Below are 55,923 nucleotides of genomic sequence, written 5' to 3'. Positions count from 1 at the left end.
GTCAGGGACGATCAGTCCGTAGAGGCCGCTCACGCCGGAGGCAAGCGCCTGGGCAACCGTGTCCGGCACGTACCCGACCTCCTCGATCGCAGCGAGGACTCGTTGCCGTGTCCGCTCAGCCACCGGCCGGGGGCCGTTGTTGATCACGTAGCTGACGATCGCTGTCGAGGTGCCGGCGACCCGAGCCACGTCCTTGCGGGTCACACGGCCTCTGCCGCGGACGTTCGTCGCACCCCCGCTCATGCCACGACCTGGTCGTCAAGGCAGAGCACCCGAGGGTTCGGGGTTCCGTTCTCGTCCACCTCGAGTGCGGCGAGTCCGCGGTAGGAATCACTGGTGCCCGGGGTGGTGACAGCCAGGGAGCCAGCGGCTGTCCCCCATCGGACCGCAGCGCGGAGGTCATCTCCATGGGCGAGCCGCGCCGCCACGGCGCCGACGAAGGCATCGCCCGCCCCGGTGGTGTCGACCACTTTCCCGGACTGTGGTGCCGGCTGGTGCCAGGTGGCTTCGCCGGCCGATGCGATTGCGCCGCGTTCTCCGAGAGTGATCACAACGGATGCCGCGAACTTGTCCGCCAGATCGGCGGCGAGGCGCCCCACGTCGTCGACCGCGGACCCGCTGCCGGGGGCGACCGCGGTGTCAGGGGCGAGACGGCGATGCAACTCGAGCGCCTCGCCTTCGTTCAAGATGAGCGGGTCCGCTGCCGAGAGGGTCGCGAGTGGAACGTCGATCACAGGGGCGAGATTGAGTACGAATCGGATGCTGTGGTCGCGACAGACCAGGGCGAATGCGGCCACAGCGTGCGCTGGCAGCTCGCCCTGGGCGAGGCCGACGGTAGTGGCGACGTCCCGCAGTGCCGCGGCGACCTCGTGTGCCTCGAGCGCTTCGGGTCCGACCTCGGCGTTGGCGCCGCTGACCACGACGACGGTGTTTTCCCCGCTGCCATCGACGGTGACCTGTGCTGTCCCGGTGCGCGACGTGGCGCTGGCGAGCATTCCGGAGGTACCCACGCCTTGGGAGGCGAGGAGGCGGCGCAGCGTGTTTCCGGCCTCATCCGTGCCGAGCCGGCCGATCAGGTCCACCTGGACACCGAGCTTCTCCGCAGCGACTGCCTGGTTGGCTCCCTTTCCTCCCAGTCCACTGCTTCCACCGTGTCCGAAGACGGTCTCGCCCGGACGGGGCAACGCATCGAGATAGACGAAGGTGTCCATATTGGCCGATCCGAACACCAGTACGCGAGGCATGGTCCCGGTGGTCTTCTGCTGTGACGCCATGTGGTCTCCTCTTCGAGCAACCCTGTCTACGCGCGTTGTCTACGCGGGTAGATATGCAACGTATATGACGGGCGTCACGAGCGCAACTCTTGTTCAGGCCGGGTTCGGTCGGGCCAGGTCGACGATTTCCAGCGCCAGGTCCGGGACTTCTCAGAGCGCGCCACCACTGCTCGAGATCGAGGAGGCAGTGCCGAAATCGAACTGCTGTTCATCATTCAGGTGTAGCGCCGCCCATCGGTGCTGCGGCACTCGACTCTGGTGCGGAGCCCGGCTCGCCAGCCAGCCTCCGCCACGGTTGAGTCAGAACTGGTTCGTCCTTCTCGGGGGCTTTTCCCCGGATGGCTGCGAGAGGCCCATCTCGAACGCATCGCTGAGGGCACGGCCGGCAAGGGCACGCTGGCATGGATGCTCGGAGTCCCGGCGGAGTCCCGGCGGAGTCGCTCGAGGTGGACGAACCGGAACGAGGCGCTGAGCTGTCCGATGAGGACCTCACGGCCGACCGCAGCAGCAGAGCTGGCTCGCTGAACCAGACCCTCACGCCGCTGCGAAGCACCCCGCCGCCACGGGCGCCTCGTGGTCGTCCTCGGTGGTGAGTCCCTGCCTCGGAACCTTCCGCGTGATCGCCTCAGGCCACCCGTACCGAGATCTCGACCGGCTCCACGGGTGCCTCGAGCGTTCCGTGGCTCTGGTCGCAGTCCTCTTCGACCTCTCGGGTCCGCGTGCAATACAGCACCCGCACCGTCGTCTCACCAGCGGCGAGCCCGTGGATCTCGACGGCGAACTGCTGGGTGCCGCCTGGGGCCTGAGTGCTGTCGGACGCCGGCTCCACGCCGAACACCTTCTCACCGATGGCGACGTCTGCCTCGACGATCGCGGGATCGCCCACGGAGACCACGCCCCAGTAGTCGCCCACGCCGAGCGATCCCTCGGGCAGGGACACCTGCACGATCTCGCCTGCGGTCACATCGACCGCGGCCGTGCCCTCCGGCAGGAGGGTGCCCTCGCTCGGTGCGGCCTGCGTCGTGGTCGTCTGGTCGCTGGGTTCCGTGCTCGGGTCCTCTCCGACCGGGAGGAGCGAGCATCCGCTGAGCAGGACCGCGCCCGCCGCTGCGAGGAGGATCCGTCCCCGGCGGGCGAGGCGTGCTCTGCGCGAGGCCGTAGCGCCGGGTCTCGTCATCGCTGCCTTCCTGATGGGGGCCACTCCCCATTCCTTTCGCCCGAGATCGAATCTACTGTGCCATGGAACACGATCGCAGTTGCTCGAGGACGGCCGCCCGATGACCGCGGACACCGGCGGGATCACCGAACCGGCCCATGACGAGATCGCCGGTGAACATGCGTACAAGGTCTCCGCCGTGGACGTGGAGAACGGCACGGTCACCGTGGTGAACCCCTGGGGCGATGAGGAGCCTGTGACGATGAAGTACGACGATTACGTGGACACCTTCCAGGGCACTGCCGTGGGCAGGACCGAGGCGCCGTCGCTCGGAGACCGCTTCGGAGAGCTCTTCGACGGGACCAGCGGTTACTGACCCACGGGTCAGCGTGGGTCGCAGTGTCCTCACCGTCGACGATGTGACGCGGGCGCCCGTCGGACGTGGTCGCCTGCGATGACGACGCTGGACCTGACAGCGTGGCGTTTGCAATCCTGGGGCCGGAGCACACGATCTTTCGGGAGGCTCGGCCCCGGGCCCGTCCGGAGACCGCGGCTCACCCCGCGACTGGCTCCGCACCCAGCCGCTCCCGCTCCTCCGCGACCACCTGCTTCCTGATCGCGACGTCATCCGTGCCGATCGCGGTGATCCGGCCCAGCGTCCCGTTCACCCAGCGGCTGGCGCCGTCGTTGGTGAGCATCATGAACTGCGCGCCGAGTGCGAGCGACAGCGAAACCTCCGTGGGGTGCTCGAACCCGTCGGAGTCCCCGCTGAGCTGCGCGGTGAAGGTCTGCGGCGCATCGGGCAGGCGCTCGAGCATCTGCCGGTTGCGGGCGCCGACGATCCGGTTCGTGGTCGCCGGAGTCAACCAGAACTCGTCCAGGCCCGGCTCGAAGTCGGGATCGGTGCGGCGGTTCAGCTCGGCGCGGGCGTCCTCCAGCAGCGTCCCCTCCCGCATCGCGTTCAGCAGATGCACCAGATGTTCGTCCCGAGCTGGGGGAACACCGTGCCCAGCTCCACCACCGGGAAGGTCGCGGCGTCGAAAGAGCGGGCGGAGAAGAAGAACGGGGTGCCGAAGCGCTCCTCGATCCATGCCGCCTCGTGATCGGTGACCACCCGCGGCAGGTGGTACAGGTCCCCGACCAGCACCAGCTGCACCCCGCCGAACGGGGTGCCCGGCCGCGGCCCGAACCGCTCGAGCGCTGCGGTGAGCGCGTCGAACAGGTCCGCCCGCACCATCGAGGCCTCATCGACGATGAGGGTGTCCAGCTACTTCAGAGCTGTCGCGAAGCGCCCCGGGTAGTAGTCGCCGCCGCGCACCATCTCCTCGGTGACGCCGAGCGGGAAGGAGAACAGGCGGTGGACCGTGTATCCGTCCACGTTCAGCGCCGCGATCCCCGTGGGCGCGACCGTGATCGTGCGCCGCGCGGTGGTCTCCAGGTAGTGGCGGATCAGCGTGCACTTGCCGGTGCCCGCCTTGCCGGTGAGGAACAGGTGGTGGCCGGCGTGGAGATGATCGAGCGCGGCCCGGAACTCCCCGGTGATGGTGAGGCCGGCGGGCGCGGGCGCTGCCGGGGCTGGCTCCGGCTCGGGCGGCGACAGCCAAGGGCCAACGGATCTTCTGCGTCTTACACCTCGTGCCAGAGCGCCCGGCTCACGCGCCGGTGAACGCCCGCCCGGCAGCCCGCAGGAACTCCTTCTTGTGGCCCGGGGCGCTCAGCAGCTCGCGGTCCCGGACCGCAGGTCCGCCGCTGGGGAAGCTCTGTCGAGCCCCGGGTACGTCAGAGTGTTGCGCGGTGGGCACCCGCGTGGCCGCGGCGGCGGATGCACGGCGCCTTCGCGCGGGGCATGGCCGCGCCGCAACGTGGCTCTTCCCTCAGGGCGATGAGGCGCTCGGGGTCGGGGCTGCCGGCCACCCGTTCCAGTGCGGCTGCCAATGCTCGGGGAGGGTCGAGCTGTCCCGTGTCGGGGTCCCACGCGTTCGCGATCGCCGCGTTGAGTTCGTCGATCGACAGCACCTCGGCGATCTCCTGGGTGAGAGCGCCGATCGCGACGGCGGATTTCATGAGCCCGTCGGGCGGGGGTTCGGGCCGGTAGTCCCACAGCTCGAGGCCGTGCTTCTGGGCAGTCAGCTCGTAGAGCTCGAGCATGTCCCAGATGCTCTGGACCACGTCCTCGTCCAGCGTGCCGCTGGCGATGAGGGCGTTCACGGCGTCATAGATCCGGTTCTCGCTGCGCGGTCCGATGGCGATGATCTCGAGCAGACCGGTGCCGTCCGGTGAGATGGAAGAGCGGAACACGAGGCGGTACTCGCCACGTAGCGTCGCGGTCGTGTTCAGCCCCGCGAGCTGGTCTGTCGCGGACCGGTTGGACAGGGGGTGCTTGCCCCATGGCCTGGTGAAAAGGTCGACGATGTCGTCGAGCACCTCATCCCACTGGGAGTGGTCGACGTTCTCGGCGATCCACTCCTCGACCTGGGTGGACAGGACCAGCTCTGCCTGATCGTCCGGGAGGTGCTCACCGGCGCGCATGCAGCCGCTCTCGCACCTCGTCGACGGAGCGGAACTCAGACTTCTCGGCGACGAGCGTGCTGGCGGACTGCACGAGCTGGTCCGCAGCGTGGCGGAGGGAGCGCTCGAGCTCGTCGAACCGTTCAGGACTCATGACGACGGCGGTGGGCTTGCCGTGATTGGTGAGCACGACGGTGCGCTCGGCTGCCTTCTCCGCGAGGAAGCCGGCACCCTTCTTGGTCGCCGTGGTGGCGGGCATGCGGAGCGGTGTGGTCATGGCCCCAGTTTAGCAGTGATATGCAAGGAACTTCGAACTTTGGTGACGAGCTCATGCCACGGCCGATGTCCCCGCGATTCCGGCGCCAGGATTGGCCCGCGGGGGACTCATGTGGCTTACCGGATGAGTCTCGAACGGAGCAGACGTGCCCCGTCCTCAACCGGCCACCGCGGTGTCGCTGCGCTGGCCGCGGCCGTCGGCGCTCTGGCATCGATCGCGGCGTCCATCGCGCTCGTCGGCCTCGTGCTGACCCCGAACGATCCCGGCACCTCGGAGCCGACGGTCGCTGCGGAGGGAACCGAGGAGGTCGACCAGGACGCGGAGACCGAGACCGAGGCCGAGCCGTCGGGCCCGGCGGAGGAGGCCTCCCCCGAGGCGGACCCGATGACGGAGAATGAGTCGCTCGCTGAGGAGGAGCCCGTCACCACGCAGTAGGCGACCCCCGAGCCGACACAGGAGCCGAGCCCCGCGCCGACCGAGGCGCCGGATCTCAGCGCCGACGAGGAGCTGGACGAGCGCACCCTCGCGCAGATCGCCAAGGCACCGGATGACCACCTCAACCGCCAGGTGATCGTCTACGGCGCGATCACCCAGCTGGACGCCGCGACCGGCAGGGGCTTCGTCCGGATCTCCATCGCCGAGGCTCCGCTGGGTAGCGTAGGGACGGGAACCACTCCTCCTTCGACGATCCGATGCCGGACGAGCTCCTCCATGCCGACGATCCGCACCCCCCCCCATGTACTAGAACTAGTATCCATGTGTACAGTGGTGTCATGGCCGACGTGACCCGGACTGAGCTGAACCAGCAGACCGCACGCGTCCTCGCCCGCGTCGAAGCCGGCGAGGAGATCACCGTGACCGATCGCGGCCGCCCCATCGCCCAGCTGAGTCCGGTGCCCTCGGACCGCCGGGCGCGCCGACTCGCCACCGGGGCGCTCCGCCCCGCGCCGGAGCGAGGCGTCCCGGAGATCCGCAGCCCGCTGCGCAGATGGAGCACCGAGCAGATGCTCGAGGACATGCGCGGAGACCGGCCGTGATCTATCTGCACACCTCCGCGGCGTACAAGCTCCTCAGCCGGGAGCCCGAGGTGAGCGAGGTCGAGGCGCTGTTCGCCGAGGGGACCGAGCTGCTGTCCTCGCGGCTGCTCGAGGTCGAGCTGCAGGCGACCGTGCTCCGCCGAGGGGGAGCGCTGGAGGACGTCGCGGCGATCCTGCGCCGCGTGGAGCTCGATGCGGTCGACGACGAGATCATCGACCACGCCCTGTCCCTGCAGGCGGGGCTGCGCGCGATGGACGCACTGCACCTGTCGACCGCGCTGCTGTACGGGACGGACGTCTCCGCGATCGCGACCTATGATCGCGAGCTCGCCCTCGCGGCCGAGCGGCACGGCCTCGCCATTCATCGCTGACCTCGGCCCGGTCGCTGTCCAGAACCGGTCCTGGCCGCTCACGCCGCCCTCAGGGCTCGGCGACGTCCCTCGGGTGAGCGCGATCATCCACGGCATCACGCCGGAGCAGATGGCCGGCTCGGGGGCACTTGGTGATATCGCATCGAGCATTCCGCAAGGGTGCAAGGTCCCTCGTCATGCCGATGGACGGCTCGGAGCATTCTTGCCCGGCACCCCGCGCCCCGTATCCTGGCCGTATGCCAGCCGAGCATGACGACGACGAAGAGATCCGGCGCCGCTTCGAGCAGATCCTCGCGGGGATGTCCACGGACGAGACACGTGCCGCGATCGGAGCCCTGCTCGCCTCCGGTCCCGATCCGTTCAGGGCGCCCGCTCGCCCCGATCTGCGCCGGCCACAACTCTCCGCCCCGGTGGTGCTGACGGTGCGGGTGGATCTCCGGCACGCCGCGCCCCCGATCTGGCGGCGGCTGGAGCTGCGCTCCGATCTCAGCCTCGCCACCATCCATCAGGTCCTGCAGGCCGCGTTCTCGTGGTGGGATTACCACCTGTACCGCTTCGCGCTCGGCGGCGACCCGTTCGATCGTTCCTCGCAGCTGTTCCTGTGCCCCTTCGACGTCGAGGAAGGGGAGGACGAGGGCCTCCCGCTCGGTGAGGTACGCCTCGACGAGGTCCTCCAGGAGGTCGGGGACCGGCTCGAGTACGTCTACGACTACGGCGACAGCTGGCATCTGAAGCTCAAGGTCGAGAATGTGCGACCGGCGAACGAGGAGACCCCGCGGGCCGTCGCGACCGGTGGGAGGCGCGCCGCCCCGCCCGAGGACTGCGGCGGACTGACCGAGGCCGAGGACCTCGCCGACGTGCTGGAGGACCCCGCCGCCTTCGATCTCGAGGATCTCAACGAGGCGCTGGCGGACGTTTCTGCTGCGCCGCAGGACCTCGGCCTCCACCCGGCGCTGGTCACGCTGATGGAGGCGGCCCGGCGCACCCCGGCGGATGGCGACGTCGCCGTGCGCGCCGCCGCGCTCCTCGCCCCGCCGGAGCCCCTCGACGCTGTGGAGCGGGAGGCGGCGCTGCGCCCGGTGCTGTGGTTCGTCGACCGTGCCGGGAACGGCGGCATCCCGCTGACATCCGCCGGATACATGAAGCCGGCGGACACCGAGGCCGCCTCCCTGGTGCTGCCCGAGATGGCGTCCTGGATCGGCAAGAACAATCGAGAGAGCCTCGCGTTCCCTCTGCTGACGTTCCGGGAGAGCCTCCAGACGCTGAAGCTCCTGCGCAAGTACAAGGGGAAGCTGCTGCTCACCCGGGCCGCAGCCGCGGCGGGCACGGAGCCGGACGCCCTGTGGTCGCTCCTGGCGAGCACGCTGATCCCCTCCGCCGACGGCTTCGAACGCACCGGGGCCGTCGCGCTGCTCCTGCATATCGCGACCACCCCGGAAGGACAGGACGAGCCGTACGACGCGGTCGCAGGACTGCTCACGCAGCTGGGATGGAGAGAGGGCGAGGGGCCGGTCTCGCGCTATGCGATCCGTGATCTGAGCGTCGCCAGCCTGCTGCGCAGCCTCGCTCCGCGAAAGGTGTCGCGGCACCGGGACGTGGTCTCCGCGCCGGCCCGGGCGCTGGCTGCCGCGGCGCTCGCCGGGGCCGGCGAGGTCACCGATGAGTGACGCGCTCCGGGACGGCGCGGCCGCGCCCCGTCTCACCCTCGCCATCGCCGGCGCGACCGGGACCCTGGGCCGCTCCGTCGTCGAGGCCGCACGTCGTGGCGGTCACGACGTCCGCGAGATCTCGCGTGCCCGTGGTGTGGACGTCATGACCGGTGAGGGGCTCGCCGCCGCGCTTCATGGTGCCGACGCGCTGATCGAGTGCCTCAAACCCCCGCAGCTCGACGAGAGCGCAGGGTCCTGGTACGAGAAAGCGGCCCGCGTGCTCGGCGAGCACGCCATGTCGGCCCGGGTGCCGCGCACCGTCGCCATCTCCATCCTCGGCATCGACCACATGCAGGACTATCCCTTCTATCGCGCACAGCTGCGCCATGAGCACGCGGTGCGCGAGCACTGTCCGGGAGCGGTGATCGTGCGTGCCGCTCAGTTCCATGACTTCGTGGGCAGTCAGCTGCGCCGCGCGGGCGACCACTACGAGGTGATGGACGTGCGCTCCCAGAGCGTGGACACCCGCGCCGTGGCGGAGCTGCTGGTCACCCAGGCCGTCGCAGCCGAGCCGGCCCCACTCGCCCAGATCGCCGGACCGCAGCCTGAGAGGACCCTCGACCAGGCCCGTCGGCTGCTGGCCGCGCGCGGCGAGGACATCCCCGTCGTCGGCGTGCCCGGGAGCGAGACCATGGCGCGCGGCGGCATGCTCCCCGGCCCCGAGGCGATCCTGGCCGGACCGACCTACGAGCAGTGGCTGGCCGGGCGGGCCGGCGAGGTCGAGGGGCTCACCGAGGAGAGCGCAGGCGAGCTCGGATGAGCCCCGCCGGAATGATCGCGGTCGTCGGGTCGATCAACGTGGACCTGAGCGCCCAGGTGGCCCGCCATCCCCGGCCGGGGGAGACCCTCCACGGCCGGGGCGGGCGGATGACGCCTGGCGGCAAGGGCGCGAACCAGGCCGTCGCCGCCGCGAAGCTGGGCGGGAGCGTGCAGATGATCGGCGCCATCGGCACCGACGCGCAGGCCGAGGTGGGCCTGTCCGGCCTGCGCGCGGCCGGGGTGGGCCTGGACGGCGTGCGCGAGGTCGAGGGGCCGACGGGCCTGGCGATCGTGACCGTCGCCGAGGACGGCGAGAACACCATCGTGGTGATCGGAGGCGCCAACGACGCCGTGGACGCCGCCCAGGTGAAAGCCTCTCGCGAGGTGCTCGAGGGCGCGGCGATCGTGGTGTGCCAGGGCGAGATCCCCCGCGGCGGGATCGAGGCCCTGCCCGCTCACGTGCAGGGACGGTTCCTGCACAACCCTGCCCCCGTGATGGAGCTGGATCCGGCGGTGCTGCGCGCCTCCGACCCGCTGGTGGTCAACGAGCACGAGGCCGCCCTGGTCCTCGCGCAGCTGAGCCCGGAGACGGACCCGACGCAGCAGCCGGAGCAGATCGCCAGCGCCCTCCGCGACGCCGGCATCGCCTCCGTGGTCCTGACCCTGGGTGCGCAGGGCTCGCTGGTGGCCGACGCCGACGGGTCCCACCGCATCCCCGCCGCGCCGGTCACCGCGGTGGACACCACCGGCGCCGGCGATGCGTTCATCGGTGCGCTCGCCGTGGGCCTCGCCGGTGGGCAGTCCCTGCCGGTCGCCGCCCGCTTCGCCTCCCAGGTCGGTGCCTTCGCGGCCACCGGCCACGGCGCCCAGCCCAGCTACCCCGGCACAGACGATGAGCTGCCGCAGCTGGACGGAGCGGGAGCATGAAGCGCCGGGGGATCCTCCACCCCGAGCTCAGCGCGCACCTGGCCCGCCTCGGCCACACCGACAGCCGCCCGGTCATGGCATCGGCCGCTCTCGCGGTGGCCTGACCGCGAAGTTCCACCAGGCCGTCGATGGCCGCGGTCGCCCGTTGGGGATGGTCGGTGGGCAGCGCAACGACCGGGCGATGATCGCCGAGATTCTCGGCGAGCTTCACGTCCCGTGGCTCTGTCCGGGCCGCCCGCGACCCCGACCCGCCACCAGAACCGGGGCTTGACACTCCTGCCCTTGAAGGCCCTGATTCCCGCGTCATACAGTGATCCACCCCACCGATGAGGAGGTTCGATCATGGCCACTGCAGACGCCAGGACATTGATCAAGCTCAGCGACATCGACCAGACCGTCGCTGACCGCGAGGAAGACATCCGGAACCGGCACGTCAAAGACCGCAACGGCGAAGACATCGGCAAGGTCGATGAGCTGATGATCGACAGCGACGAGCACAAGGTCCGCTTCCTCGACGTCGCCTCGGGCGGTTTCCTGGGCATCGGCCAGGAGGAGACCTTCATCCCCGTCGACGCGATCACCGCCATCGACGCCGAGGAGGTGCACATCGACCAGACCCGTGAGCATGCCGCCGGAGCCCCGGCCTATGATCCGGATCTGGTCGATCAGGCTCCCTACTACGAAAGCGTGTACGGCTACTACGGCTTTACGCCGTTCTGGGGAGCCGGATATGTGTACCCGGGTTACCCGTTCTACCCGTGACACCGCGGGGGACTGCTCCGGCTGCTCTCCAGCCGGCCATCAGCCCGGCTCGACGCACATAGACGGATGCCCGGGCGGAGCGACCCTCGCGGGGCTGACCCGCACGAGGACCTGCTACTGCCGGTCCTCGATCGGCTCCACGTCGTCCGGCTCTTCGGGGACGTGCGGGTTGGGATCACTGTGCGGCACGTGGGTCGGCGTGATCACGGACTCGTAGGCGTGCTCGTTGGAGTACTGCAGGAACGCCAGATGCGCCTCGTACCGATCGATGACGTCGTCGATCACCTGCTGGGACGTCAGCCCCATGAGGTCGTACCCCTCCGAGCCGGTCTGCGTGAAGACCTCGAGGCGGTAGTACACATCCGCTCCCCGGGACATGCTGCGTGCGCCGAACGTGGGGACGGCGGCCTGGACGGGTGCGACCCGGTACTGGAAGTCCCGCTGTCCTGCGGGCATCGTGACCAGGAGCGTGTACTCGGAGATGGCGCCGCCGGCTCCGGGGCCGACCGTGAGCGAGGCCGTGTAGCCGAGCGTCGTGAACTCCGCCGAGACGTCCCGCAGCGCGGGGGAGACCACATCGGTCTCGAACCGTGCGACGGCGCGCTCGGAGGGGTAGGACCGGATCTGCGCGAGCCGCTGCCGCCACGTCTTCTCGGGGGCGTGACCGCCGTGGGCGGCGACCTGGGGCGTGCGCCGGGTGATCCCCTCACGCTCGGCACGTTCCATCCGCAGCACTTTCGAGAACGACGCCATCACCAGATACACGATGATCGTCACCGGCAGCGCGAAGATCAGCGTCGCGAGCTCCATCGTGCGCACGCCCCCGGCCATCAGCATCCCGATCGTCAGCACCGCCGTGACCAGCGCCCAGTAGATGCGCAGCCACTTCGCGCCGTCCTGTGCCGGATCGGGGATGGAGGAGGAGAAGTTGGCCATCACCATGGCGCCGGAGTTCGCGCTGGTGAGGTAGAAGAGCATGCCGGAGAGGGTGGCCAGGCCGATCAGGAAGCTGGCGCCGGGGAGGGACTGGAGCAGGGCGTACCAGCCGTGCTGCGGGTTGGCCATCGCGAGGGCCGCGAACTCGGAGTCCCCGTCCAGCACCTTGCGCAGCGCGGAGTTGCCGAAGATCGTCACGATGAGGAAGTCGCACAGCACCGGCGCGGTGATCGCCGCGATCACGAACTCGCGCAGCGTGCGTCCGCGGGAGATGCGAGCGAGGAACAGGCCCACGAACGGCCCCCACGCGAGCCAGAACGCCCAGAAGAACAGGGTCCAGCTGCTCATCCACTCGGCGCCGCCCTCGACGTACCCGAAGGTCTCCAGGGTCCGCTCGGGCAGCGTGAAGACGAAGCGGCCGATGTTCTCGACCATCGTGCTGAGCAGGAACGCGGTGTTCCCGCTGATCAGGATGTACGCGATCATCGCGCCGGCCACCCAGAGGTTCAGCTCGGAGATCATGCGGATCCCCCGATCCACCCCCGAGGTGCAGGCCGCGATGGTCATCGCGACCGCGACGGCGACCAGGGCGATCTGCAGCGACAGGCCCTCGGGCAGCCCGAAGAGCAGGGAGAAGCCCACGTTCAGCAGGACCACCCCGATGCCCATCGAGGTGGCGACGCCGAAGACGGTGCCGACGAGGGCGAAGACGTCGATCGCGTCGCCCATCCGGCCCCGGACGCGCTTGCCGAGCAGCGGGTAGAGGGCCGCGCGGATCGACAGCGGCATGCCCCAGCGGTAGGCGAAGTACCCCATCGCCATGCCGAGTAGGGCGTAGACGGACCAGCCGGCGATGCCGTAGTGGAACATCGTCCAGATCACCGCATCCTGCGCCGCTTCAGCGGATTCCGGCGTCACGGACGGGGGAGCGATGTACTGGGTGACCGGGCCGGTCACGGAGTAGAACAGCATGTCGATGCCCACGCCGGCGGCGAACAGCATCGACACCCAGGTGAACAGGTTGTACTGGGGCCGGGAGTGGTCCGGTCCCAACCGGACGCCGCCCTCCTTGGACAGCGCGACCCAGAGGACGAACAGGATCGCCAGCGTGATGGTCAGCACGTAGAACCAGCCGAGGTTCACGGAGATCCACTTCACCGCGAGGCTCATCGTCCCGGCGGCGTGGTCGGGGGAGAGGATCGCCCAGAGCGAGAACGTCAGGATGATCAGCGAGGCGCTGATGAAGACCAACCAGTTGATGCGCGGCTTCGAACGGTCGGCGAAGTCCGCAGGGCCCTTGGTGCGCAGTTCCGTGCTCGAGGACGGCGGGCGGGTGTCCCTATCGGTCGTGCGGCGCTCCGTGGCGCCGAACCGGCCGCGTTCGACCCCCGGCGCGGGCAGGTGCTCCTCGGACCGCTGCGCATCATCGGGCTCCGGCACGTCGTTCTCCTTCCTGTCGAGGGGCGGCGTCCGTAGCGTACCGCCGGTGCTCCGGCATGGAGTGGGGGCGCATCGCAGGGTGGTCGCGTGGGCCACGGTGCGCGTCCGAGCGGTTCCCGGGCGCCGAGGCGGAGCCGCCTGAGAGGCTCACGCACTGCGCGGCCCGGGCGCGCTTCGTCGTGCGCACGGGATGCCACCTCGTGCTCGCACGTGCTCGTGCGGTGCGAGGTGCCGTTCCACTCCGCGGTGGCCCACATCGGTGCATGGGCCTTTGCCTGCCTGGCCAGATTCCACGTCACGGAGTGGGGAGCGTGAGGCCATCCACACGTGCTTGGGATTATCCCAATCGGCGCGTACTGTGGGGGCCATGACGACCATCGGTGGCCGCGTCCGCACCGCGATGAGCAGTGCCGGGATGCAGCAGAAGCAGCTCGCGGAGCAGGTCGGGATGACCCCCGACTCGCTGTCTCGCGCGCTCAACGATCAGCGGGGGTTCGCCGCCGTCGAACTCGCTGCCATCGCCGCAGAACTCGATGCCGATGTGCACGAGCTCATCACCGGGGCTCCTGATCCGCATCGACTCGTGCTCTCGGCGCGCCACTCCTTCGATCACGAGACCGGTTCTCGGAGCGTCGATGGTCTCGAGCGCGACACGGCGCTTCTCGACGATGTCCGCCTCGCGTATGCGCAAGCCGGGACCGCCCGACCTGGTGCAGCTCTTCCCACCGATGTCGAGCAGATGAGGCGGCTCCTCCCCGAGGGGTTCGTCCGGCGATTCATCGTTCATCTCGCCGAGATCGAGGTCGACGTGGTGCGCCTCGGCGGGCTCAGCACTGCGTACTCGTTGAAGATCGATGGTCGGCCCGTGATCCTGCTTCCGGAAAGCGGCAACTGGTTCCACGAGAACTGGTCGCTCGCCCATGAGCTCGGCCATCTGGTGCTCGGCCATGAGGGCGTCATCCCGGGAGCGAGCGGATTCGAGACGAGAGAGCGGGCGGCGAACATCTTCGCCGCTGAGCTTCTCCTTCCCGAGGCACGCCTGCGTCAGATGGACTGGGGCCGGGCAGGACTTCCCGTGCTCGCCCAGCTGGTCTGGGATTGGGGCGTCTCGACCGATGCACTCCGTCGACGGTTGAATGCTCATGGGCTCGAGCCGTCCAGCGAGGTCGAAACGGCGCTGGCCTGGACCACTCAGAAGCTTCTTCGCCGGCACTGGACAGGCGCGAATGCCGGGGACCCGATCACTCGGCGCATGACCGAGGCGGGAGAGCGCCGTTTCCCGGCCTGGCTCCAAGAGGCGCACCTCGAGCGAATCGCAGAGGGTGCTGTCGGCAAAGGGACGCTCGCCTGGATGCTCGGCGTCCCCTCGGATTCCCTCGAGGTGGACGAGCCGGATGGCGCCATGGAACTCTCCGACGACGCGATCGCCGCGCTGCTCGGGTGACATGCGATGACTGACTCGCCTCTGCTGTTCTTCCACGACACGTCGGTCCTCGTGAACTTCTATCGGCCCGGGCTGATCCCCGTACTCGGCCCACTCCTGCGGGGCAACGTGCGGTGGACAGCGTCGATTCGTCACGAATGCCAGCGGAAGCAGCGCCAGCTCGAGCTTCCGGGCTTGATCGATGCAGCAGATGAGTTGCTCGGGGATCCGCTCTTTGCGGACAGTGGAGAGCACGCCGCGATCAGGCAGCTGCGCCGACAGATGGCGTCCCCCGGTGATCATCCACAGCAGCACCTCGGTGAGGCGGAATCGATCACGCTCATCCAGAAGCGCAGGCTTCGTGCGGTGTTCGTGACCGATGACCGTGCGGCAATGCGCTGGGCCGAACCCATCGAATGCGTCGGGACCTGGAAGCTCATCCGATTCGCGCGCCGGCGCGGGCTCGTGACTCCGAGCCAGGCGCTGCGGCTCTGGCAGTCGTTCGTCGACGCAGGCAGCACACCGCCTCAGGAGATCGCGACGCGAAGCCTGTTCGAGTCCAGTCTCGGATGACCGCCACCGAGCAGGGTCTATCCCTCTCGGCGGCGCGGCGACTCCCCGCCCTGCCCTGACCCGTGCGTACGAGGCGCCGACCCTTGGCAACTCAGTGCCTTTGGAGGCGCAGCAGAGACCTGAATCTTCCGGCGCCGTCTGCCGGCGTCGTGCAGCGAGCAGAGGAGGCAGTAGGAGAGAGTGCCGAAGCCCGGCGGGGTGCCGTTCTGTAAGGAGCATCCCTTCCGGGAATCAGCCCCGCAGCGTGCGATGCGCGATCAGCGCCGCGATGACCATCAGTCCCGCGCCGATCCCGCTGGTGAGCACCGCACCGGAGTCGAAGGCGTGCTGGGCGGAGTCCAGCAGCGCCTGGCCGGTGCGGGCCGGCAGCTCGGCGGCCACCGCCGTCGCCCCGCCGAGCGTCTCCGAGGCCGCGGCGTGCTGCGAGGCCGTGAGCCCGGCGGGCACCTCGAGATGGCTGCGGTAGGCGGCGTTCAGCAGGCTCCCCAGCACGGCGGTGCCGAGCACGGCCCCGGTCTCGTAGGCGGTCTCGGAGATCGCCGAGGCGGCCCCGGCCTTCTCGGCCGGCACGGCGGAGAGGATCAGGTCGTTGCTGATCGTCTCGGCGGTGCCCACCCCCGCACCCAGGACCGCGAACGCCAGCAGCAGGACGAGATCCCCGCCGAAGGCACCGGAGACCATGACCAGCACGAACCCGGTGGCGTTCAGACAGAGCCCGGCCACCACGGCGGTGGCCGGAGTGATGTGGCGGACCGCGCGCACCACCAGCAGCCCGGAGATGATCGTCACCACCAGTCCCGGCAGCAGCAGGAGCCCTGCCTCCATCGGCGTCCGGCCGCTGACCAGCTGCAAATGCTGGGAGACGAAGTACAGGAATCCCACCAGCGAGAACACGCTGAGCAGGTTCGCGGCCACCGCGCCCGTGAACCCCGCCCGGGTGAACAGCGTGACGTCGAGCATCGGCACCGTACGCGCCAGCTGCCGGCGCACGAAGACCGTCCCGCACAGCAGCGCGACCACCGCGCAGGTGATCGTGAGGACATCGATGCCCGCGGTGGAGGCGTGCTTGATCGCAGAGACCAGCGGCGTCATCGTCGCCAGGGCGAGCAGCACGCTGAGGGGATCCACCGGTCCCGGCGCCGGATCCCTCGACTCCGGGATGAGGATCGGACCGAGGAGCAGCAGCGGGAGCATCACCGGGACGGAGAGCAGGAACACCGAGCCCCAGGCGAAGTGCTCCAGCAGGAACCCGCCGACGATCGGGCCCAGCGCCGCTCCGCCCGAGAACCCGGCCGCCCAGATCGCGATCGCGGTGCGGCGCTGGGTGGGGTCGGTGAAGATGTTCCGGATCAGCGAGAGCGTGGCCGGCATGAGCATCGCCCCGAACACGGCCATCAGGGCGCGTGCGGCGATCAGCGCTCCGGCCGTCGGGGAGAACGCGGCCAGGGCCGAGACCACTGTGAAGCCGCTGCCGCCGATCAGCAGCAGGCGCCGACGGCCCAGACGGTCGCCCAGGCTGCCCATCGGGACCAGCAGTCCGGCGAGGATGAGCGGGTAGATGTCCACGATCCACAGCAGCTGCTGGCCGCTGGGGGTGAGCGCCTCGGAGATCGCGGGCAGCGCGAAGGCCAGCACCGTGTTGTCGATGGCGACCAGCAGCACCGGCAGCATCAGCACCGCCAGCGCCCACCACCGCGAGGGGGCGCGGGTGGGGGACGGGACCGAGTCGAGGACGGGCAGCACGGGGACCTCCAGGATGTGTGCGGTGCGAGCCCAGACTAAACCGTCCAGACGGTACAGTTCAAGGCCGGCGGGACCGGGGTGCGCGTAAGGTCGCTCTCATGTCCGCCCGCGATGCCCTGCTCTCCGCCTATCAGACGCTGCTCCTGGCCGAGGGGCAGCGTGCGACCACCCTCGAGGCGGTCGCGGCCGAGGCCGGTGTCTCCAAGGGCGGGCTCCTCTACCACTTCCGGTCCAAGGAAGCCCTGGCCGAGGCCCTGGTGGACCGGCTCGAGGAGCTGGTCGGCGAGGACCGGGAGGCGATGCGCAGAGCCGAGGACGGCCCGTCACGCTATTACGTGCGCACCTCCGTCTGGACGGACTCCCCCCTGGACCGGGCCCTGGTCGCCGTGGCCCAGCTCGCCCAGGAATCCCACGCCGGCGCCCGCGCCGCGATGGCCCGGGCCCGCGAAGCCTGGCTGGAACTGATCATCGAGGAGGTCGGACACCTGCCGACGGCCCGCGCGATCCTGCTCATCGGCGACGGGCTCTACTTCGATGCGGCACTCACCGGAGGCGACCACGCCGAGGCCGCGCATTTCGGGCCCGATGAGCTCATGCCGGTGATCGGTCACCTCCTCGACAGCGCCCCGCGCTGTGCCCGACCGACCGAGGAGAACAGAGCATGAGCACCGCCGACACCCCCGCCCGACGCTGGGTCGTGGGCGACCGCGACCCGTCCTGGTCGTGCCCGGTCCCGGACGAGGCAGCGCAGCTCTTCCACCGCACGCTCGAGGACTACGCCCCGACGCCGCTCCTCGAGCTGCCGGAGCTGGCCCGCGAGCTCGGCGTCGGCTCCGTCGTCGCCAAGGACGAGTCCACCCGGCTGGGGCTGCCGGCCTTCAAAGCCCTCGGGGCATCGTGGGCGGTCCATCGCGCGCTCGAGGCGGCGGGCCGCCGGCCCGACGCCGAGGTGGTCACGGCGACCGACGGCAATCACGGACGGGCCGTGGCCCACTTCGCCCGCGCGGCCGGGCGCAGGGCCCGCATCATGGTGCCGGCAGGGGGCGTCCACCCCTCAGCGGTCGCGGCGATCCGCGCCGAGGGCGCCGAGGTGGTGGAGGTGGACGGCTCCTACGACCAGACGGTCCGCACCGCCGCCGCATACTCGGCGCAGCAGCACGGGGTGCTCGTGCAGGACACCGCCTGGGACGGCTACGAGGAGGTGCCGGGATGGATCGTCGAGGGCTATGCGACGCTGTTCCGGGAGATCGATGCCCAGCTGCACGATGCCGGACAGCGCAGCCCGGATCTCCTGCTCGTCCCGACCGGGGTCGGCTCGCTGCTGCAGGCCGCGCTGGCCCACCACCGCTGCCGCAGCAGCCCCGGCAGCACGGCCGTCGTCTCCGTGGAGCCCGACGCCGCGGCCTGCATCGGGCCCAGCCTGATGGCAGGTCATCCCGTCACCGTGGAGACCGGGTCCACGATCATGTCCGGCCTGAACTGCGGCACCCCCTCCTCGCTGGCCTGGCCGCTGATCCGTGACGGGCTCGACGCCGCGGTCACGGTGAGCGACCAGGGCGCCATCGACGCGGCGCACCGCCTGGCGGCGCTCGGGGTCGAGGCCGGGCCGTGCGGGGCCGCGTCGCTGGCCGGTGCGCGGGAGGTCCTGACGGGCGAGGGGGAGCAGGCGCGCCGGCGGCACCTGGGTCTGGGGCCGGACAGCGTGGTGGTGCTGATGATCACCGAGGGGGTCGAGGCGAATCCCGTGCCGGTGGCATGAGCCCGCAGCGGTGCACTGAGGGATGCCCGGCGTGAGGACGCTCAGCGCAGGCCGAGCGCTCGCGCCTGCAGCTCCCGGATCTCTGCGCTGAGCTCCGCATCCGGGCCGGCCACCTCGATCCCGGGTGTGACGACCTGGATCGGCAGCGGAGCGACCGGTCCCGGCGGCGTTCCCCACTCCTGGGCCCACGCGCTCAGCTGCGCGGCGCTGCTGGCGTACACGATCCTCCCCAGCCCCACCCAGGCGTGGGCGGCGGCGCACATCGGGCAGTGCTCCCCGGAGGTGAACACCGTCGCCCGGGCGCGCTGGGCGGGGGAGAGGTGCTCGGCGGCCCAGCGGGCGATCGCGAACTCGGGATGCTGGGTGGCATCGCCGCCGGCGACCCGGTTGCGGTCGGCGAACAGCTCGGTCCCGTCGGCGTCGACCAGGAGCGAGCCGAAGGGCTCGTCCCCGGCCTCGAGCGCCTCCGCGGCGAGGTCCACGCAGCGGCGCAGCCGGAGGCGGTCACTGTCGGTGAGGGCAGAAGGATCCATCATGCCCCTACTGAACCACGTGGCCCGCTCGACCGATCCCGGGCAGGCTGCTCCGGCCCGTCGTCATCCCTTGATCGACCCGGTCAGCACGCCCTTGGTGAAGTACTTCTGCAGGAACGGGTACACGCAGAGGATGGGCAGCGTGGCCAGCACGATCACCGCGTTCTGCACACTGACGGCGGGGGGCGGCGGTTCGTTCGGGTTGGTCACGTTCGCGATGTCCGAGTTCTGCACCACGAACTGGTTCAGCACCACCTGGATCGGCCATTTCTCCGTGTCGTTGATGTAGATCATCGCGTTGAAGAAGACGTTCCAGTACCCCACCGCGTAGAACAGGGCGATCACCGCGATCACCGCTTTCGACAGCGGGATGACGATGGTGAAGAAGATCCGCAGCTCGGAGGCACCGTCGATGCGGGCCGCCTCCAGCAGCTCGCTGGGCAGGCCCATGAAGAAGGCACGCATGACCACCATGTTGAACGGGGAGATCAGCACCGGCAGGATCAGCGCCCAGTAGGTGTCCAGCAGTCCCAGGTTCTTCACCAGCAGGTAGTTGGGGATGAGCCCGGCGCCGAACAGCATGGTCAGCAGCACCATCAGCAGCACGCCGCGGGCCACCGGGGCGAATCGGGTCCGGGTGAGGCCGTAGGCGAGCAGGGCGGTCGCCAACGTGGACAGGAGCGTCCCGACGATGGTGATGAACGCGGAGTTCAGCAGTGCGCGGGAGATGATCCCGCCGCCCAGGATCGATTCGTAGGCACCGGTGGAGAAGCTGGTGGGGAACAGCTGCCCGGAGGTGACCGACTTGGGGGCGGCGAAACTCATCCCGATCACGTAGACGAAGGGGTAGAGCATCACCAGGCACACCGCGATGATGAAGATGACCTTGAGCGCCTGCAGGGCGGTCGACGGGGCCTCCTGCCAGATGGGGCGCCGGGCGCCGCGTCGACGCTTCGGCGGTGGGGTCGCCGTCTCGTGGGCGAGCTCGGTGGCTCCGCGCAGTCCGGTGGTGGTCATCAGATCACTCCTTCCCCGCCGAGCAGCTTGGCGATCTTGTTGGCGCCGAGGACGAGGATCGTCGCGATCACGCCCTTGATGAGTCCGGCCGCGGTGGCGACCCCCCAGTCCCCGCCGGCGATGCCGCGGAAGTACACGAAGGTGTCCAGCACCTGCGCGGCGTCGGCGCCCACCGCGGGCTGCTGCAGCAGCATCTGCTCGAAGCCGACGGTCAGCGCGGTCCCGACGTTGAGGATGAGCAGCATCGAGATGACCGGCATCATGCCCGGCAGGGTGATGTGCCACATCCGGCGCCAGGAGCTCGCCCCGTCGGTGGCGGCCGATTCGTACAGCTCGCCGGGGATGGCGACGATGGCCGCGAAGAAGATGATCGTTCCCCAGCCGACGTCCTTCCAGATCACCTGACTGGTGACCAGGATCTTGAAGGTCTCGGGGTTGGCCATGATGTTGATCCCGTCCACGCCCACCCGCTCGAGCACCTCGGAGACGAGCCCCGCGCCGCCCAGGATCTTCTGCCAGATGGAGATCACGACCACCCACGAGATGAAGTGGGGCAGATAGACGATGGTCTGGATGCCGCGCTTGACCGCGTTCGAGACCAGGGAGTTCAGGAACAGCGCGAGGATGATCGGCGCAGGGAAGGCGAAGACGATCTGCAGGAACGCGATGATCAGCGTGTTGGTCAGAGCCCGGATCACCTCCGGGTCGTGCACGATGCTGCGGAAGTTCTCCAGACCGATCCACTCGGACCCGAAGATCCCGCGGAACGGGGAGAAGTCCTGGAACGCGACCACGTTCCCCAGCAGCGGGATGTAGTGGAAGACCGCGAAGTAGATCACGCCGGGAAGGATGAAGAGGTAGGTCCACTTCTCCTTGAGGAGGCGTCGACCCAGCGGGACGCGTCGGGGTGAGGCGTCGTGCACGGACGTGTCCGCGAGCGTCCGCGGTGGCTTCTGCGACAGGGGGGCCTGATCCAGCGTCATCGGGTCAGCTCGCCTCGTCCAGCAGCTTCTGGAAGTCGTCCAGGACGTCCTGACCGCCGCGGTCCAGCCAGGTCTGCTGCAGCTCAGCGGCGTCCGAGACCGGGCGACGGCCGGAGACGATGGCGTTGTAGTAGTCCTTGTGGACCTGATCCAGCTTCGACGCATTGCGGGTGTGGACCGAGGAGGTCAGGGAGTCGACCGCCGAGGTGGAGCCGGAGCTCGTGGCGGACTCCAGCGTCTCCTTGATGTTCTCCAGCATGTCCTTGTTCATCTCGGGCAGCTGGTTGACCCGGTTCTGCAGCAGCCCCAGCCAGGTGCAGGCCCCCTCGGTGGGAGGGTTGTCGGCCGGGACCAGATTCTTGTCCGCGTCGAAGTCGAACTGGCGCCCTTCGATGCCGCTGTTGAGGAACAGGGCCTCCTGGGACCCGAACGGTGAGCGGTAGTAGTCGCAGATGCGCAGCAGCTCCCGGACCCGGTCCTCGTCCTTGCCCCGATCGGCGGGGATGCAGACCATGCCGCCGAAGGACTTCCCGAGCGCGTGCTTCCCGACCCCGCCGTCGACCGAGGGCATGGCGTAGTGGATGAACTCCGCCGTCGGCACGGCCTCCTTGCACAGGTTGATGCGCCCGGCATCGGGCACCCAGTAGAAGCCGGCGAAGGACGCCTCGTAGTTCAGCTGCTGGCCCTGCTTGAACAGCTCGGGGTTGACCTGTCCCAGCGCATCGGGGTGGAAGAAGCCTCCCTTCCACAGCTCGGCCATGAAGGCCAGGTGGTCCTCGTACTGAGGGAGCAGGTACTTGTGGGTGACCTTCCCGTCGACGATCTGGTACTCCTGCCCCAGATCGTGCAGCGGCTCGAAGGTGGTCGGCTCCAGCGCGCCGTGGGCGAACACCTCGCGCCCGGCCACCTTCCCGAGCTTCGCCAGTTCGAGCCACAGGGACTTGAGGTCCTCGGCGTCCTCGGGCACCGCATCGACGCCGACCTCCTTCATCGCATCCAGACGAAGCACCAGGAGGTTGTTGCGCAGCGGATCCGGGTTCGGCACGCCCAGGAGCGCGCCGTGGAGCGCCGAGTCCGTCCAGGCGCCTGCCGGGGTGGTCGCGAGGTTGGGGTACTGCTCGACCTTGTCGCCCTCGAGGTAGTCGTTCAGCTCCAGGAACGCGCCGTCGGAGAGGGCGCGCGCGGCGTTGGGGTCGTTGGGCTGGATGTAGACGAAGTCCGGCAGCTGGCCGGAGGCGAGCAGCGTGGCGAGCTTGTCGCCGTAGGAGGCGGCCGGGACCATCGTGATGTCGTAGGAGTCGACCCCGAGCTCGTCCTCGAGCTTCTGCCAGACCTGATTCTCGTCATGACCGGTGACCGGGGCGCCCCACAGGATCTGGAAGCTCGAGAGGGAGCCGCCCGCGGCCGGCTTCTCGGAGACGACGTCGCGGTACGCGCCGGGGGAGCCGACATAGAGGGGGGCGACACCCTCGACCTCGCTGGTGATGAGCCCGTCGACGGCCTCGGCCTCCACAGTGGTCGGGGTCGTGAGCTCCGTGGGGGAGCTGCTGCCGGATCGGCCTCCGGCCGAACCGCAGCTGCTCAGGAGGCCGGCGGCGGTGAGCGAGACGCCGGCGAGACCGAGGGCCTGCCGACGGGTGGGGGTGATGCTGTGGTCCTGTCCGGGGGAACGACGCTGCTCCATGGGGACTCCTTCGTGCCGGGCCCGCGAAGAGCGGGCGGTCAGAGTGTTGCGAGAAGTGACAAATTCTCTGTCGCGATCGCTCACTGTAGTGAATCAATTCACGATCGCGCAATGCCTTGCGGACCGCTGAGACGGGCGCTGTGGTCCCCGGAGGGCGCGCTTCCCTCACCTTTGAGTCTTTGACCTGGATTAATGGCCACTCTGGCAGAGAATGGTGACGATTTGATGTCGCTTACTGCTGCGATCTCGGTGCGCACGATAGGCATGGCCGTACCGAACTAGTGTCCATTTTGTGACAGTTGGGCGCTGTTGTGGAGCGGTGGCGCCTCAGCGGTCCAGTGCGGAGGAGGCGAGCTCCTCGACCAGTGGCGCCTGCGTCCTCATCGCGCGCAGTGCCGCGATGCCCGCGGCATGGAGGTCATCCGACGTGGTGGCCAGGCTCAGCTCCAGCGTGCGGGTGACCAGCGGCAGTGCCCGCCGCTGCAGCGACACTCTCACCGCCTCGGCGAACTCCGGCCCGGCCGCTGCGAGCTCGCCGCCCAGGACGATGGCATCGGGGTCCAGGATGTTGCAGACCATCGCCAGGGCGCGTCCCACCGTCTCGCCGGCATCGGCGAAGATCGTGGAGCATGCCTGGGAGCCGTGCGCCATCGCCTCGACCGCGTCCGCGACGTCGGCGTCCGCACCGAGCACGGCCCGGAGTCGTTCGGTGATCACATCCAGGCCGGTGTACAGCATCAGGCAGCCCCGATTGCCGCATCCGCACGGCGGGCCCATCGGATCGATGCTGACATGACCGAGCTCGCCGGCTCCCCCGTGGCTGCCGGGGTCGATCGTCCCCTCGACGACCTGGCCCATCGTGATGCCCCAGGAGAGATGGACGTAGACCAGGCTGCGCGGCCGTGGAGCGATGAGTGCGTGATGCTCCGCGAGGGAGATCAGGCGGGCGGCGTTCTCGATGATCACCGGTGCGGAGCTCCACCGCGAGGCCTCCCGCTTCGGATTGACCCCGCGCCACGCGCCGGCTCCCTGCTCCGCGAGGATCTCGCCGCTCTCGCGATCGCACTGCGTGTTCACCGCGAGATGCACGCGCAGGACCTGGGTCTCCTCGAGGTCGCATTCGGCGAGCAGCGTGCTGAGCAGCCTCTGCGCCTGCTCCATGCGCTCGCGGCCCGGTTGGTCGCGAGGACATTCCTGGCCGGCGGTCCGCAGCAGCCGACCATCGAGCGAGCCGACGGCGAGAGTCGTGGAGGTCATGCGGAACACCGCGGAGACCAGGACGCCCCGCTGCGGGGAGATCCCCAGCTGCTGCTTGAGCTGTGGGCGGTCGGGTGAGGTCGCGGCCGGCGCCTCGCCCTCCAGGGTGACCAGGGTGCCGTCCTCGAGCAGTGCGGCGGCGAGATTGGAGATCGTCGTGCGCGAGACGTCCAGCGCGCGGGACAGCTCGGCGCGGTGGGTCGGCCCTTCGCTGATCAGGTGGCCGAGGAGGCGTCGAGCGGTGTTGTTCGGATGTGCCCTCATCCTGCTGACTGTAGTGCCCTGCGCCGTGATACTTGTGGTGGCGGCTGAGAACGAGGCCCGGAGAGCAGTCGGTAAACTGACGCCTCTCACGTAGATTGACAGAGATGTCATACTGAGTGTCCAGTTTCGTAACAGACGGGGAGGGTTCATGATGTCAGCTGGGACGACCGAGGTCGGCGCAGCGCCGAGATCCGGGTGGGAAGGTTCCGCTGCTGTCGAGTGCGAGGGGCCGCAGCGGTCGACGCTGATCCCCGGACCGCTGTCTCCGGCGGAGCCGGTCCACTCGTGGCGCGGGCTGATGCTCGATTCGGCGCGCACCTGCTGGGATGTCGAGGTCGTGCACGAGCTGCTCGACCTGATGTCGCGCTACCGGCTCAATCGGCTGCACTGGCACCTCACCGACGACTCCGGCTGGAGGTTCGCGGTTCCTGGCTACGAGCGGCTCAGCGAGGTCGGCGCCCGCCTGCCACGACCGAACTACGGAGGGTACGACAACGTCCTTCCCGCCAAGCGCGAGCTCGCCGCCAGGCTCTCTCAGAGCCGGGACCTCCACGGCCAGTACACCGCTGACGAGATCGCCGGGGTGGTCGACCATGCGCGGCGCCTCGGCATCGAGATCATGCCCGAGGTCGATCTGCCCGGGCACATGGCGGCGGCGATCCGCTCCTATCCGGAGCTGGGCGATCCGCGGCTGCGGGACGTCGACCCTGCGCAGTGGAACCATCCCAACGATCTGCTGTGGCCGAGCGACGCCTCCTTCGACTTCCTCACGGCCGTGCTGAGGACGGTGATGGACCTGTTCCCCTTCTCCGCCGTGCACCTCGGCGGCGACGAGTGCAAGTACTGGATCTGGGAGTCGGATCCCGACCTCGTCGCCCGGTTCGGGGACGGCGGGGAACCTGCCGGGACCCTCCGACCGCTCCCCGCAGGGGTGGCTCCGATGTCCCTGTCGCAGAGCGGCCCCGGGTCCGGGAGCAGCGGTCTCGGCCCGCGCCTGCAGACGCACTTCACCGACCACGCCCGCTCCGTGCTGGCCGAGAGATCGCGGCGACCGGCGGCCTGGGACGAGCTGCTCGGCAGCTCCACCACCGGGGACGAGCTGATCGTCGCCTGGCGCCACGGGGCCGGTGCGTCGTCGGCCCTGGAGAGCGGGAACGACTGGATCTATGCCGACTGCGCGCATCTCTACCTCAACCGGGTCGCTGATGACCCCGAGACGGAGCCGCCCGGCATGTTCGGCACCATCACCCCGCGAGGCATCATCGAGCTCGAGATCCCGGAGTCCCCCACGCTGCGCGGCATCCAGGCGGCGGTCTGGACCGAGTTCATCCTGGATCGGGAGCACCTCCACCACCAGCTGTTCCCGCGGCTGCTCGCCGTCGCCGAACGTGCCTGGTGCGGCGCCGACGTCGAGTGGGAGGAGTTCGCGCCCCGCCTGGAGGCGGAGACCGCCTGGCTGCGCACCCAGGGAGTCCTCCCGGCGACGGAGCCCCGCCCGTCCTGAGGCGCGCGGACCGCGCTCTGTCCCGCGATGCGCAGGGCCGGGTTCAGGGCCGCTCGGCCCAGGGGTCACCGGAGTCCTGCTGCCAGGTGGCCAGGGACGCCGCCAGGCGCGCGAGGCTCTGCGCCTGCTGCGGATCCGCGGCCACGTCATGGACCTCGCCAGGGTCGGTGCGCAGAGCGTAGAGTTCGTCGCGCCGGATCGGCCGGAGGTGCCGGATCAGCTTGTGCGCGCCGTCGCTGGCCATGCGGGCGCGGTCCACATAGGCGGCATGCACCACCTCCCGCGGTGCGGTCGCACCCTCGTCGGTCAGCAGGGCGCCCAGGTCGTGGCCCTGGACGCCTGCCGGGATCGGCGCTCCCGCGCACCCCAGCAGGGTGGGCAGGAGGTCGGCATGCAGGGTCAAAGGGTCCAGCACCCGGCCGGCCTCGATGCCGGGACCGGCCAGGATCAGGGGCACGCGCAGGCTGTGCTCGTACAGGCTCTGCTTGCCCATCATCCCGTGCTGGCCCAGGGCCAGACCGTGATCGGCGGTGTAGACCACGAGCGTGTTCTCGATCATCCCGCTGGCCGTGAGGTGCTCCAGGATCTGACCGATCCCGTGATCGAGATGGCTGATCATCCCGTAGTAGTCCGCGAGGTGGCGGCGCACCTCCTCGGGATCGCGCGGCACGGCGGCGAGGTTCTCGTCCCGTTCCCCGAGGTTCGTGGTGTCCACCGCAGCGGTGCGGAAGTTCTCCGGCAGCGGCACCGCCGCAGGGTCCGTGCTGTCGTACAGCGCGGCGAACTCCTCCGGCGGGGTGCGCGGATCGTGCGGTGCGGTGAACGCGGCCCACAGGAAGAACGGCTCGATCTCCTCTGTCTCCTCCGTCCCGGAGCGCTCGGTGCCACGGCGCTGATGCGCCTCGAGCAGCTCGATCACGGCCTGGGCGAACACCTCGGTCGAGAATCCCTCGGCGATGCGCCGTGAGGACTCCGGATAGACGCCGGTGGGGTCGTAGTCGTGCACCGGCACTGCGGTGTGCTCGCTCATCCCGCCGAAGAAGATCTGTGCCCCGTCGTCGAAGGAGCGGTGGAAGGACTCGGTCCCGTTGTGCCACTTGCCCACCCCGTAGGTGCGGTACCCGTCCCCGCGCAGCACCTGCGGCAGCGTCGGTGCGTCGGGCGCGAGGTCATGCGCCTGCGGGGTGCCGATGCCGAGCCCGGCGGTGGCCGCGAGCACCTCCCGTCCCGAGAGGATGCTGGCACGGCTCGGCGCGCAGATCGCGCCGGTCATCCCTCCCTGGCAGTGATGCCTGCCGAGTCGGGTCCCCCGCGCGGCGAGGGCGTCCAGGTGCGGGGTGCGTGCCGGCGAGCCGGCGACGCCGAGCACGTCGTGGCGGTGATCATCGGCGATGAGGAACAGGATATGGGGGCGGGGCATGACGGCCTTCCGAGGACACGGAGTCGAGGGCGAGGTGCGGAGGCGACCCACGGACGAGTCGGGATCGGCGCCGCCAGGAGCGGCGAGGGCGATCAGCGATGACCGGCCGCCGGCGGGGAGCCCACTCGTACGAGTGCGGTCCGCGCCGGCGGGGCCCCGTCACTGCTTGCCGAGGATCCCCTCGCCGCCGTCGACGTTCAGCAGCGAGCCGGTGACGTACCCGGCCTCCTCCGAGCACAGCCAGACGGCGGCATCCGCCTGCTCGCGCGGATCGGCCGCGCGCTTCATCGGGATCGCGGAGGTGTAGCCCTCGTACTCGCGCGGGGAGGAGTCCTTCCACGCCGCGAGGGCCGCGGTGAAGGTGGCGCCGGGGCAGATCGCGTTCACGCGGATCCCCTGCTCGGCGTACTCGAGCGCGGCGGTCTGGGTCATGCCGTTGACCGCCCATTTCGAGGCGTTGTAGGGCGACAGTCCCGGGCTGCCGTTCTTGCCGGACATCGAGGAGGTGTTCACGATCGCCCCGAAGCCCTGCTTCTCCATCTGGCGCAGCTCATGCTTCATGAAGCTCATGGTGCCGAACACGTTCAGCGTGAACACCCGGTCCCACGTCGCGCGCTCCTGCTGCGTGAACGGGGTCGCGGCGGTGCCGATGCCGGCGTTGTTGTGGGCGAAGTCGAGCGTCTCCCACAGCTCGACCGTGCGCGCCACCATCCGCGCGGCGAGGTCCTCGTCGGAGGCATCGCCGACCATGGTCTCCGCGGTGCCGCCGGCCTCACGGATCAGCCGTGCGGTCTCCTCGAGCGGCTCCGCGGCGATGTCCATGATCATCACGCGCGCGCCGGCGTCGGCGAAGGCGAGCGCGCTGGCACGGCCGATGCCCCCGCCCGCTCCGGTGACGATCCCGTTCTTCCCCGACATGTCCGGCATGGTGACTCCTTCATCGCAATGGTCGGCGCGAGTGCCGCGTCGCCGTCACCGTAGCGGAGGGGCCTGCGAGGAATGCTGGTGCTCGCCTTCCGGCGCAGGACCGACGGATCCCGCAGCTGCGGATCGGGGCGCCTTCGTGCCGGTCCTCGCCTGCGCCCGGCTGATCGATGCCCGGCCGTTGTCACCCCTCACCTGCACGAGTACCGTCGAGAGCGCGACGCTGCCCACCGATGCAGAGGCCCACCGACGCAGGGGGTTCGAGGCCATGGCGACCACATCCGGATATCCGGTCCCGGAGGCGAGGGACGCGCTGGAGCGGCTGCGCGAGCGGGTCGGCGGCCAGTACCTCTATCCCGACGGCTCGCGCGGCTTCTGGCGCAATGCGGCGTTCAGCCGCATGGACGAGGAGGTCCTGGACGCGATCCTCGAGATCGCCGAGGCGCTCCCGGGTCGCGGCACCGGAGTGGACATCCATCATCTCGGCGGCGCCTTCGCCCGCGTCCCGGACGAGTCGACCGCCTTCCCGAATCGCACTGCGCGGTTCTGGATGACGATCTACAAAGAGCAGAAGTACCGTCGGCTGCAGCGCGTCCAGCGGCGTGACGATCCCGGGAACCTCTTCCGCGAGAACTGCGACGTGGCGCCGTGACCACTGGAGATCGGGGCGTCCGGAGCAGTCCCCGTCCCTACGCTCCACCCGAGAACAGGAAGAACTCACACATGCATGCACCGCGGAATCCCCGATCGTCGGGGGCCGTCCGGGCCTTCACCGAGATCATGGGGCGGGGGCACGTCCTCACCTCGGCGCGTGCCACGGCCCCGTACACCACCGGTGACCGCTTCGGGACGGGCGAGGTGCTCGCCGTGCTGCGGCCGGGCTCGCTGGTGGACATGTGGCGGGCCCTGCAGGTGTGCGTCGACCATGACCTCATCGTCATCACCCAGGCCGCCAACACCGGGCTCACGGGCGGATCCGTGCCCGGCGATCAGGACTACGACCGCGACATCGTCATCCTCTCCACGCGGCGGATCGACCAGATCCATCTGATCCACGACGCCCGCGAAGCGATCAGCCTGCCCGGTGCCACCCTCTTCGCGCTCGAGGAGATGCTCGCCCCGCACGGGCGCGAACCGCACTCGGTGATCGGCTCGACGTCGATCGGGGCGAGCGTCGTCGGCGGCATCGCGAACAACTCCGGCGGCACCCAGCTCCGCAAGGGCCCCGCGTACACGGAGCAGGCGCTCTTCGCCCGGGTCGACGAGCAGGGGCAGATCCACCTGGTGAACCACCTGGGCATCGACCTCGGCACCGACCCCACGCACCTCCTCGACCGGCTGCAGCGCGGCCAGTGGGAGGCCGCCGATGTCACCCCGCCGCCGCCGGACTCCACCGGCACCGCCTACGCCGACCACGTGCGCGAGCTGGCCGACACCCCGGCCCGCTTCAACGCGGACCCGACCTTCCTCCACGAGGCTTCCGGATGCGCGGGGAAGCTGATGGTGTTCGCCGTGCGCACCCGCACCTTCCCGCTCGAGCAGGACAAGGCCACGTTCTACATCGGCACGCACCGCCCCGCGGATCTCGAGGCGCTGCGGCGCACGTTCCTCGCCGCCGACGCTCCGCTGCCGATCTCCGGGGAGTACCTGAGCGCGCACGCCGTCGACCTGGCCCTGACGTATGGCAAGGACACGTACGTCTCCCTCAAGCACGCCGGCTCCCGCACCCTGGTGCGCATGTTCGCGCTGAAGAGCTGGGCGAACGGAGTGTTCGCGAAGCTGCCGGGCATGGGTCCGTCGGTCGCCGACGCGATCTCCCAGAAGCTGTTCTCCCTGGTGCCGGAGAAGATCCCGCCGCGGCTGGTCGGCTTCCGCGACCGGTACGCGCATCACCTGCTGCTGGTGGTCAGCGGCAGCCAGCGGGAGGCGACCGCACGCTTGCTCGAGGAGTTCTTCGCCGCCCCCGAGCACGAGGGAGCGTTCTTCGAGTGCGATGCCGAGGAGGCCGAGAGTGCCACGCTGATCCGCTTCGGCGTGGCCAGCGCCGCCAGCCGCTGCTTCGTCATGCACCGCGCCGAGGCCTCCGCCATGGTCACCTTCGACGTCGCCCTGCGCCGGGACGACGAGGACTGGCTGGAGCACCTGCCTGCGCACCTCGCCGACCAGCTGCTGGAGAGCGTCTACTTCGGGCACTTCTTCTGCCACGTGCTGCACCAGGACCATGTCGCGAAGAAGGGCGTGGACCCCGTCGCGCTGAAGAAGGAGATGACGGCCCTGCTCGAGAGTCGCGGCGCCGCCGTGCCCGCCGAGCACAACTACGGCCGCATCTATCCCGCGCCCGCGTCGATGGTGGAGCACTTCCGCCGGCTCGACCCGCTGAACATGTTCAACGCCGGGGTGGGGGAGACGTCGCCGCGGAAGGGGTGGGCGTGAGGACGGCGACCGTTCACGGGCACCGGGCTCAGCCCGGCCGGTGCTCCTGGGCTCGCTTGCCGGCGTAGTACGAGGCGTCGATCCCGTCGAGGCCGACGATCGAGAGCACCGCGTGATGGGCCACGCCATGGCGCGACCCGGCCTCCAGCAGATGACGGCTCGGGGTGCTGGGGTCGAGGCCGTCGGCGCCCGCGAGCGGAGCTTCACCTCGTGAGATCGACGTGCAAGGGTAGAGACTTACGCGTTTCAGTGATTGCGACAGTTCTTTCGACGATGAGGAGTTCCCCCGCCATGGACCGACGACAGTTCACCGCTGCGACCGCTGCTGTGGGGGCGGCGGCCGTGGCCGGCGCCGCGATCCCCGCCGCGGCCGACGAGCGCCCCGCCGCGCCGCAGGAGCCGACCGGACCGCAGTACTTCGGCTACTACCGGGTGTGGAACGACACCGCCGCGAAGGACTCCGTGGGCCGCACCTCGATGGCGCAGATCCCGCCGGAGGTCGATCTGGTCTTCGCCTTCGCCGGCGTGACCGCGCAGGACGAGGGCGCGTTCCCCACGGTGCTCAGCAACGGGTACGTCCGCGCCCTGCACGCGAAGGGCACGAGGGTGATCGGCACCGTCTTCGTGGACGAGCTGCTGGACCCCGAGTCCCCGAACACCGACGAGGGACACCGGCAGCTCGCCGAGCACCTCGTGGAGACCTACGTGACCGATCTGGGCCTGGACGGGCTGGACATCGACGTGGAGCGCGACTTCACCGACGAGGAGCTGGAGCGGGCCAGCGGCGTGTTCACGCACCTCAGCACCCTACTGGGCCCGCGATCGGGCACCTCGCAGCTGCTCATCTACGACACCAACCAGGACGGCGACACCGCCCTGTTCGCCCACGCCGCGGACCTCGTGGACTACGTGCTGGTGCAGTCCTACGGACGGGCCCTCGACGGCCTGCAGGCCACGTGGGAGACCTACCAGGGGCTCATCGACCCCTCGCAGTACTTCATCGGCTTCTCCTTCTACGAGGAGCGCGGCGCCACCTGGGGTGACGTGGACCAGCCGATCGAGACCAGCCGCGCCTTCGCCTACGCGCAGTGGCAGCCCGACGGGGCCCGCAAGGGCGGGATCTTCTGCTACGCCCTGGACCGTGACGGCGTGGAGGAGGGGGACGACGAGATGCAGCCCACCGACTACTCCTGGTCGAAGGCGCTCAAGGAGGTGATGGTCGGGGAGGCCTGAGGCGCTCAGCCGTCGGACCGCGAGAACCGGTTCGTCATCCGGGTGATCACGGTGAACAGCACCGAACCCAGCAGCGTCTCGGTCGCCTCCCGGATCTGCTCGGCGATCGCGGTGTTCGCTGCGGTCAGCAGGGCCGGGACGTCCTCTGCGGAGCCGGCCCCGCCAGCCGTCTCGTCGGCCGCGCGCACCGCCGCGTGGCCGAGCGCGAGGGTCCTCTGCTGGTAGCGCTCGATGGCGGGGATGGTCTTGCCGACGCCCGGCTCGTCGGCCAGTAGGAACTGCCGCCCACCGGCCGCGGCGCGTTCCGCGATCGCATCGGCAGCCTCGTACTGGTTCTGGCGCGGCTCGAGATCGTCAGCCGGTTCGGGAACGGGCGTCGGAACGTCGGGGTTGAGGGTGTTCGCGAGGAATCGGCCGAAGGTGTGCGGCCCGGGTGCGTAGGGCGCGAGATGCTCGGGCAGGGTGCGCCCGACGTACAAGTGCATCATGACGGCGGGATGCCAGGCGGCGCCCTCGACCTGGGTCCCGTACGGGACGTCGAGCACCCACAGCTGCTCGCCCGGCCCGGCGAACGGCAGCGGCCGCTGCGACTGCCCCGATCCCTTCCGGCGCGGGGACCGGCGGCCACGGCTAGGGTGCCCAGAATCTTTCAGGCAGCCAGATCCAGCCCTCCCCAGCGGCCAGGTCTGCGAGCTCCGGAGGCGGTGGCGCCGCACGCCCGAGGTCGACGTCGCGGGCGACGCCTGCCGCGATCAGCGCGTCCAACGCGTTGTCGTCGTCGGTGCACGCGCCCTTCGTGCCCTTGACTGTGTGACCTTCCAGCTGCCAGGCGACGAGTACGGTGCAAGGGTCTGACCCTCGGCGCCGCGGTGCGGCGTGGATGCCGCGGGTAGCCCGCAGCCACCCCGCGCCTAGCTCTCAGAGCACCTCTGCCTCGATGACCTCGAAGTACGGAACGGTCGTGTAGCCGCCGAGGCTGTTGTAGCTCTCCCCGCCCTGGAGCACGACCGTCAGCTTCACCTCGTCGTCAGCGACGACATCGTCCAGCTCGGGGCATTCGGATTCCCCGTCACCGCTGAATGCGAGGGAGTTGTGCTCATACTCGTACCACGCCGATTTTTCTTCGGCGGCGACGCTCACGCGCATCCGGCAGGGTCCCGAGTCGGCATCGAACTGCGTGACGTAGCCGTAGAGGACCAGAGTCTCTCCCGCATGCGCATCGGGGTCCTTGGTGATGTTCGCGAGCTCGCGCCCGTCGATCTCGACGAAGTCCTCGGGAGCGTGAGAGGCGGCGGCGACCTCGGGTCCAGCATCAGGGGCGGAGCTGGAGCTCCCGAGCAGGGCGATGACGAAGATGCTCGTGGTGACCAACGATGTCAGGGCCGCGATCGTCGAGAGCACGATGCCGGTGACCGCGAGCCCACGGAGAGTCGGCTTGCGGACCGCAAGGATCGAGAGCAGCAAGCCGACGAGGCCCAGAACGAGGCCGACGAACGGGATCCAGCCGCAGAGGAACGCCACGATCCCTACGATGAAGCCGATGATCGCCAACGCCCCGGAGGGTTGTGGGCCCGGCTGCAGGTGGACAGATTGCATCTGCGGGGCTGATCCCCAAGCGGGTCCGGCATGACCGTCGGGATGGGAGTAGGTCACGGCAGTGTCCTTTCGGGAAACATGACTCAGATGCCGGTACTACGTTAGGTCGCATTTGGTTACGAAACGGAAACTTTCTCTCGTGATTCGCGTGCTGTTGTACTTTTGGGACATCGCCGAGAATTCTGCGTGTCGAGCCGGAACAGGGTACGGCGGAGGGCCGTCGAGCGTCGTCGACAGTCAGACGGACGTATCTATGTGGCGCTTCAGCGTTGAGTGTGGGGTGAGGTGCCGAGGCCTCCGGTGCTGAGGAGCATCCGGCGGCGGCTGTTCTCGATCGTGCTGGAGAACCGTGCCGACGTCGCGATGGCGAGGATCTCCCGCAGCACCCCGGCGCCGCAGGCCATGCCCACGGCGGCGGAGACCCAGATCGTCGCCGCGGTGGTCAGGCCCCGCACCACCGTGCGGCCCTCGAAGATCACGCCAGCACCGAGGAAGCCGATGCCGGAGACGATCTGCGCGGCGATGCGCGAGGGGTCCAGGATCACCTCGTCGCGGAGCACCATGGAGAAGCCGTAGGCGGAGACCGGGGTGAAGGTGCACGAGTCGAGCTCGACGAGCACGTGCGTGCGGTACCCGGCGGCCTTCCGCCGGAGCCGGCGCTCTATCCCCAGCAGGGAGCAGAGCACGAAGGTGGCCACCAGCAGCTCGATCCCGACGAGGCTGGAGTTCGTGAGGATTCCGACGAGCGGTTCCCTGTGATCGGTGCCTTCGTGAGCTCCCTGGCACTTCGACGGACGGGCTCCTCAGGGCGCCGCACCTGCACCGGCGTGTCGCGGCCGTGCTCAGGGCGGGCCGTGCACGCCCTTGGGTACCGCGGATCTGGACATCGGGGCCCGCCGACCGTCGTGCGAGAGAGGATGAGAGCTTCTCACCGTTCCGCACCCAGGCGGTCCGTCCGGCACCAGCCGGCGTGCCCGGTGCTCCACGTCACCCACCCCTCGATCGGCAAGGCCCCATGATCTCTCGCTCCACCGACACCGCCACGAGGGAGACGTTCCCTGCTCCCGGCGGTGAACCCCCGGCGCTCTCGGAGGCCGGCGAGCCCCCCGGGGCGTCGCGGGGCAGGTGGGCGCTGCTGCTGCTCGGGATCGGGCTGATCCTGATCGGGCTGAACCTGCGCGTCGGGGTCGCTGCGATCGGGCCGGTGATCGGCGACATCCGTGCCTCGCTCGGCCTGTCGGCGACCACGGTGAGCCTGCTGACCACGATCCCGGTCGTGGTGTTCGGCGCGTTCGCGTTCCTCACCCCGGGCCTGACGCGGCGGCTCGGGATGCACCGCCTCCTCGGGGTGGTGCTGCTCGTCCTGGCGGCGGGGATCCTGCTGCGGCTGCAGCCGAGCATGCCGGCCCTGTTCGCCGGAACGGTGCTCGTCGGCGCCGCCATCGCGGTCGGCAACGTCGTGATGCCGGCGGCGATCAAGCAGGACTTCTCCCATCGGGTCGGGGTGATGATGGGCCTGTACACGATGGCGCTGTTCGTCGGCGCGGCCTTCGCCTCGGGGCTGACGGCGCCGCTGCTGCCCGTGCTCGGAGGGAGCTGGCGTGCGGCTCTCGCCATCTGGGCGGTGCCCGCGCTGCTCGCCCTGGCCGTATGGGTGCCGCAGTTGCGACGCGCGCCGGGACGGATGAAGGCCGGCCGATCGGTCGCCGGTGCGCCGAGCGAGCACGGGGAGCCGCTGTTCCGGTCGATCCTCACCGACCCGGTCGCGATCGCGGTGACCGGGTTCATGGGTCTGCAGAGCCTGAGCTACTACACGACGGTGACGTGGGTGCCCACCATCCTGCAGGACGCGGGGATGGAGGTGAGCGCCGCCGGGGCGATGATCGCCTACTCCGCGTTCCCCGCCGCCGTCGCCGCCCTGGTCTCGCCGGCGCTGGCGGCGCGGACGCGCCCGGCCTGGTTGCCGCCGGTTCTGGCCGTGCTGCTTCTCGGCGCCGCCTATCTCGGGCTGATCGTCTCCGCCGCGAACGGAGCCTTGGTGTGGATGACGCTGCTCGGGCTGGGGCTCGGGGCATCGATCAGCCTCTCGCTCACGTACATCGTGTGGCGATCGCCGACCGCGCACCTCACCGGGCACCTCTCGACGATGTCGCAGGGCTTCGGCTACCTGATCGCCGGGCTCGGTCCCCTCGGTGTCGGCGCGCTCCACAGCCTCACCGGGAGCTGGACCGTGCCGTTGGCCGTGCTCGGCGCGATCCTGATCCTCCAGCTGTTCTTCGGGGTCGTCGCGAGCCGCCCGATGCACATCCGTGCCCGCGGTGCGCACGGTGTCGAGGCTGCGGAGCGGGAGGCGGGCGAGGAGTGCAGCTCGCGCTGGTCAGGCTGATGTGCATATCCTGACCGCACAGGACCACGGCAGGGAGGCATCGTCATGACCGCTCGATCCGAGAATCCTCACCACGAGCCGTTCCCCGGCCCCGGTGGGCCGCCCGTCCCCGCGCTCGAGGAGGACGAGTCGGCCGCGCCTCGCCCGGAGGAGGAGATCGCGGATCAGCTGCGGTCCGAGCCCGATGCGGACGCCCGCCCCGAAGGCGACGCCTGACGCGCACCGCGCAGGCGGAGCAGGATCCCTCGCGCGGCGCCGTGGCCCGCAACCTCGCCGCCGAGATCCCGCTCCGCGCGACATCGTCAAGGCGCCCGACGGCCACATCGGTCGCCAGGTCGTCGTCCACGGCCGGATCGCGACGAGGTGACCCTGAGGGTCACGATCGGCGAGCATCAGCGACGACACCCAGATCGGTGGCAGCACCACCGTCTCGGCCCACCTGATCGGCGACGCCGAGCTGATCGGGGGCCGGCGTCGCCGCCTACCGCGGATCGACAAGACCCGACCGCTTCCCTTCCCGCACCCGTGACGATGCTCCGGCCGTACATTGAGGCCGTCCGACCGGGCCGCTGGCCGCAGGGGATCCGTGCAGCACGGCTCCCAAGAATCTCTGAGGAAAGTGCATCATGACCGCTCGACCCCACATCGTCATCATCCTGGCCGACGATCTCGGCTTCTCCGACATCGCACCGTTCGGCGGCGAGATCGACACCCCGCACCTCACCCGGCTCTCCGACCGCGGCATCCGCATGAGCTCCTACTACGTGACACCCCGCTGCAGCCCCTCCCGCGCCGCCCTGATGACCGGCCAGAACCCGCACAGCGTCGGGATCGGCGTGCTCACCACCGACAACCGCCCGCACGGCTACCCCGGCTCCCTCTCCACCGAGGTGCCCACGATCGCCGAGTGCCTCTCGGGGCGCGGGTACGCCTGCGGACTCTTCGGCAAATGGCATCTGAGCAGCGATATCGAGAACCCCGGCGAGACCTGGCCGACCCGGCGCGGGTTCGACGAGTTCCATGGCATCCTCCAGGGCTCCTCGGGATACTTCCGGCCCCGGCTCATGGACGGCGAGGAGCGCGTGGACGAGCAGGAGCTGCCGGAGGACTTCCACCTCACCGACCATGTCACCCAGCGGGCGGTCGATTTCATCCGCCGCCAGGGCGAGGCCGAGGTCCCCTTCCTCGCGATGCTCACCTATACCGCCCCGCATTGGCCGCTGCACGCCCGCGAGCAGGAGATCGCGAAGTACCGCGAGCGCTACGCAGAGGGCTGGGACGGGATGCGTCAGCGGCGGCTCGACGGGCTCCACCGGGAGGGCCTGTACAGCGAGATCCATGACGTCGCCGCCGGTCAGGACCTCCCGGAGTGGGGCGAGCATGCCCGGTGGGAGAGCGAGCGCATGGCGGTCTATGCCGCCCAGGTCGAGGCGATGGACCGCGGGATCGGTGCGGTGCTGGACTCGCTCGAGGAGACCGGGGTCGCCGAGGACACCCTGGTGCTGTTCTTCTCGGACAACGGCGGGTGCGCCGAGGAGCTCCCGACGGACAACCCGCACTTCCCGCGGACGACGGAGCCCCGCACCACCCGCGCCGGAGACCCGGTGCGCTTCGGGAACGATCCGGCGATCATGCCCGGCCCGGCGGACACCTTCCAGAGCTACGGCGTCAACTGGGCCACCGTCTCCAACACCCCGTTCCGGAAGTGGAAGAGCTGGGTCCATGAAGGCGGGATCTCCACCCCGTTCCTGGCCTCCTGGCCCGCCGGGGGGATCCCCGCCGGCGGCGCCGTGAGCCCCGACCTGGGTCACGTCACGGACATCCTGCCCACCGTCCTCGAGATCGTCGGCGCCGACCCCATCGGGGCGGGGCGGAGCCTGCTGGACTCCTGGCGGCACCCCGAGGCGACGGGCCCGGAGCGGACGCTGTGCTGGGAGCACATCGGGAACGCCGCCGTCCGTCGGGGCGGCTGGAAGCTGGTGCGTGAATGGGGCAGCCCGTGGGAGCTCTACGACCTCACCACAGACCGCATCGAGGCCCACGACCTCGCCCAGCAGCACCCGGAGCTGGTCGCCGAGCTCGAGCAGATCTATGCCCGGTGGTGCGAGGAGCAGGGCGTCATCGACTGGCAGGACGTCCTGGACGATCACGCCCAAAGAGGACTGGGGCCCGGGCGGGCGACGTCGTGAGCTGAGGGCGGACGGTGCTCGCAGTGCTCGCCCGATCCCGGGCGGGCCCGCCGGGTCCGGCGCCGACGTGAACGGCCCCGGGGGAGGCCCCGCCACACGGGCCATATGTCACGCTATGAACTCCGCATAGGAAAACTTTGGGCTTGGTGGTCTACTGGGGATCGCGGCCAGCCGCCGTGATCCTCCGTCCGCTCCACCCCCTTGGGAGTTCCTCCATGGCGTCCTTCACCCGTCGGTCCGCACTCGCTCTCGGCATCTCGATGCCGGCTCTGGCCACCCTCGCGGCATGCGGTGCCAGCAGCAGCGGTGCACCGGCCGACGGCACCCCGGTCACCGGCGGCACCCTCACCTATCTGGAGCCGCAGACCTGGACCACGCTGTACCCGCCATCGGCCGGCTTCTACCCCAACGGCGGGATCGTCAACAACATCACCGACCGCCTGCTGCGCCAGGATCCCGAGACCCTCGAGCTGGAGCCGTGGATCGCCACCGCGCTGCCCGAGGTCAACGAGGACGCCACCGAGTACACCTTCACCCTGCGCGAGGACGTCACCTACTCCGACGGCACCCCGCTGGACGCAGAGAACGTGGTCAAGAACATCGACCTCTTCGGCACCGGCGATGCCGCGCGCGCTCTGACCGTCTCCGAGGCGATCAACAACTACGACCACGGCGAGGTCCTCGACCCCGTCACCGTCCGCTTCCACTTCACCGCCCCCGCGCCCGGTTTCGCCCAGGCCGTCTCCACCATCAACTCGGGCCTGCTCTCCTCCGCGACGCTGGACCGCGACGGGCAGCAGTTCGGTCCCGGCAACGCCGCGGAGATCATCGGCTCCGGCCCCTTCGTGATCGCCGAGGAGCAGATCGGCACCCGGATCTCGCTCACCGTGCGCGAGGACTACGCCTGGGCGCCCGCCTCCCTGCAGCACTCCGGCCGCGCCCATCTGGACGGGATCGACATCCTCGTCGCCGCCGAGGACAGCGTGCGCGTGGGCACCGTCACCTCGGGACAGGCCCACCTGGCCCGTCAGATCGAAGCCCCTGACGAGCCCCGGTTCGCGGCCGAGGGCCTCTCGCTGCACGCCGCCGCCACCAACGGCGTGAACAACGGCCTGAACTTCCGCTTCCGCGACCCCGCTCTCGAGGACCTCCGCACCCGGCAGGCCCTGATCGCCGCGATCGATCGGCAGGCGATCGTCGACACCCTGTTCACCGAGAACTATCCGCTGGCCACCGGAGCCCTGGCCGCCACCGCGCTCGGGCACGCGGACACCTCCGAGCACTACGTCCACGACCCCGAGCTCGCCGCCTCGCTGCTCGATCAGGCCGGCTGGGTCGTCGGGGCCGACGGCATCCGCGCGAAGGACGGCCGGACGCTCACCCTCACCGTCAACGAGGCGCTCCCGCAGCCCCGCTCGAAGGAGGTCGTCACCATGCTCCAGGAGCAGCTGGCCGCGCTCGGGGTCGACGTGCAGCTGCTGCCCGGCGACCAGGCCGCCCAGAACGCCGCGCGCGCCGAGCCCGGGACGGTGCAGATGTACCACTCGATGGTGGGACGCGCCGACTTCGACGTGCTGAAGTCCCAGTACGCCTCGGAGAACCGCAACGTGCTGCTGAACACCGAACCCGACGGCAGCGTGGGCGATCCCGAGCTCGACGAGCTGCTGGCCGCGATCGCCTCCACCCCGGGGACGGAGGGCCGCACCGAGGCCTCGGCCGCCGCCCAGGCACATCTCGCCGAGCAGGCGTACATCCTGCCCCTGTTCGAGGAGCCGCAGGTCTTCGGATATACCGAGGCACTGCAGGGCTTCGCCACCGAGTCCGTGGGCCGGCCCAGCTTCTTTGACGCCTGGCTGAAGGGGTGAGGCCCCGATGCGCTACCTCCTGCGCCGCATCGGCGGTGCCGCAGTGGTCCTCTCCCTGGCCTTCATCGCTGCGTACGTGATGCTCACAGCCCTGCCGGGGGATGCGGTGCTGGCTCGCTACGGCAGCCCCGACCTGGGGCTGAGCGCCGCAGAGCTCGCGGAGATCCGCGCCGCCTACGGGGCGGACCGTCCCGCGCTCGTGCAGTTCCTCGAGACGGTCACCTCCTTCCTGCGCGGGGATCTCGGCTACTCCGTGCAGACCGGCGCGGCGGTCTCCGCGCTGTTGGCCGCGGCGCTCCCCTCCACGCTGGCCCTGGCCTCCCTGGGGCTGCTGGTCGCGGTGACTGTCGCCGTGGTGATCGCCGTCGTCGCCACCCACGGCGGTCTGCGCCACCTGGGTGCCACCCGCGCCCTGCGCAGCGCTCTGCGGGGCCTGCCGCCGCTGATGGTCTCGCTGCCGGTGTTCTGGATCGGGATCGTGCTGCTGCAGGTGTTCTCCTTCCGGCTGGGACTGGTGCCGGTGCTGAACGCGAGCCCGCTGCAGTCGTTGATCCTGCCGGTGCTCACGCTCGCGATCCCGATCGCGGCCCCGCTGGCCCAGGTGCTGATCCGCTCGATCGACGAGGTCTCCGCCGAGCCCTTCGTCGCCGTGGCCCGTGCTCGTGGCGCCTCGACCCGGTGGCTGCTGACGCGCAGCGTCGCCCGCAACGCCACGCTGCCGGCTCTGACCATGGCCGGACTGCTGTTCGGGGAGCTGGTGAGCGGCGCGGTCGTGACCGAGACCGTCTTCGGCAGGATGGGCGTCGGCCTGGTGACGGCTCAGGCGGTCGCCGCCCGCGACACCCCGGTGCTGATGGCGGTGGTGGTGCTCTCCGCCGTGGTGTTCGTGGTGATCAACCTCGTCGTGGACCTCCTCTACCCGGTGCTGGATCCCCGGCTCCGCTCCTCGACCGCCGCCCCGACCCGCCGCGAGGCGGTGGCGGCCCGATGAGCACCGTGACCCTCACCGACGGCGCCCGCGCGCGCACCGGTCAGCGGGCCCGGCGGGCTCGCCGCCCGGCCCTGCGCCCCACGGTGGTGCTCTCCGCCCTGGTGCTGCTGCTCGCCCTCGTCTGGGCGCTGGCGCCGGGTCTGTTCACCGGGTACAGCCCCACCGCCTCGAGCACCGAGGCGCTCCGATCCCCGAGCGTCGTGCACTGGTTCGGCACCGACGCGACCGGCCGCGACGTCTTCGCCCGGGTGGTCCACGGCGCCTCCCACTCGATCACCGCCGCACTGATCGCCGTCGCCGTCGGCCTGGTGGCCGGCACCACGATCGGGGCGATCGCCGGGACCGTCGGCGGCGCCGTCGAGGAGACGCTGATGCGGGGGGTGGACGTGCTGCTGGCCATCCCCGGCCTGCTGCTGTCGCTGTCGGTGGTGATCCTGCTGGGCTTCGGCACCACCAACGCGGCGATCGCCGTGGGCATCACCTCGATCGCGACCTTCGCGCGATTGTCCCGCTCCCGGGTGATCGCGGTGCGGCGCAGCGAGTACGTCGAGGCCGCCCTCGGCTCCGGCGGGACCCTGCCGAGCATCCTGTGGCGCCACATCCTGCCCAACTCCGCAGCCCCCGTCACCGCGCTCGCCGCGCTGCAGCTGGGCTCGGCGATCCTGCAGATCTCCACCCTCGGGTTCCTCGGCTACGGCGCACCGCCGCCCACCCCCGAATGGGGGCTGCTGATCGCCGAGGGCCGCGACTACGTCGCCACCGCCTGGTGGCTGACCCTGCTGCCCGGCCTGGTGGTGGCCGCAGTGGTCCTGTCCACCAACCGCCTCAGCACGGCCATCGGAAAGGGGGAGCAGGCATGAGCGTCCCGCCCCTGCTGGAGATCACGGACCTGTCCCTCACCTACCGCACCCGCCGGACCGCCGTCGACGCGGTGCGCGGCATCGACCTGAGTGTCGCGCGCGGCCAGGTCACCGCACTGGTCGGGGAGTCCGGGTCCGGGAAGTCCTCCGTCGCCCAGGCCGCGATCGGGCTGCTGCCCGAGAACGGCCGCGTCACCGGCGGTTCCATCGAGCTCAGGGGGCCCGACGGCTCGCGCCAGGACCTGGTGGGTCTTCCCGAGCACGCCTGGCGCGGACTGCGGGGCACCCGCATCGGCCTGATCCCGCAGGACCCCACCAGCTCCCTGGACCCGGTGCGGACCATCGGGGCGAGCGTGGCCGAACCGCTGCGGATCCACGGCTGGCGCGACCGGGCGCGGATCACCGCTCGCGTGCACGAGCTGCTGGACCGGGTCGGTCTGGACCACCCCGCCCTGAGGGCCCGCCAATATCCTCATGAGCTCTCCGGCGGGATGCGTCAACGGGTTCTGATCGCGGCCGCCCTGGCCCTGGACCCCGATCTGCTGATCGCCGACGAGCCCACCAGCGCGCTGGACGTCACCGTCCAGGCCACCGTGCTGGACCTCATCGACGAGCTGCGCGATGCCACGGGTGCGGGAGTCCTGCTGATCACCCACGACCTCGCCGTCGCCGCCGACCGCGCCGACCAGCTGGTGGTGATGCGCGGCGGACGGATCGAGGAATCCGGGCCCGGTGCCGCGGTGCTCGCTGCGCCGACGGCCGACTTTACCCGCACCCTGCTGCACGACGCCCCCTCGCTGCGCCAGGTGGTGGACCGCAGCCCCCACCGCCCCGCGCCCGGGCAGGCACCCCTGGTGCGGGTGCGCGAGCTGCGCCAGGAGTTCCCCCGGCCCGGCAGCGACCCCTTCGTCGCGGTCGAGGGGATCTGCTTCGACATCACCCCCGGCACCACCCACGCCCTGGTGGGGGAGTCCGGCTCCGGCAAGACCACCACCGGCCGGGCGATCGCCGGATTCCGCCGCCCCACGGCCGGCAGCATCGAGGTGGCCGGCACCGAGGTGACCGCGCTCGGCGGGAGGGCGCTGCGCGACTTCCGCTCCACCGTGCAGCTGGTCCACCAGAACCCCTTCGGCTCCCTCGACCCGCGACAGAGCATCGCCGCGATCCTCGAGGAGCCGCTGCGCAACACCCGCCGCGGCACCCGGTCCCAGCGCCGCTCGGCCGCGCTGCACCACCTCGAGCTGGTCTCCCTGCCCCCGACGGTCGCGAGCCGGCGCCCCCGGGAGCTCTCCGGCGGGCAGCGCCAGCGCGTCGCGATCGCCCGCGCACTGATCCTGCAGCCCGAGCTGGTGGTCCTCGACGAGGCGGTCTCCGCCCTGGACGTGACGGTGCAGGCACAGATCCTGCGCCTGCTGGCCCGCCTGCAGGACGAGCTGGGGCTGACCTACCTGCTGATCTCGCATGATCTCGCCGTGGTGCGGCAGGTCGCCGACACCGTCTCGGTGCTGCGTCGCGGCCGGCAGGTCGAGGCCGGTCCTGTGCAGCAGGTGCTCGAGGACCCCCACCACGAGTACACCCGGGCGCTGCTGGCCGCGATCCCCGGCGCAGGCCGACAGGCTGCCCAGCTCCGCCCCGACACGGTCCCCGCCTCATGACCGGATGCTCGGTCTCCACGGCGTCGAACTGCAACCCTCGGTGACCTTGAGTTGACGTCAGCTATCTACAGTTCACTGAGGAGGTCCGATGGGCATCCATGGCACCTGGCGCACTGGTCATCAGGCGCCGGACTTCCGCGGTGCCCCCTCGTCGGCGCGTCGAGGAGGCACCTTCGCCTACTACCTGCCGGCTCTCGCCGCGAGATCCTCACCCCGGGATCCGGGAGGTATCGCCGCTCGGAGTTCTTCCAGGCGAACGACGTCCTGCAGCTGCTGGACCGGGAGAGCTGAACGGAAAAGCTGTGCGTCCCTGCCCGCAGCGGGCAGCTGGCGATCGTGAGCTCGGGGTGCCGGCTCGCGCGCCACCGGCCCAGACCGTCGCGGTCGGCCCCGACTCCACGATCTTCCCCCGCCTCGACCATTCGTCCCGGAACGTTGCCGCGCCCGACGGTGCTCGTTAGCGTGGGGAGCGACCGAGCAGTTCATCGACCAGGAGGAGCTCTCATGAACGAGACCGTTGCAGTCCCCGCATCCGCCGGCGCGAAGCGCACGAAGAAGGAGAACGCCGAGAGCGGCTTCCTCGCCCCGGCGGCGCTGGCCAAGAATCTCCAGGCCGTCCTCGTGGATCTCACCGCGCTGCATCTGGTGGGCAAGCAGGCGCACTGGAACATCGTGGGCCCGAACTTCCGGGATCTGCACCTGAACCTCGATGAGGTCGTCGACATCGCCCGGGCGAGCGCGGACGACGTCGCCGAGCGGATGCGCGCCCTCCACGCGACGCCCGATGCCCGGCCGGCCGTCGTCGCCGAGCAGACCGCCCTGCCGGAGTTCCCGCAGGGCGAGGTGCACACCCACGACGCGATCGACCTGATGACCTCGGCGATCGAGAAGACGGTGGGCACCATGCGCACCGTCCATGACGAGGTCGACGACGCCGATCCCACCTCGGCGGACATCCTCCACGGCATCCTCGAGAAGCTCGAGCAGCAGGCCTGGTTCATCAGCGCGGAGACCCGCACCCCGCAGCAGCGCTGACCCGCGCTCCCGACGGCGGTGGCCGGGCGGCGGATGCTCGCCGCCCCGCCCGTCGTCGGGGCGGCCCGTGCTCCCTGCGGCCGCCGAGGAGGCCCGGAGCGATGCCGCCGCCGCGGTCGCCCGGTCAGGGGCGCGAGGGCGGTGGCTCCGAGCGGGTACCGTCGACCCCATCCATGGCGGTGCCCCGAAATCCGAGCCTGCATGCCGCCGGCTCGGCGCGAGCACCGCCCTCCCTGTGCATCCCGAGGCCCCGATCTCGGACGAAGGAGCGCCATGAGCGTCCCCCATCTGCTCGACCACATCGTCATCGCCGGCCCCGATCTGGCCGAGACCGTGGACTGGTTCCGCGAGCTCACCGGCGTCACCGCCGCTCCCGGCGGCGCCCATCCCACCGGCACCGCCAATGCTCTGGTCGCTCTGACCGTCAACGGCGAGCCGCGCCCGCACTACCTCGAGCTGATCGGCCCCGACCCCGCGCGCGAGGGCGAGGAGCTGCCGAAGACCTTCAGCATCAACCGGTTGAAGAAGCCCACCCTGATCACCTACGCCGTGCACCCCCAGGGGATCGATCAGGTCGTCGAGCGTGCCCGCGCCGAGGGCTTCGACCCCGGTGATGTGCAGGACCTCTCCCGTCGCACCCCGGACGGCACGGAGCTCTCGTGGCGGCTCACCCAGGCGCAGGCCCCGCGCAACTACGGCGTGCCCTTCCTCATCGACTGGGGCGAGACCACCCAGCCGGGGCTGGGGGACCTGCCCTCGATCGAACTGGTCTCCTTCGAGCGCATCGAGGTGAACCCCGGCCCGCAGCAGAAGGCCACCGACGCGCTCGGCCTGGGCGACGGGGTCGCGGCGATCCGCGAGGCGCAGGGCTCCCGGTTCGTGCTGCAGCTGCGCACCGAGGACGGGCGCGAGATCCAGATCTGAGCAGGGCGCGTCAGCCCTTGCCGTCCCCGGCCCGCCGGTACCGCAGCAGCAGCTCGTCGCCGGCCTGCAGCACAGCGGCGAGCTCCATCGAGGTGAGCGCGGAGAGCGGCGAATGGGCGATGCGGCCCGCCGGCCCTGCCTCGAGGGTCGGGGCGAGGGTGAGGCACAGCTCGTCGACCACGCCGGCCGTGAGGAACGAGCCGAACAGGGTGGGACCGCCCTCGCAGTGGATCCGCGTCAGTTCCCGTCGGCCGAGCTCCTCGCGCACCCGCACCGGATCCACCTCGCTCTCACCCGCCTCGACGAGGTCCGCCACCTCCGCGAGCGCCGCCCGACGCTCGGCCGGGGCCTCGGCGACGGTGAACACGAGCGGCCGCACCGGGGCCTCGGTGAAGAGCGGTGAGTCGGGGTCAAGCGCCAGGCGCCGGGTGACCAGCGCGAACACCGGCTGCGGGGCGAGACCGTGCTCCACCCGCCAGCGCTCGGACTCTTCGGGCAGCCGCATCGCGCCGTAGCCCTCGGCGCGCGCGGTGCCCGCGCCGAGCAGGACCACGTCGGCCCAGCGGCGAAGCAGCTCGAAGACGCGGTGGTCGGCATCATCGCCGAGCCCGCCGGAGAGTCCGTCGCGGGTGACGGCCCCGTCGAGGCTGGAGACGAAGTTCATCCGCAGCCAGGCCCCGGTCGGCGGGGCATAGTCCTGCAGCAGCTGGTCATCGGTCAGCGCCGTGCCCGGGGTGGGCCGGAGCGGGTGGATCGAGGTCATGCGGTGCCTCCTGGAGGGCTGTCGGGACCCGGGGCGGGGCGCGCCGACAGCGCGCGCAGGTCCACCCGTCGGCCGCGGAAGGGGACCTGCTCCTGCGCGAGCAGGGCGGGGGCGGTCCCGCCGTGGCAGGTGGCCGGGGTGCCGTCGGCGCGGACGATGCGCCACCAGGGGATGTCCTCGAGGTCGGCGACGTGGCGACCCACCTGGCGCGGATGCAGCCCGGTCAGGACGGCGATGTCGCCGTAGGTCATCACCTGGCCGGGGCGGAGCGTGACGGCGACGGCCCGGACGGCCTCGCGGGGATCCTCCACGACGGCTCCTCTCCTTGAATCGTTGCACGCTCACGCCCGTCGCTGGTGCTGCCGCGCCTCCCGGCGGCGCCGGGGCGCCGTCACGGCGGACGGGTGCGTTCCTGCCCGCACTGTAGCCCGGCTCCGCAGGCCACCCGGAGGTGAGGGGCGAGACAGGGACGGGGCCCTCGCGGCGGGTCTATGGTGAAAGAGGCGGGCCCGGGACCGACAGCACGGCCAGCAGGCGGCGCCGACCTGTAGGACGCACGGGATCGGAGGTGATCACCGTCAGCGGGTCGCAGCGCCCCGCGTCCCGGCCGCCGAACGCACGACGACGTGCCCCCGGTGCCCGAGCCGGCAACACCGGCCCGGCCGGCACCGAGCGGCATCGCAGGACACAGCGGCCGGGACCTCCGCGCCGCCGACGCACCCCGTGAAGGAGCCCCACCATGTCTTCTGATTCGCTCTACCCCGAGGCCACCCCCGCGGTCGGCGCCCGCCGGAAGGAGCTCGCCCCGACGGTCGACGCCGCGTTCAACGCCTTCAGCAAAGCCGTCTTCGCCGACGGCGCCCTGCCCGGCAGCACGAAGCAGCTGATCGCCGTGGCCGTCGCCCACGTGACCCAGTGCCCGTACTGCATCAAGGGGCACACCCGTCTCGCCTCCCGCGCCGGCGCCACGGACGAGCAGATCATGGAGGCGATCTGGGTCGCCGCCGAGATGCGCGCCGGCGGCGCCTACGCCCACTCCACGCTCGCCCTGGACGTGCTGGACGGCCACGAGCACCACGCCTGATCCACTGGCGGAACGCCTCACAGCGACTCGTCGAGCTGCCGGCGCTTCGCGCTCCGCTACGGCACCACGTTGTAGTTCACCCGGAACAGGTTCCCGGGGTCGTACAACCGCTTGACCTGCTGGAGCCGGCGATACGTCTGCTCGCCGTAGGCGCTCTGCGTGAGGTCCGAGATGGGCCGCGTGTACTCGCGGGCCCGGAAGTTCACGTACTCGCCCTGCTCGCCGAGCCGCTTCATCGCCCCCTCAGCCTGCTCGGCGAAGGCGGTGAAGCGGGCGTCCTCGTCCGGCTCGTGCCAGTACCCGTTGACCGTCATCCAGAATCGGGCGGAGCGGTTGGGGAAGGCCGTGGACTGCGCGGGCACGCGGGCGAAGGCTCCTCCCAGATGGTGGATGTCCACGGAGGTGCCCCGCCCGGGCAGGGCCGCGGCGACTGCGGTGATCGTGTCCAGCGCATCCTCGTCCATTCGGGAGAACGCCGTGTTGCGCCAGAACCCGCGCGCCGCATCGGTGAACAGTGCATCGGCCGCGCTCTGCCACTGCGGCCAGGAGATCGGGCCGATGTCGGTCTCGTCGGGCGGCGCCGCCCGACACAGCCGCTCCAGCAGAGCGCGTCCGCGCGCCTCGTCCTCGCCGACCCAGGTGCAGCGCAGCAGCAGCCACGGCTCATCGCCCATCCCGCGGTGCTGGGGCAGCACCATCACCGTGAGGATCGAGGTGAGCTCGTCAGGGAGATCGCGGCTCCAGCGTTCGAAGGCGGCGAGCGCCCGTCGCCACTGGGCCGGTCGGTAGAACAGCGTCGCACCGAGCACCGGATCGGGCAGTGCCACCGCCTCGTAGATGAAGGAGGTGACCACCCCGAAGTTGCCGCCGCCCCCGCGCAACCCCCAGAACAGGTCCGGATGCTCGGTCGCGCTCGCCGTGAGCTGCTGCCCGTCGGCCGTGATGACCTCGGCCTGCACCAGCCGATCCAGGGCCAGTCCCGCCGAACGCACCAGCCAGCCCACACCGCCCCCGAGCGTCATCCCCGCGATCCCGGGGGTGGAGACCGTCCCCAGCGGCACGGCCAGACGATACGGAGCGGTCGCCGCGTCGACATCGCCCGTGCGAGCCCCGGGCGCAGCCGTCACCTGCCGCGTCGCTGGGTCGACGCTCACCCCCCGCAGCTCGCCGAGATCCAGCACGATCCCGTCGTCGACCGTGCCGTGACCCGCATTGCTGTGCCCGCCGCCGCGCACCGCCAGCGGCAGACCGGTCGCCCGAGCCGCCTCCAGCACGGGCGGGATATCCGCCACGGAGGCCGCGCGGACGATCAGCAGCGGATACCGGTCGATCAGCTGGTTCCACACCTCCCGGACCTCGTCGTATCCCGCCTCGCCGGGCTCGAGCACCTGGCCCTGCACCTGGCTCCGCATCCGGCGCAGGGCGGGCATCGCCTCCGGGACCGAGAATCCGCCCGTCGTGGACGACATACATGCCTGCGCTCTCTGCACCGGTGCATGAGCATCTCGCCCAAGGCCCCGTGCCTGTCACCCGCGGGCGGCGATGTCCCGGCCATCGAACGGCCGACGTCGCGCGCCCCCAGGACCTGCCGTGAACTGCATGGATCGTAGTGTTGACCGTACTCCGGGCGATCGTGCGGAGCAACGGACCACCGGGCTCACGCCGACTCTGCGACAGTAGGAGCACCCCTCGAGCCGCTCTTCCGTCCGACCCGCACCTGTCGTCCCCGAAGGAGACCTATGCCCACCCTCGCCGAGCTCGACGCGATCACCCAGGCCGACCTGATCGCCGCCGGCGCGACCCGCTGGTCCCGCGGCGACGACGTGATCGGCGCGTTCGTCGCCGAGATGGACTTCGGCATCGCCGAGCCCATCACCCGCCGCCTCCACCGGGAGGTGGACCGCGGCGCCTTCGGCTATCTGCCTGCACCGCTGGTGAACGAGCTGCAGCAGGCCACCGCCGACTTCCTGCATCGTCGGACGGGATGGGAGGTCGCCCCCGAGGACATCCACGAGATGCCGGACGTCATCGCGATCTTCGCGGCGGTGCTCGAACACTTCCTCGCCCCGGACGCGAAGATCATCGTCCCCACCCCCGCTTACATGCCGTTCCTCCAGGTGCCCGCGCTGCACGGGCGCGAGATCATCGAGGTCCCGATGCCGCGGGACGAGACCGGTCGCCACCACTACGACCTCGGCGCGATCGAGGCCGCCTTCGAGGCCGGCGGCGGTCTGTTCGTCCACACCAACCCGCACAACCCCACCGGGCGGGTGATGACCCGCGAGGAGCTCGAGCCGCTCGCGGCGCTGGTGGACCGCAAGGGCGGGCGCGTCTTCTCCGACGAGATCTGGCTGCCGCTGGTGCTCGAGGGCGAGCACGTCCCCTACGCCGCCCTGAACGACACCGCCGCCGGGCACACGATCACCGCAGTCGCCGCGTCCAAGGCCTTCAACCTGCCGGGGCTGAAGTGCGCGCAGCTGATCACCAGCAACGAGGCCGACCGGGAGCGCTTCGTCGAGGTGGGCCACTACGACCGCCACGGCGCCGCGAACCTCGGCCTCGCCGCCACCTGCGCCGCCTACGACGAGGCAGGGCAGTGGCTCGACGACATCCTCGCCTACCTGCGTCGCAACCGCGACACCCTCACCGAGCTGGTCACCGAGCTGCTGCCCCGGGCCCGGCTGACCACGATGGAGGGCACCTACGTGGCCTGGCTCGACCTGCGCGAGTACGGCATCACCGGCTCCCTCCACGACCACCTGCTCGAGCACGCCCGAGTGGAATGCACCGAGGGCACCGCCTGCGGCGCGATCGGCGAGGGGCACGTGCGGCTGATCTTCGCGATGCCCCGCCCACTGCTGGTCGAGGCGATCACCCGCATAGCGCGGGTGCTGGAGCCGGGACGAGCCGCATGATGTCGACCCCGAGCGGCCCGAACTCGCCCGACGGTCCCGGCGGCGGCTCCGTCTTCTTCTCCGCCGCCCCGGAGCCGGAGCCCGACACCACGGATCCTGCCGACCCCACCGGTCAGGGACAGACCGGCTGGCCCTGGTTCCTCCCGCAGTCCGGGCTGCGGCGCGATCTTCTGGAGAGCGCCGCCGACGTCGACGAGGACCCGGCCGGGGCGGCCGCGGTCTACGCACGGATCCCCCTGGTGCACGGGGCCGTGCGTCTGCTCGAGCACGTGGGGGAGGGCCGCGAGCTCACCTCCACCGGTGCGCTTCCCCTGGCTGACGTCCACGCCCTGGTCGAATCCTGGAATCTCGACCGCGACGAACAGGAGCCCACCTCGATGTGGCAGGTCGGCGAGATCGTCGGCCCCTGGAATGCCCTGGTCAGCGGTGGCTGGCTGGACCTGACCAGCACCCGGGTCGGGCCGGGTGAGGGCATAGCGCCGGTGGTCCCGCAGACAGAGGACCCCGCGGCCTTCGTCCGCTTCGCCCGAGCGCTGATCCTGCTGCTGATGCTCGACGCCCTGAAGCAGAGCCCCGAGGACGGGGGCCTGTTCGGGGACCCCGACACCTTCGCCGCCCTGATGCACACCGTCGCGCCCGAGGGGCTCTCGCTCCCGGCCACGATCCGGGTCGCGCTGGATCGCGGTCTGGTCCCGGAGGATCCCGGCGGGGACCCCGATATGGACGAGATCCAGCGGTACTGGCGCACGGGCCGGGACCTGGCGGCACTGGCCACCTACGGGGTGCTGCACGGCGAGATCGCACCGGACGGCCAGGACACCCGATTCCACGGCACCCTCGAGGCGATCAAGGAGGTCTTCGGCGCCCTGGAGATGGTCGGTGAGCTCGACGCACCGGAATGAGCAGGCGCGCTCGGTGCGCCGTCAGGTCCGCAGGTGCGAGGCCCCGTTCAGATCCAGGATGGTGCCGGAGGCCCACTGCGTCTCGGTCGCGGTGAGGTAGAGGATCGCGGCGGCGACCTCCTCCGCGGTGCCCACCCGGCCGAAGGGGCTCTGCGCCCGCAGCGCCTCTCCATGGGGCCCGGCGAGCTTCTCCTGCTGCCGCTCGGTGGCCACGAAGCCCGGCGCGACCGAGGCGACCGCGATCCCGTGCGGCGCCAGCGCCACCGCCATCGACTGGCCGAAGGCGTGCAGGCCGGCCTTCGCCGCCGCATAGGCGGGAGCGCCCGGCTCGCCGCGGAACGCGCCGCGCGAGCCGACGTTGACGATCACGCCCGGCGCGCCCCGCGCGATCAGGGAGCGGGCCACCAGGTAGGTGAGGTTCGCGGGCGCGGTGAGGTCCACGTCGATCATGCGGGTCAGCCGCTGCTGCCAGGTCGCGAAGTCGACCTCGTCCACCCGGTGATCGGTCGCGGGGCCCGGGGCGATCCCGGCGTTGTTCACCAGCACGTCGATCTGGCCGATCCCGGCCTCGGCCTCCTCGACGACGCGCCGGGCCGTTCCCGGATCGGAGAGGTCCCCGCCCACGACCACATGCCCCTCGCCGTGCAGCGCGGCAAGAGTCCGCTCAGCCTCCTCGCGGCGGCTGCCGTAGTGCACGGCCACCCTCTCGCCCCGCGCGCTGAGCGCGATCGCCGTGGCGCGACCGATCCCGCTCGATGCCCCCGTGACCAGTGCGCCTCGCATCCCTGCTCCTCTCCACGCTCCCACCCGACCGGCTCGACGGGCCACAGCGCCATCATCCCCCACCTCCGGTGCCCTGCTCCGGTCCGGCCGCGGCGCCGCTGCGACAGACCCGGCCGGGCCCCGCTGCGTCAGGCCCGGCCGGGCCGCAGGACCGCCACCGGAAATCTGACGCATACGAGCGTTGCACGGCTGTGAGGCGCTCAGTCATCACCTGGGGGCAGAAGTCTGGTGGCGGCGCCGCAGGGTGGCCCACGGACGCAGGCTGTCGCGCGGCCTCGTGCGCGTCCCTCACGGGTCCGGGAGAGCATCGACCGCGCGGGCCCTCGGCCCCGGGTCCGTGACCATTCCGCAACCATCCCTATTTCTGTCGAATACTGGACGGAATAAATGCGTCGCACTAGCGTCAGCGCTCATGGACCGGCAATGGAGCGTCAGGGACCAGCATCGAGCGGACATGCTGGCGCTGCTGCATCGCGGGCGGAAGCTCACCCGCGGGGAGATCGCCGAGGCACTGCGGCTCACCCGCACCACCGTCTCCGACATCCTCGGCGGCCTGCTCGACCAGGGCATCATCACCGTCACCGAGCAGCGCTCCCCGGGCGGGCGCGGCCGCCCGGCCGAGGTGCTGGGCATCCATCCCGGTGCGGTCCGTTTCGTGGGCATCGACTTCAGTCACACCACCGCCACGGTGTGCCTGGCGAACTCCGCCGGGGACGTCATCGCCTCGACCGTCGCGACGTACTCGACCGGCGCTGGCTGGGAGGCACGGGTCCAGCAGACGCTGGCCGCCATCCGCGACCTCGCGGTGGGAGAGGTGCATCTGGAGTTCCTCGCCGGCATCGGGATCGGCCTGCCGGGCCCCAACTCGGCCAGCTGGCACGGCTTCTCCGTCGCGGAGACCTCCATGGAGCCCTTCCATCTGGTGCGGGCCCGGATCCGCGAGCTGTTCGCGGACGCATTCGGCTGCCCCGTGCTGGTGGACCACCACATCCGTTTCGCCGCCCTGTACGAGGCGACCCTCGCCGGGGAGGACGATCTCAGCATCGTCTATCTGCGCCTGTCCACCGGTATCGGCGGCGCGGTGCTCGGCGCCGGCACCGCCCTGCGCGGCGCCCACCAGCTGGCCGGCGAGATCGGGCACCTGATCGCCGATGAGACCGCCACCGCACGCGACTGCCGCTGCGGCCGACGGGGCTGCCTGGAGACCGTCGCCTCCGAGGGAGCCGTCATCGCCGCCTGGCAGCAGATCGACGGGGACGGAGACCGGGACGGGGAGGGGGACCAGGACGGGGTCGAGCTCGCGCACTTCGCCGCCGCCCTCGACCGGCACGACCCCCGCGCCCTCGAGCTCGCCACCGAGCTGGCCGGCGCCGTCGGCCGCGCCCTCGGCATCGCCGCGCTGATGGTGGATCCGGCGGAGATCGTCATCGCCGGCGAGGTGGGGGCGCTGCTGGGCCCCGTCCTGCCCGCCCTGCGCACCGCCCTGGCCCGTCAGTGCCTCACCGGCACCGAGGTCCAGGTGCGCATCGGCGACTCCAGCCCCCAGCAGGGTGCCCGCGGTGCCATCGCCGCCCTGCGCACCGCCGACCACCCCTCTTCCCGCCACCGTCCCGCCCGGGCGGCGATCCTGCCCCACCCGGCCGAAGGAGGACTCCGTGTCCGCTGACCCCACCGCTGCGATCACCACCGCCGACGAGGAGGCCACCGCCGCTGCCCCGCCGGACGTCGACACCGGCCGCAAGAAGGTGCCCACCCTGCTGGTGCTGAACATCGTCACCGTCTTCCTGGGTCTGGGCCTGTGGTGGCTGCTGTCCCTGATGGGGCTGCAGATCCCCGGCCCGCCCGCCGTGATCCTGGCGCTGATCGAGCTGGCCGCCGCCGGCACCCTGTTCAAGGACATCGCGGCCTCACTGATGCGCGTGTTCAGCGGCTTCCTGCTGGGCACCGCGCTGGCCATCCCCGTCGGCTTCCTGATGGGCTGGTACACCTGGGCGCGCGGCCTGTTCGAGCCCTGGGTGCAGTTCTTCCGCACCATCCCGCCGCTGGCGATCATCCCGCTGGCCATCGTGCTGATGGGCATCGGCGAGCAGCCCAAGATCTTCGTGATCTTCCTGGCCTCGTTCCTGGCCTGCGTGATCTCGACCTTCCAGGGCGTGGTCCAGGTGGACAAGACCCTGCTGAACGCCGCCCGCGTGCTCGGGGCGAAGGACGGCACCATCTTCGCTCGCGTGGTGGTGCCCGCCTCGACCCCGTTCATCCTCGTCGGCATGCGGGTGGGCCTCGGCTCCGCCTGGGCCACCGTGGTGGCCGCCGAGCTGATCGCCGCCCAGCAGGGGCTGGGCTACCGCATGCAGCAGGCACAGATCTATTACGACCTGCCCACCATCTTCGTGGGCATCCTCGTCATCGGCATCTTCGGTTTCGTCATGGACCGCACCCTGCTGGCGATCGAGGCCCGCGCGACCCAGTGGCAGGAGCGCCGATGACCGCGAACAGGACCCCCATGGACACCACCACCCTCCCCGCCGACCAGCGCAAGATCCAGGTCCAGGACATCACCAAGCACTTCGTCGTGGCCGGGCAGCGCTTCGAGGCGCTGGGCGGGGTGAGCCTGGACGTGGCCGAGAACGAGTTCATCACCGTGGTGGGCCCCTCCGGCTGCGGCAAGTCCACGCTGATGAACATCCTCGCCGGCCTCGACGAGCCCACCTCCGGCAGCGCGAAAGTGGACGGCGCCGAGGTGCGCGGGCCCAGCCCCGAGCGCGGCGTGATCTTCCAGCAGTACGCGCTGTTCCCGTGGCTGACCGTGCGCGACAACGTCGAATTCGGTCTGAAGACCGCGCGGGTGCCCGCCGCGGAGCGTCGCGAGCGCGCCCAGCACTTCATCGACATGGTGGGCCTCGGCGACTTCGCCGACTCGCTGCCCAAGACCCTCTCCGGCGGGATGAAGCAGCGCTGCGCCATCGCCCGCGCCTACGCCATGAACCCCTCCATCCTGCTGATGGACGAACCCTTCGGGGCGCTCGATGCCCTGACCCGGGTGCGCATGCAGGAGCACCTGCTTCAGACCTGGGAGCAGGACAAGCGCACCATCATGTTCATCACCCACGACGTCGACGAGGCCGCATTCCTCGCCAACCGCGTCGTGGTGATGGCGGCGAAGCCCGGCCGCATCCACCGGATCATCGACGTGGATCTGCCCTACCCCCGCACCGAGGAGGTGCGGCTGTCGGAGGAGTTCGCCCGGATCCGCAACGAGATCTGGACCTCCGTCTACCACCAGTGACCGTCCCTCCCTGCAGCACCCCGGCGGCAGAGCCGCCGCCGGGCCCGTCCCACCCGATTGGAACCCCACGATGACCTTCTCGCGACGCACCCTCCTCGGCGGCATGGCCGCCGTCCCCGCCCTGACCACGCTCGCCGCCTGCGGCGGGTCCGGCGGGTCCGGCACCATGGACGTGAACTACGGCTACATCCCCGACTTCAACGGCGCCAGCCTGCTGGCCATCGCCGAGGACCAGGGCCTGTGGGAGGAGAACGGGGTCAACGTCACCCTGCAGACCTTCACCAACGGCCCGCTGCAGATCCAGGCCCTGGGCACCGGTGACATCGACTTCGGCTACATCGGCCCCGGCGCCATGTGGCTCCCCGCCTCCGGCAAGGCCAAGGTCGTCACCGTCAACGGCTCCGGGCAGGCCGACCGCGTCATCGCCCAGCCCGGCATCGACTCGATGGAGGACCTGGCCGGCAAGAAGGTCGCGATCCCGGAGGGCACCAGCGGCGACATGATCGTGCGACTGGCCCTGGACGCCGCCGGCATGAGCATGGACGACATCGAGAAGGTCGCCATGGACCCGCCCACCGTGGTCGCCGCCTTCTCCTCCGGTCAGGTCGACGCCGCCGGCATCTGGTACCCGATGATCGACAACATCAAGGAGCAGGTGCCGGATCTGGTGGAGCTCGCCCAGAACTCCGACTTCGCCGAGATCATGCAGTTCCCCAACGTCATGGTCACCTCCAACGACTTCCCGGTGGAGAACGAGGAGGCGACCCTCGCGGTGATCAAGGT

Annotated in this window: 54 protein-coding genes and 2 pseudogenes (2 of these 56 running past the window's edge); 33 read left to right on the top strand and 23 right to left on the bottom strand. The window is 70.5% G+C overall.

The genetic code is table 11. The features are described from left to right. The 3 genes from CFK38_RS16880 to CFK38_RS16870 all read right to left on the bottom strand — a co-directional run. A protein-coding gene (locus CFK38_RS16880; RefSeq protein WP_218192322.1) for a LacI family DNA-binding transcriptional regulator crosses the window boundary here: on the bottom strand, positions 1-204 show its 5' portion. It extends 798 nt beyond the left edge of the window; 204 of the gene's 1,002 nt are visible here — the first part of the coding sequence; it begins with the start codon at positions 202-204; its stop codon lies off the left edge, out of view. 35 nt (positions 205-239) lie between these two features. Continuing rightward, on the bottom strand, positions 240-1,274 hold the full coding sequence (locus tag CFK38_RS16875) for a ribokinase (RefSeq protein WP_096804111.1): 1,035 nt from the start codon (positions 1,272-1,274) through the stop codon (positions 240-242). 625 nt (positions 1,275-1,899) lie between these two features. Further along, positions 1,900-2,451 (bottom strand): hypothetical protein, encoded by a 552-nt coding sequence (locus tag CFK38_RS16870; RefSeq protein WP_096804110.1) that lies wholly within the window; start codon positions 2,449-2,451, stop codon positions 1,900-1,902. A 100-nt stretch (positions 2,452-2,551) separates the two neighbouring features. Here CFK38_RS16870 and CFK38_RS16865 point away from each other — a divergent pair, with 100 nt between their 5' ends. Next, positions 2,552-2,806 carry a hypothetical protein gene (locus CFK38_RS16865; RefSeq protein WP_096804109.1) on the top strand — a complete coding sequence of 85 codons (255 nt, stop codon included), beginning with the start codon at positions 2,552-2,554 and terminating at the stop codon, positions 2,804-2,806. A gap of 178 nt (positions 2,807-2,984) precedes the next feature. On the opposite strand, the gene CFK38_RS17845 is transcribed toward CFK38_RS16865, so the two are convergent. From CFK38_RS17845 to CFK38_RS16850, 4 genes and pseudogenes are all read right to left on the bottom strand, one after another. Then, on the bottom strand, positions 2,985-3,404 hold the full coding sequence (locus CFK38_RS17845; protein WP_338025014.1) for a hypothetical protein: 420 nt from the start codon (positions 3,402-3,404) through the stop codon (positions 2,985-2,987). Beyond that, positions 3,392-3,880: pseudogene (locus tag CFK38_RS17840) on the bottom strand (DEAD/DEAH box helicase family protein). The gene CFK38_RS17845 and the pseudogene CFK38_RS17840 overlap by 13 nt, the downstream one beginning before the upstream one ends. Before the next feature lie 329 nt (positions 3,881-4,209). Continuing rightward, positions 4,210-4,959: a hypothetical protein gene (locus CFK38_RS16855; protein WP_096804108.1), complete on the bottom strand. Its 750-nt coding sequence runs from the start codon at positions 4,957-4,959 to the stop codon at positions 4,210-4,212. Then, positions 4,946-5,215, bottom strand: a complete 270-nt coding sequence (locus tag CFK38_RS16850; protein WP_096804107.1) for a type II toxin-antitoxin system prevent-host-death family antitoxin — start codon at positions 5,213-5,215, stop codon at positions 4,946-4,948. Before CFK38_RS16850 ends, CFK38_RS16855 begins: the two co-directional genes overlap by 14 nt. A 123-nt stretch (positions 5,216-5,338) precedes the next feature. On the opposite strand from CFK38_RS16850, the gene CFK38_RS16845 reads away from it, so the two are divergent. The 8 genes from CFK38_RS16845 (at position 5,339) to CFK38_RS16815 (ending at position 10,780) form a co-directional block, all read left to right on the top strand. Then, the gene (locus tag CFK38_RS16845; protein WP_096804106.1) at positions 5,339-5,650 is read left to right on the top strand and encodes a hypothetical protein; all 312 of its coding nucleotides are present in this window, start codon (positions 5,339-5,341) and stop codon (positions 5,648-5,650) included. 338 nt (positions 5,651-5,988) lie between these two features. Next, complete coding sequence (locus CFK38_RS16840; RefSeq protein ID WP_096804105.1) at positions 5,989-6,252, top strand: type II toxin-antitoxin system Phd/YefM family antitoxin; 264 nt, start codon at positions 5,989-5,991, stop codon at positions 6,250-6,252. Beyond that, the gene (locus tag CFK38_RS16835; protein ID WP_157773524.1) at positions 6,249-6,623 is read left to right on the top strand and encodes a type II toxin-antitoxin system VapC family toxin; all 375 of its coding nucleotides are present in this window, start codon (positions 6,249-6,251) and stop codon (positions 6,621-6,623) included. Before CFK38_RS16840 ends, CFK38_RS16835 begins: the two co-directional genes overlap by 4 nt. A gap of 236 nt (positions 6,624-6,859) precedes the next feature. Then, complete coding sequence (locus CFK38_RS16830) at positions 6,860-8,290, top strand: plasmid pRiA4b ORF-3 family protein (RefSeq protein WP_157773523.1); 1,431 nt, start codon at positions 6,860-6,862, stop codon at positions 8,288-8,290. Continuing rightward, a complete protein-coding gene (locus CFK38_RS16825) occupies positions 8,283-9,092 on the top strand; it encodes an SDR family oxidoreductase (protein WP_096804102.1) in 810 nt (269 codons plus the stop codon). Before CFK38_RS16830 ends, CFK38_RS16825 begins: the two co-directional genes overlap by 8 nt. Continuing rightward, complete coding sequence (locus CFK38_RS16820) at positions 9,089-10,018, top strand: ribokinase (RefSeq protein ID WP_096804101.1); 930 nt, start codon at positions 9,089-9,091, stop codon at positions 10,016-10,018. Before CFK38_RS16825 ends, CFK38_RS16820 begins: the two co-directional genes overlap by 4 nt. Then, positions 10,015-10,122, top strand: a complete 108-nt coding sequence (locus CFK38_RS17430; protein WP_218192321.1) for an RbsD/FucU family protein — start codon at positions 10,015-10,017, stop codon at positions 10,120-10,122. Before CFK38_RS16820 ends, CFK38_RS17430 begins: the two co-directional genes overlap by 4 nt. A gap of 238 nt (positions 10,123-10,360) precedes the next feature. Further along, positions 10,361-10,780, top strand: a complete 420-nt coding sequence (locus CFK38_RS16815; RefSeq protein WP_096804100.1) for a PRC-barrel domain-containing protein — start codon at positions 10,361-10,363, stop codon at positions 10,778-10,780. A gap of 114 nt (positions 10,781-10,894) precedes the next feature. Here CFK38_RS16815 and betT read toward each other — a convergent pair whose 3' ends face one another. Next, entirely contained in the window at positions 10,895-13,156 is a 2,262-nt protein-coding gene (betT, locus tag CFK38_RS16810; RefSeq protein ID WP_096804099.1) for a choline BCCT transporter BetT, read from the bottom strand. Between the two features lie 190 nt (positions 13,157-13,346). On the opposite strand from betT, the gene CFK38_RS16805 reads away from it, so the two are divergent. Together CFK38_RS16805 and CFK38_RS16800 are read left to right on the top strand one after the other, a co-directional pair. Further along, positions 13,347-14,600, top strand: coding sequence for a helix-turn-helix domain-containing protein (locus CFK38_RS16805; protein WP_338025013.1), 1,254 nt, complete (start codon positions 13,347-13,349; stop codon positions 14,598-14,600). A 6-nt stretch (positions 14,601-14,606) separates the two neighbouring features. Beyond that, positions 14,607-15,152, top strand: coding sequence for a hypothetical protein (locus tag CFK38_RS16800; RefSeq protein WP_096804098.1), 546 nt, complete (start codon positions 14,607-14,609; stop codon positions 15,150-15,152). 231 nt (positions 15,153-15,383) lie between these two features. Here CFK38_RS16800 and CFK38_RS16795 read toward each other — a convergent pair whose 3' ends face one another. Further along, positions 15,384-16,895: an MFS transporter gene (locus tag CFK38_RS16795; protein ID WP_245851153.1), complete on the bottom strand. Its 1,512-nt coding sequence runs from the start codon at positions 16,893-16,895 to the stop codon at positions 15,384-15,386. Positions 16,896-16,993: 98 nt separating this feature from the next. On the opposite strand from CFK38_RS16795, the gene CFK38_RS17810 reads away from it, so the two are divergent. Together CFK38_RS17810 and CFK38_RS16785 are read left to right on the top strand one after the other, a co-directional pair. Next, the gene (locus CFK38_RS17810) at positions 16,994-17,560 is read left to right on the top strand and encodes a TetR/AcrR family transcriptional regulator (RefSeq protein WP_096804097.1); all 567 of its coding nucleotides are present in this window, start codon (positions 16,994-16,996) and stop codon (positions 17,558-17,560) included. Then, positions 17,557-18,654, top strand: coding sequence for a diaminopropionate ammonia-lyase (locus CFK38_RS16785; protein WP_096804096.1), 1,098 nt, complete (start codon positions 17,557-17,559; stop codon positions 18,652-18,654). Before CFK38_RS17810 ends, CFK38_RS16785 begins: the two co-directional genes overlap by 4 nt. Positions 18,655-18,695: 41 nt before the next feature. Here CFK38_RS16785 and CFK38_RS16780 read toward each other — a convergent pair whose 3' ends face one another. From CFK38_RS16780 to CFK38_RS16760, 5 genes are all read right to left on the bottom strand, one after another. Further along, on the bottom strand, positions 18,696-19,190 hold the full coding sequence (locus tag CFK38_RS16780) for a nucleoside deaminase (protein ID WP_218192320.1): 495 nt from the start codon (positions 19,188-19,190) through the stop codon (positions 18,696-18,698). A 60-nt stretch (positions 19,191-19,250) separates the two neighbouring features. Then, complete coding sequence (locus tag CFK38_RS16775) at positions 19,251-20,204, bottom strand: carbohydrate ABC transporter permease (RefSeq protein WP_096804095.1); 954 nt, start codon at positions 20,202-20,204, stop codon at positions 19,251-19,253. After that, positions 20,204-21,187, bottom strand: coding sequence for an ABC transporter permease (locus tag CFK38_RS16770; RefSeq protein WP_096804094.1), 984 nt, complete (start codon positions 21,185-21,187; stop codon positions 20,204-20,206). Before CFK38_RS16770 ends, CFK38_RS16775 begins: the two co-directional genes overlap by 1 nt. A 4-nt stretch (positions 21,188-21,191) precedes the next feature. After that, positions 21,192-22,871: a type 2 periplasmic-binding domain-containing protein gene (locus tag CFK38_RS16765; RefSeq protein WP_096804093.1), complete on the bottom strand. Its 1,680-nt coding sequence runs from the start codon at positions 22,869-22,871 to the stop codon at positions 21,192-21,194. Between the two features lie 327 nt (positions 22,872-23,198). Then, on the bottom strand, positions 23,199-24,392 hold the full coding sequence (locus CFK38_RS16760; RefSeq protein WP_096804092.1) for an ROK family transcriptional regulator: 1,194 nt from the start codon (positions 24,390-24,392) through the stop codon (positions 23,199-23,201). A gap of 148 nt (positions 24,393-24,540) precedes the next feature. Here CFK38_RS16760 and CFK38_RS16755 point away from each other — a divergent pair, with 148 nt between their 5' ends. Beyond that, a complete protein-coding gene (locus CFK38_RS16755; protein ID WP_338025012.1) occupies positions 24,541-25,896 on the top strand; it encodes a family 20 glycosylhydrolase in 1,356 nt (451 codons plus the stop codon). A 43-nt stretch (positions 25,897-25,939) separates the two neighbouring features. Here CFK38_RS16755 and CFK38_RS16750 read toward each other — a convergent pair whose 3' ends face one another. Together CFK38_RS16750 and CFK38_RS16745 are read right to left on the bottom strand one after the other, a co-directional pair. After that, the gene (locus CFK38_RS16750; protein WP_096804091.1) at positions 25,940-27,316 is read right to left on the bottom strand and encodes a sulfatase-like hydrolase/transferase; all 1,377 of its coding nucleotides are present in this window, start codon (positions 27,314-27,316) and stop codon (positions 25,940-25,942) included. Between the two features lie 159 nt (positions 27,317-27,475). After that, positions 27,476-28,243, bottom strand: coding sequence for an SDR family NAD(P)-dependent oxidoreductase (locus CFK38_RS16745; protein ID WP_096804090.1), 768 nt, complete (start codon positions 28,241-28,243; stop codon positions 27,476-27,478). A gap of 265 nt (positions 28,244-28,508) precedes the next feature. Between CFK38_RS16745 and CFK38_RS16740 the strand changes: the two genes are divergently transcribed. The 3 genes from CFK38_RS16740 (at position 28,509) to CFK38_RS16725 (ending at position 31,906) form a co-directional block, all read left to right on the top strand. Continuing rightward, complete coding sequence (locus tag CFK38_RS16740) at positions 28,509-28,892, top strand: hypothetical protein (protein ID WP_177371018.1); 384 nt, start codon at positions 28,509-28,511, stop codon at positions 28,890-28,892. A gap of 71 nt (positions 28,893-28,963) precedes the next feature. Beyond that, on the top strand, positions 28,964-30,673 hold the full coding sequence (gene dld / locus CFK38_RS16735) for a D-lactate dehydrogenase (RefSeq protein ID WP_096804089.1): 1,710 nt from the start codon (positions 28,964-28,966) through the stop codon (positions 30,671-30,673). Positions 30,674-30,964: 291 nt separating this feature from the next. Next, on the top strand, positions 30,965-31,906 hold the full coding sequence (locus CFK38_RS16725; protein ID WP_096804088.1) for an EndoS/ChiA family endoglycosidase: 942 nt from the start codon (positions 30,965-30,967) through the stop codon (positions 31,904-31,906). 5 nt (positions 31,907-31,911) lie between these two features. On the opposite strand, the gene CFK38_RS17680 is transcribed toward CFK38_RS16725, so the two are convergent. The 3 genes and pseudogenes from CFK38_RS17680 to CFK38_RS16710 all read right to left on the bottom strand — a co-directional run. After that, a complete protein-coding gene (locus CFK38_RS17680; RefSeq protein WP_157773521.1) occupies positions 31,912-32,451 on the bottom strand; it encodes a hypothetical protein in 540 nt (179 codons plus the stop codon). A gap of 373 nt (positions 32,452-32,824) precedes the next feature. Beyond that, positions 32,825-33,457, bottom strand: a complete 633-nt coding sequence (locus CFK38_RS16715; protein WP_096804087.1) for a hypothetical protein — start codon at positions 33,455-33,457, stop codon at positions 32,825-32,827. Between the two features lie 398 nt (positions 33,458-33,855). After that, positions 33,856-34,239: pseudogene (locus tag CFK38_RS16710) on the bottom strand (MgtC/SapB family protein); the annotation flags it as partial. Positions 34,240-34,517: 278 nt separating this feature from the next. Between CFK38_RS16710 and CFK38_RS16705 the strand changes: the two are divergent. The 9 genes from CFK38_RS16705 (at position 34,518) to CFK38_RS16670 (ending at position 45,407) form a co-directional block, all read left to right on the top strand. Next, on the top strand, positions 34,518-35,888 hold the full coding sequence (locus tag CFK38_RS16705; RefSeq protein ID WP_096804086.1) for a CynX/NimT family MFS transporter: 1,371 nt from the start codon (positions 34,518-34,520) through the stop codon (positions 35,886-35,888). 45 nt (positions 35,889-35,933) lie between these two features. Further along, the gene (locus CFK38_RS17230) at positions 35,934-36,104 is read left to right on the top strand and encodes a hypothetical protein (protein WP_157773520.1); all 171 of its coding nucleotides are present in this window, start codon (positions 35,934-35,936) and stop codon (positions 36,102-36,104) included. 410 nt (positions 36,105-36,514) lie between these two features. Beyond that, entirely contained in the window at positions 36,515-38,077 is a 1,563-nt protein-coding gene (locus CFK38_RS16700; protein ID WP_096804085.1) for an arylsulfatase, read from the top strand. 215 nt (positions 38,078-38,292) lie between these two features. After that, positions 38,293-39,942, top strand: a complete 1,650-nt coding sequence (locus tag CFK38_RS16695; RefSeq protein WP_096804084.1) for a TIGR04028 family ABC transporter substrate-binding protein — start codon at positions 38,293-38,295, stop codon at positions 39,940-39,942. A 7-nt stretch (positions 39,943-39,949) separates the two neighbouring features. Next, on the top strand, positions 39,950-40,933 hold the full coding sequence (locus CFK38_RS16690) for an ABC transporter permease (protein ID WP_096804083.1): 984 nt from the start codon (positions 39,950-39,952) through the stop codon (positions 40,931-40,933). After that, positions 40,930-41,793, top strand: a complete 864-nt coding sequence (locus CFK38_RS16685; RefSeq protein ID WP_096804082.1) for an ABC transporter permease — start codon at positions 40,930-40,932, stop codon at positions 41,791-41,793. Before CFK38_RS16690 ends, CFK38_RS16685 begins: the two co-directional genes overlap by 4 nt. Then, positions 41,790-43,448, top strand: coding sequence for a dipeptide ABC transporter ATP-binding protein (locus tag CFK38_RS16680; protein WP_096804081.1), 1,659 nt, complete (start codon positions 41,790-41,792; stop codon positions 43,446-43,448). Before CFK38_RS16685 ends, CFK38_RS16680 begins: the two co-directional genes overlap by 4 nt. A gap of 504 nt (positions 43,449-43,952) precedes the next feature. After that, positions 43,953-44,483: a Dps family protein gene (locus CFK38_RS16675; RefSeq protein ID WP_096804080.1), complete on the top strand. Its 531-nt coding sequence runs from the start codon at positions 43,953-43,955 to the stop codon at positions 44,481-44,483. A 273-nt stretch (positions 44,484-44,756) separates the two neighbouring features. Next, on the top strand, positions 44,757-45,407 hold the full coding sequence (locus tag CFK38_RS16670) for a VOC family protein (protein ID WP_096804079.1): 651 nt from the start codon (positions 44,757-44,759) through the stop codon (positions 45,405-45,407). Between the two features lie 10 nt (positions 45,408-45,417). Here CFK38_RS16670 and CFK38_RS16665 read toward each other — a convergent pair whose 3' ends face one another. Together CFK38_RS16665 and CFK38_RS16660 are read right to left on the bottom strand one after the other, a co-directional pair. Continuing rightward, entirely contained in the window at positions 45,418-46,170 is a 753-nt protein-coding gene (locus CFK38_RS16665; RefSeq protein WP_096804078.1) for a pyrimidine reductase family protein, read from the bottom strand. Next, on the bottom strand, positions 46,167-46,481 hold the full coding sequence (locus CFK38_RS16660; protein WP_096804077.1) for an MGMT family protein: 315 nt from the start codon (positions 46,479-46,481) through the stop codon (positions 46,167-46,169). The genes CFK38_RS16665 and CFK38_RS16660 overlap by 4 nt, the downstream gene beginning before the upstream one ends. A 428-nt stretch (positions 46,482-46,909) precedes the next feature. On the opposite strand from CFK38_RS16660, the gene CFK38_RS16655 reads away from it, so the two are divergent. Continuing rightward, on the top strand, positions 46,910-47,254 hold the full coding sequence (locus CFK38_RS16655; protein ID WP_096804076.1) for a carboxymuconolactone decarboxylase family protein: 345 nt from the start codon (positions 46,910-46,912) through the stop codon (positions 47,252-47,254). A gap of 56 nt (positions 47,255-47,310) precedes the next feature. Here CFK38_RS16655 and CFK38_RS16650 read toward each other — a convergent pair whose 3' ends face one another. After that, complete coding sequence (locus CFK38_RS16650) at positions 47,311-48,723, bottom strand: FAD-binding oxidoreductase (RefSeq protein WP_245851151.1); 1,413 nt, start codon at positions 48,721-48,723, stop codon at positions 47,311-47,313. Positions 48,724-48,993: 270 nt separating this feature from the next. Here CFK38_RS16650 and CFK38_RS16645 point away from each other — a divergent pair, with 270 nt between their 5' ends. After that, positions 48,994-50,169, top strand: a complete 1,176-nt coding sequence (locus CFK38_RS16645) for a MalY/PatB family protein (RefSeq protein WP_096804075.1) — start codon at positions 48,994-48,996, stop codon at positions 50,167-50,169. Then, positions 50,166-51,071, top strand: a complete 906-nt coding sequence (locus CFK38_RS16640) for a hypothetical protein (RefSeq protein ID WP_157773519.1) — start codon at positions 50,166-50,168, stop codon at positions 51,069-51,071. The genes CFK38_RS16645 and CFK38_RS16640 overlap by 4 nt, the downstream gene beginning before the upstream one ends. Before the next feature lie 21 nt (positions 51,072-51,092). Here the strand turns inward: CFK38_RS16640 and CFK38_RS16635 are convergent, their stop codons facing one another. After that, the gene (locus CFK38_RS16635; protein ID WP_096804073.1) at positions 51,093-51,854 is read right to left on the bottom strand and encodes an SDR family NAD(P)-dependent oxidoreductase; all 762 of its coding nucleotides are present in this window, start codon (positions 51,852-51,854) and stop codon (positions 51,093-51,095) included. 454 nt (positions 51,855-52,308) lie between these two features. Between CFK38_RS16635 and CFK38_RS16630 the strand changes: the two genes are divergently transcribed. The 4 genes from CFK38_RS16630 to CFK38_RS16615 all read left to right on the top strand — a co-directional run. Then, positions 52,309-53,520, top strand: a complete 1,212-nt coding sequence (locus CFK38_RS16630; RefSeq protein WP_172895825.1) for an ROK family transcriptional regulator — start codon at positions 52,309-52,311, stop codon at positions 53,518-53,520. Then, positions 53,510-54,340 carry an ABC transporter permease gene (locus tag CFK38_RS16625; protein WP_245851150.1) on the top strand — a complete coding sequence of 277 codons (831 nt, stop codon included), beginning with the start codon at positions 53,510-53,512 and terminating at the stop codon, positions 54,338-54,340. The genes CFK38_RS16630 and CFK38_RS16625 overlap by 11 nt, the downstream gene beginning before the upstream one ends. Next, complete coding sequence (locus tag CFK38_RS16620) at positions 54,337-55,140, top strand: ABC transporter ATP-binding protein (protein WP_245851149.1); 804 nt, start codon at positions 54,337-54,339, stop codon at positions 55,138-55,140. The genes CFK38_RS16625 and CFK38_RS16620 overlap by 4 nt, the downstream gene beginning before the upstream one ends. Positions 55,141-55,210: 70 nt before the next feature. Then, on the top strand, positions 55,211-55,923 hold the 5' portion of the coding sequence (locus CFK38_RS16615; RefSeq protein WP_096804071.1) for an aliphatic sulfonate ABC transporter substrate-binding protein. The gene runs 280 nt beyond the window's last position; 713 of the gene's 993 nt are visible here — the first part of the coding sequence; it begins with the start codon at positions 55,211-55,213; its stop codon lies off the right edge, out of view.

This window comes from Brachybacterium vulturis (genome assembly GCF_002407185.1).
GTDB lineage: Bacteria > Actinomycetota > Actinomycetes > Actinomycetales > Dermabacteraceae > Brachybacterium > Brachybacterium vulturis.
The sequence above is the reverse complement of the archived record's forward strand: the minus strand, read 5'-3'. Positions and strand labels throughout refer to the sequence as shown.

Bases quoted from the DNA above. Each gene is read 5' to 3' on its own strand.
- CFK38_RS16875 (WP_096804111.1), bottom strand. From the start codon at position 1,274: ATGGCGTCACAGCAGAAGACCACCGGGACCATGCCTCGCGTACTGGTG.
- CFK38_RS16870 (WP_096804110.1), bottom strand. From the start codon at position 2,451: ATGACGAGACCCGGCGCTACGGCCTCGCGCAGAGCACGCCTCGCCCGC.
- CFK38_RS16865 (WP_096804109.1), top strand. From the start codon at position 2,552: ATGACCGCGGACACCGGCGGGATCACCGAACCGGCCCATGACGAGATC.
- CFK38_RS16855 (WP_096804108.1), bottom strand. From the start codon at position 4,959: ATGCGCGCCGGTGAGCACCTCCCGGACGATCAGGCAGAGCTGGTCCTG.
- CFK38_RS16850 (WP_096804107.1), bottom strand. From the start codon at position 5,215: ATGACCACACCGCTCCGCATGCCCGCCACCACGGCGACCAAGAAGGGT.
- CFK38_RS16845 (WP_096804106.1), top strand. From the start codon at position 5,339: ATGAGTCTCGAACGGAGCAGACGTGCCCCGTCCTCAACCGGCCACCGC.
- CFK38_RS16840 (WP_096804105.1), top strand. From the start codon at position 5,989: ATGGCCGACGTGACCCGGACTGAGCTGAACCAGCAGACCGCACGCGTC.
- CFK38_RS16830 (WP_157773523.1), top strand. From the start codon at position 6,860: ATGCCAGCCGAGCATGACGACGACGAAGAGATCCGGCGCCGCTTCGAG.
- CFK38_RS16825 (WP_096804102.1), top strand. From the start codon at position 8,283: ATGAGTGACGCGCTCCGGGACGGCGCGGCCGCGCCCCGTCTCACCCTC.
- CFK38_RS16820 (WP_096804101.1), top strand. From the start codon at position 9,089: ATGAGCCCCGCCGGAATGATCGCGGTCGTCGGGTCGATCAACGTGGAC.
- CFK38_RS17430 (WP_218192321.1), top strand. From the start codon at position 10,015: ATGAAGCGCCGGGGGATCCTCCACCCCGAGCTCAGCGCGCACCTGGCC.
- CFK38_RS16815 (WP_096804100.1), top strand. From the start codon at position 10,361: ATGGCCACTGCAGACGCCAGGACATTGATCAAGCTCAGCGACATCGAC.
- CFK38_RS16805 (WP_338025013.1), top strand. From the start codon at position 13,347: ATGCCACCTCGTGCTCGCACGTGCTCGTGCGGTGCGAGGTGCCGTTCC.
- CFK38_RS16800 (WP_096804098.1), top strand. From the start codon at position 14,607: ATGACTGACTCGCCTCTGCTGTTCTTCCACGACACGTCGGTCCTCGTG.
- CFK38_RS17810 (WP_096804097.1), top strand. From the start codon at position 16,994: ATGTCCGCCCGCGATGCCCTGCTCTCCGCCTATCAGACGCTGCTCCTG.
- CFK38_RS16785 (WP_096804096.1), top strand. From the start codon at position 17,557: ATGAGCACCGCCGACACCCCCGCCCGACGCTGGGTCGTGGGCGACCGC.
- CFK38_RS16780 (WP_218192320.1), bottom strand. From the start codon at position 19,190: ATGATGGATCCTTCTGCCCTCACCGACAGTGACCGCCTCCGGCTGCGC.
- CFK38_RS16775 (WP_096804095.1), bottom strand. From the start codon at position 20,204: ATGACCACCACCGGACTGCGCGGAGCCACCGAGCTCGCCCACGAGACG.
- CFK38_RS16770 (WP_096804094.1), bottom strand. From the start codon at position 21,187: ATGACGCTGGATCAGGCCCCCCTGTCGCAGAAGCCACCGCGGACGCTC.
- CFK38_RS16765 (WP_096804093.1), bottom strand. From the start codon at position 22,871: ATGGAGCAGCGTCGTTCCCCCGGACAGGACCACAGCATCACCCCCACC.
- CFK38_RS16760 (WP_096804092.1), bottom strand. From the start codon at position 24,392: ATGAGGGCACATCCGAACAACACCGCTCGACGCCTCCTCGGCCACCTG.
- CFK38_RS16755 (WP_338025012.1), top strand. From the start codon at position 24,541: ATGATGTCAGCTGGGACGACCGAGGTCGGCGCAGCGCCGAGATCCGGG.
- CFK38_RS16750 (WP_096804091.1), bottom strand. From the start codon at position 27,316: ATGCCCCGCCCCCATATCCTGTTCCTCATCGCCGATGATCACCGCCAC.
- CFK38_RS16745 (WP_096804090.1), bottom strand. From the start codon at position 28,243: ATGCCGGACATGTCGGGGAAGAACGGGATCGTCACCGGAGCGGGCGGG.
- CFK38_RS16740 (WP_177371018.1), top strand. From the start codon at position 28,509: ATGGCGACCACATCCGGATATCCGGTCCCGGAGGCGAGGGACGCGCTG.
- dld (WP_096804089.1), top strand. From the start codon at position 28,964: ATGCATGCACCGCGGAATCCCCGATCGTCGGGGGCCGTCCGGGCCTTC.
- CFK38_RS16725 (WP_096804088.1), top strand. From the start codon at position 30,965: ATGGACCGACGACAGTTCACCGCTGCGACCGCTGCTGTGGGGGCGGCG.
- CFK38_RS16705 (WP_096804086.1), top strand. From the start codon at position 34,518: ATGATCTCTCGCTCCACCGACACCGCCACGAGGGAGACGTTCCCTGCT.
- CFK38_RS17230 (WP_157773520.1), top strand. From the start codon at position 35,934: ATGACCGCTCGATCCGAGAATCCTCACCACGAGCCGTTCCCCGGCCCC.
- CFK38_RS16700 (WP_096804085.1), top strand. From the start codon at position 36,515: ATGACCGCTCGACCCCACATCGTCATCATCCTGGCCGACGATCTCGGC.
- CFK38_RS16695 (WP_096804084.1), top strand. From the start codon at position 38,293: ATGGCGTCCTTCACCCGTCGGTCCGCACTCGCTCTCGGCATCTCGATG.
- CFK38_RS16690 (WP_096804083.1), top strand. From the start codon at position 39,950: ATGCGCTACCTCCTGCGCCGCATCGGCGGTGCCGCAGTGGTCCTCTCC.
- CFK38_RS16685 (WP_096804082.1), top strand. From the start codon at position 40,930: ATGAGCACCGTGACCCTCACCGACGGCGCCCGCGCGCGCACCGGTCAG.
- CFK38_RS16680 (WP_096804081.1), top strand. From the start codon at position 41,790: ATGAGCGTCCCGCCCCTGCTGGAGATCACGGACCTGTCCCTCACCTAC.
- CFK38_RS16675 (WP_096804080.1), top strand. From the start codon at position 43,953: ATGAACGAGACCGTTGCAGTCCCCGCATCCGCCGGCGCGAAGCGCACG.
- CFK38_RS16670 (WP_096804079.1), top strand. From the start codon at position 44,757: ATGAGCGTCCCCCATCTGCTCGACCACATCGTCATCGCCGGCCCCGAT.
- CFK38_RS16665 (WP_096804078.1), bottom strand. From the start codon at position 46,170: ATGACCTCGATCCACCCGCTCCGGCCCACCCCGGGCACGGCGCTGACC.
- CFK38_RS16655 (WP_096804076.1), top strand. From the start codon at position 46,910: ATGTCTTCTGATTCGCTCTACCCCGAGGCCACCCCCGCGGTCGGCGCC.
- CFK38_RS16650 (WP_245851151.1), bottom strand. From the start codon at position 48,723: ATGTCGTCCACGACGGGCGGATTCTCGGTCCCGGAGGCGATGCCCGCC.
- CFK38_RS16645 (WP_096804075.1), top strand. From the start codon at position 48,994: ATGCCCACCCTCGCCGAGCTCGACGCGATCACCCAGGCCGACCTGATC.
- CFK38_RS16640 (WP_157773519.1), top strand. From the start codon at position 50,166: ATGATGTCGACCCCGAGCGGCCCGAACTCGCCCGACGGTCCCGGCGGC.
- CFK38_RS16635 (WP_096804073.1), bottom strand. From the start codon at position 51,854: ATGCGAGGCGCACTGGTCACGGGGGCATCGAGCGGGATCGGTCGCGCC.
- CFK38_RS16630 (WP_172895825.1), top strand. From the start codon at position 52,309: ATGCTGGCGCTGCTGCATCGCGGGCGGAAGCTCACCCGCGGGGAGATC.
- CFK38_RS16620 (WP_245851149.1), top strand. From the start codon at position 54,337: ATGACCGCGAACAGGACCCCCATGGACACCACCACCCTCCCCGCCGAC.